Annotated in this window: 51 protein-coding genes and 1 tRNA gene (2 of these 52 only partly in view); 24 read left to right on the forward strand and 28 right to left on the reverse strand. The window is 71.1% G+C overall.

What is annotated here, in order from left to right; genetic code table 11:
• The 5 genes from DEJ27_RS13525 to DEJ27_RS13545 all read left to right on the forward strand — a co-directional run.
• Positions 1-558 carry the end of a Gfo/Idh/MocA family protein gene (locus DEJ27_RS13525; protein ID WP_111091168.1) on the forward strand. 660 nt of this gene lie to the left of the window's left edge, so 558 of the gene's 1,218 nt are visible here — the last part of the coding sequence; its start codon lies off the left edge, out of view; the stop codon is at positions 556-558.
• Positions 555-1,559, forward strand: a complete 1,005-nt coding sequence (locus DEJ27_RS13530) for a sugar phosphate isomerase/epimerase (RefSeq protein ID WP_111091170.1) — start codon at positions 555-557, stop codon at positions 1,557-1,559. Before DEJ27_RS13525 ends, DEJ27_RS13530 begins: the two co-directional genes overlap by 4 nt.
• A 202-nt stretch (positions 1,560-1,761) precedes the next feature.
• The gene (locus tag DEJ27_RS13535; RefSeq protein ID WP_111091172.1) at positions 1,762-2,766 is read left to right on the forward strand and encodes a MoxR family ATPase; all 1,005 of its coding nucleotides are present in this window, start codon (positions 1,762-1,764) and stop codon (positions 2,764-2,766) included.
• Positions 2,766-4,097 carry a DUF58 domain-containing protein gene (locus DEJ27_RS13540; RefSeq protein ID WP_110862449.1) on the forward strand — a complete coding sequence of 444 codons (1,332 nt, stop codon included), beginning with the start codon at positions 2,766-2,768 and terminating at the stop codon, positions 4,095-4,097. Before DEJ27_RS13535 ends, DEJ27_RS13540 begins: the two co-directional genes overlap by 1 nt.
• A 5-nt stretch (positions 4,098-4,102) precedes the next feature.
• Complete coding sequence (locus DEJ27_RS13545) at positions 4,103-6,454, forward strand: DUF3488 and transglutaminase-like domain-containing protein (protein ID WP_146238607.1); 2,352 nt, start codon at positions 4,103-4,105, stop codon at positions 6,452-6,454.
• A 53-nt stretch (positions 6,455-6,507) separates the two neighbouring features.
• On the opposite strand, the gene DEJ27_RS13550 is transcribed toward DEJ27_RS13545, so the two are convergent.
• Positions 6,508-7,110, reverse strand: a complete 603-nt coding sequence (locus DEJ27_RS13550; RefSeq protein WP_110862451.1) for a TetR/AcrR family transcriptional regulator — start codon at positions 7,108-7,110, stop codon at positions 6,508-6,510.
• A 247-nt stretch (positions 7,111-7,357) separates the two neighbouring features.
• Complete coding sequence (locus DEJ27_RS13555) at positions 7,358-8,119, reverse strand: trimeric intracellular cation channel family protein (RefSeq protein ID WP_110862452.1); 762 nt, start codon at positions 8,117-8,119, stop codon at positions 7,358-7,360.
• Between the two features lie 69 nt (positions 8,120-8,188).
• Here DEJ27_RS13555 and efeU point away from each other — a divergent pair, with 69 nt between their 5' ends.
• The 3 genes from efeU to efeB are packed head-to-tail and all read left to right on the forward strand — an operon-like array spanning position 8,189 to position 12,313.
• On the forward strand, positions 8,189-9,817 hold the full coding sequence (gene efeU, locus DEJ27_RS13560; RefSeq protein WP_111091174.1) for an iron uptake transporter permease EfeU: 1,629 nt from the start codon (positions 8,189-8,191) through the stop codon (positions 9,815-9,817).
• Positions 9,804-11,030, forward strand: coding sequence for an iron uptake system protein EfeO (gene efeO / locus DEJ27_RS13565; RefSeq protein ID WP_110862618.1), 1,227 nt, complete (start codon positions 9,804-9,806; stop codon positions 11,028-11,030). The genes efeU and efeO overlap by 14 nt, the downstream gene beginning before the upstream one ends.
• On the forward strand, positions 11,027-12,313 hold the full coding sequence (gene efeB, locus DEJ27_RS13570) for an iron uptake transporter deferrochelatase/peroxidase subunit (protein WP_110862617.1): 1,287 nt from the start codon (positions 11,027-11,029) through the stop codon (positions 12,311-12,313). Before efeO ends, efeB begins: the two co-directional genes overlap by 4 nt.
• Before the next feature lie 308 nt (positions 12,314-12,621).
• On the opposite strand, the gene DEJ27_RS13575 is transcribed toward efeB, so the two are convergent.
• The 4 genes from DEJ27_RS13575 to DEJ27_RS13590 form a co-directional block, all read right to left on the reverse strand.
• The gene (locus DEJ27_RS13575) at positions 12,622-15,000 is read right to left on the reverse strand and encodes a bifunctional UDP-sugar hydrolase/5'-nucleotidase (protein ID WP_111091176.1); all 2,379 of its coding nucleotides are present in this window, start codon (positions 14,998-15,000) and stop codon (positions 12,622-12,624) included.
• Between the two features lie 103 nt (positions 15,001-15,103).
• Positions 15,104-16,918, reverse strand: coding sequence for a thiamine pyrophosphate-requiring protein (locus tag DEJ27_RS13580; protein WP_110862615.1), 1,815 nt, complete (start codon positions 16,916-16,918; stop codon positions 15,104-15,106).
• A 116-nt stretch (positions 16,919-17,034) separates the two neighbouring features.
• Entirely contained in the window at positions 17,035-17,961 is a 927-nt protein-coding gene (locus DEJ27_RS13585; protein WP_111091177.1) for a sugar phosphate isomerase/epimerase, read from the reverse strand.
• Positions 17,958-19,115, reverse strand: a complete 1,158-nt coding sequence (locus tag DEJ27_RS13590; protein WP_181420173.1) for a Gfo/Idh/MocA family protein — start codon at positions 19,113-19,115, stop codon at positions 17,958-17,960. Before DEJ27_RS13590 ends, DEJ27_RS13585 begins: the two co-directional genes overlap by 4 nt.
• A gap of 76 nt (positions 19,116-19,191) precedes the next feature.
• Here DEJ27_RS13590 and DEJ27_RS13595 point away from each other — a divergent pair, with 76 nt between their 5' ends.
• The 3 genes from DEJ27_RS13595 to DEJ27_RS13605 all read left to right on the forward strand — a co-directional run bounded on the left by DEJ27_RS13595 (position 19,192) and on the right by DEJ27_RS13605 (position 21,611).
• Entirely contained in the window at positions 19,192-20,613 is a 1,422-nt protein-coding gene (locus tag DEJ27_RS13595) for a glucose-6-phosphate dehydrogenase (RefSeq protein ID WP_111091179.1), read from the forward strand.
• Between the two features lie 29 nt (positions 20,614-20,642).
• Positions 20,643-21,428: a dienelactone hydrolase family protein gene (locus DEJ27_RS13600; protein ID WP_111091180.1), complete on the forward strand. Its 786-nt coding sequence runs from the start codon at positions 20,643-20,645 to the stop codon at positions 21,426-21,428.
• A 110-nt stretch (positions 21,429-21,538) separates the two neighbouring features.
• A tRNA-Arg gene (locus DEJ27_RS13605) sits at positions 21,539-21,611 on the forward strand.
• A gap of 321 nt (positions 21,612-21,932) precedes the next feature.
• On the opposite strand, the gene DEJ27_RS13610 is transcribed toward DEJ27_RS13605, so the two are convergent.
• The 5 genes from DEJ27_RS13610 to DEJ27_RS13630 form a co-directional block, all read right to left on the reverse strand.
• On the reverse strand, positions 21,933-23,027 hold the full coding sequence (locus DEJ27_RS13610; RefSeq protein ID WP_110862610.1) for an alkene reductase: 1,095 nt from the start codon (positions 23,025-23,027) through the stop codon (positions 21,933-21,935).
• Between the two features lie 64 nt (positions 23,028-23,091).
• On the reverse strand, positions 23,092-23,304 hold the full coding sequence (locus tag DEJ27_RS13615) for a hypothetical protein (protein ID WP_017888356.1): 213 nt from the start codon (positions 23,302-23,304) through the stop codon (positions 23,092-23,094).
• A gap of 51 nt (positions 23,305-23,355) precedes the next feature.
• Positions 23,356-23,799 carry a MarR family winged helix-turn-helix transcriptional regulator gene (locus DEJ27_RS13620; RefSeq protein WP_111091182.1) on the reverse strand — a complete coding sequence of 148 codons (444 nt, stop codon included), beginning with the start codon at positions 23,797-23,799 and terminating at the stop codon, positions 23,356-23,358.
• Between the two features lie 235 nt (positions 23,800-24,034).
• On the reverse strand, positions 24,035-26,686 hold the full coding sequence (locus DEJ27_RS13625; protein WP_111091183.1) for an MMPL family transporter: 2,652 nt from the start codon (positions 26,684-26,686) through the stop codon (positions 24,035-24,037).
• Between the two features lie 86 nt (positions 26,687-26,772).
• Positions 26,773-27,411 carry a TetR/AcrR family transcriptional regulator gene (locus DEJ27_RS13630; protein WP_027466131.1) on the reverse strand — a complete coding sequence of 213 codons (639 nt, stop codon included), beginning with the start codon at positions 27,409-27,411 and terminating at the stop codon, positions 26,773-26,775.
• 185 nt (positions 27,412-27,596) lie between these two features.
• On the opposite strand from DEJ27_RS13630, the gene DEJ27_RS13635 reads away from it, so the two are divergent.
• A complete protein-coding gene (locus DEJ27_RS13635; RefSeq protein ID WP_111091184.1) occupies positions 27,597-29,078 on the forward strand; it encodes a mannitol dehydrogenase family protein in 1,482 nt (493 codons plus the stop codon).
• 158 nt (positions 29,079-29,236) lie between these two features.
• Here DEJ27_RS13635 and DEJ27_RS13640 read toward each other — a convergent pair whose 3' ends face one another.
• Positions 29,237-29,794, reverse strand: coding sequence for a GNAT family N-acetyltransferase (locus tag DEJ27_RS13640; RefSeq protein ID WP_111091185.1), 558 nt, complete (start codon positions 29,792-29,794; stop codon positions 29,237-29,239).
• Positions 29,795-29,896: 102 nt separating this feature from the next.
• Here DEJ27_RS13640 and bla point away from each other — a divergent pair, with 102 nt between their 5' ends.
• Positions 29,897-30,799 (forward strand): class A beta-lactamase, encoded by a 903-nt coding sequence (gene bla, locus DEJ27_RS13645; protein WP_375231899.1) that lies wholly within the window; start codon positions 29,897-29,899, stop codon positions 30,797-30,799.
• Between the two features lie 18 nt (positions 30,800-30,817).
• Here bla and DEJ27_RS13650 read toward each other — a convergent pair whose 3' ends face one another.
• Both DEJ27_RS13650 and DEJ27_RS13655 read right to left on the reverse strand, forming a co-directional pair.
• The gene (locus tag DEJ27_RS13650; RefSeq protein ID WP_110862622.1) at positions 30,818-31,807 is read right to left on the reverse strand and encodes an alpha/beta hydrolase; all 990 of its coding nucleotides are present in this window, start codon (positions 31,805-31,807) and stop codon (positions 30,818-30,820) included.
• A gap of 59 nt (positions 31,808-31,866) precedes the next feature.
• On the reverse strand, positions 31,867-32,799 hold the full coding sequence (locus DEJ27_RS13655; RefSeq protein WP_111091187.1) for an NADP-dependent oxidoreductase: 933 nt from the start codon (positions 32,797-32,799) through the stop codon (positions 31,867-31,869).
• A gap of 95 nt (positions 32,800-32,894) precedes the next feature.
• Here DEJ27_RS13655 and DEJ27_RS13660 point away from each other — a divergent pair, with 95 nt between their 5' ends.
• A complete protein-coding gene (locus tag DEJ27_RS13660; RefSeq protein WP_220032970.1) occupies positions 32,895-33,398 on the forward strand; it encodes a MarR family transcriptional regulator in 504 nt (167 codons plus the stop codon).
• A gap of 44 nt (positions 33,399-33,442) precedes the next feature.
• Here DEJ27_RS13660 and DEJ27_RS13665 read toward each other — a convergent pair whose 3' ends face one another.
• The 6 genes from DEJ27_RS13665 to DEJ27_RS13690 all read right to left on the reverse strand — a co-directional run bounded on the left by DEJ27_RS13665 (position 33,443) and on the right by DEJ27_RS13690 (position 38,634).
• The gene (locus tag DEJ27_RS13665; RefSeq protein WP_110862603.1) at positions 33,443-33,634 is read right to left on the reverse strand and encodes a hypothetical protein; all 192 of its coding nucleotides are present in this window, start codon (positions 33,632-33,634) and stop codon (positions 33,443-33,445) included.
• Positions 33,635-33,689: 55 nt separating this feature from the next.
• Positions 33,690-34,259: a GNAT family N-acetyltransferase gene (locus DEJ27_RS13670; protein WP_220032969.1), complete on the reverse strand. Its 570-nt coding sequence runs from the start codon at positions 34,257-34,259 to the stop codon at positions 33,690-33,692.
• Positions 34,260-34,371: 112 nt separating this feature from the next.
• Entirely contained in the window at positions 34,372-35,391 is a 1,020-nt protein-coding gene (locus DEJ27_RS13675; RefSeq protein ID WP_110862602.1) for an ABC transporter substrate-binding protein, read from the reverse strand.
• An 11-nt stretch (positions 35,392-35,402) separates the two neighbouring features.
• Positions 35,403-36,380: an ABC transporter ATP-binding protein gene (locus DEJ27_RS13680; protein WP_111091188.1), complete on the reverse strand. Its 978-nt coding sequence runs from the start codon at positions 36,378-36,380 to the stop codon at positions 35,403-35,405.
• Positions 36,377-37,519, reverse strand: a complete 1,143-nt coding sequence (locus DEJ27_RS13685) for an iron chelate uptake ABC transporter family permease subunit (RefSeq protein WP_110862600.1) — start codon at positions 37,517-37,519, stop codon at positions 36,377-36,379. Before DEJ27_RS13685 ends, DEJ27_RS13680 begins: the two co-directional genes overlap by 4 nt.
• A gap of 11 nt (positions 37,520-37,530) precedes the next feature.
• Positions 37,531-38,634: an iron ABC transporter permease gene (locus DEJ27_RS13690; protein WP_258369991.1), complete on the reverse strand. Its 1,104-nt coding sequence runs from the start codon at positions 38,632-38,634 to the stop codon at positions 37,531-37,533.
• Positions 38,635-38,662: 28 nt separating this feature from the next.
• Here DEJ27_RS13690 and DEJ27_RS13695 point away from each other — a divergent pair, with 28 nt between their 5' ends.
• Positions 38,663-39,493 (forward strand): siderophore-interacting protein, encoded by an 831-nt coding sequence (locus tag DEJ27_RS13695; RefSeq protein WP_110862598.1) that lies wholly within the window; start codon positions 38,663-38,665, stop codon positions 39,491-39,493.
• Between the two features lie 518 nt (positions 39,494-40,011).
• Here DEJ27_RS13695 and DEJ27_RS13700 read toward each other — a convergent pair.
• The 3 genes from DEJ27_RS13700 to DEJ27_RS13710 form a co-directional block, all read right to left on the reverse strand.
• Positions 40,012-40,926: a carbohydrate ABC transporter permease gene (locus DEJ27_RS13700; protein ID WP_110862597.1), complete on the reverse strand. Its 915-nt coding sequence runs from the start codon at positions 40,924-40,926 to the stop codon at positions 40,012-40,014.
• 1 nt (position 40,927) lies between these two features.
• On the reverse strand, positions 40,928-41,899 hold the full coding sequence (locus DEJ27_RS13705; protein ID WP_110862596.1) for a carbohydrate ABC transporter permease: 972 nt from the start codon (positions 41,897-41,899) through the stop codon (positions 40,928-40,930).
• 84 nt (positions 41,900-41,983) lie between these two features.
• A complete protein-coding gene (locus tag DEJ27_RS13710) occupies positions 41,984-43,339 on the reverse strand; it encodes an extracellular solute-binding protein (RefSeq protein WP_110862595.1) in 1,356 nt (451 codons plus the stop codon).
• A 308-nt stretch (positions 43,340-43,647) separates the two neighbouring features.
• Here DEJ27_RS13710 and DEJ27_RS13715 point away from each other — a divergent pair, with 308 nt between their 5' ends.
• Positions 43,648-45,153, forward strand: a complete 1,506-nt coding sequence (locus DEJ27_RS13715; RefSeq protein ID WP_111091189.1) for an alpha-N-arabinofuranosidase — start codon at positions 43,648-43,650, stop codon at positions 45,151-45,153.
• A gap of 324 nt (positions 45,154-45,477) precedes the next feature.
• Here DEJ27_RS13715 and DEJ27_RS13720 read toward each other — a convergent pair whose 3' ends face one another.
• Positions 45,478-46,503, reverse strand: a complete 1,026-nt coding sequence (locus DEJ27_RS13720; RefSeq protein WP_181420174.1) for a LacI family DNA-binding transcriptional regulator — start codon at positions 46,501-46,503, stop codon at positions 45,478-45,480.
• A gap of 197 nt (positions 46,504-46,700) precedes the next feature.
• On the opposite strand from DEJ27_RS13720, the gene DEJ27_RS13725 reads away from it, so the two are divergent.
• From DEJ27_RS13725 to DEJ27_RS13740, 4 genes are all read left to right on the forward strand, one after another.
• On the forward strand, positions 46,701-47,645 hold the full coding sequence (locus tag DEJ27_RS13725; RefSeq protein WP_027466150.1) for a carbohydrate ABC transporter permease: 945 nt from the start codon (positions 46,701-46,703) through the stop codon (positions 47,643-47,645).
• Entirely contained in the window at positions 47,642-48,613 is a 972-nt protein-coding gene (locus tag DEJ27_RS13730) for a carbohydrate ABC transporter permease (RefSeq protein ID WP_220035394.1), read from the forward strand. The genes DEJ27_RS13725 and DEJ27_RS13730 overlap by 4 nt, the downstream gene beginning before the upstream one ends.
• Positions 48,614-48,710: 97 nt before the next feature.
• A complete protein-coding gene (locus DEJ27_RS13735) occupies positions 48,711-50,045 on the forward strand; it encodes a sugar ABC transporter substrate-binding protein (protein ID WP_181420171.1) in 1,335 nt (444 codons plus the stop codon).
• An 86-nt stretch (positions 50,046-50,131) separates the two neighbouring features.
• Positions 50,132-51,961 carry a beta-galactosidase family protein gene (locus tag DEJ27_RS13740; RefSeq protein ID WP_111091190.1) on the forward strand — a complete coding sequence of 610 codons (1,830 nt, stop codon included), beginning with the start codon at positions 50,132-50,134 and terminating at the stop codon, positions 51,959-51,961.
• Between the two features lie 99 nt (positions 51,962-52,060).
• Here the strand turns inward: DEJ27_RS13740 and DEJ27_RS13745 are convergent, their stop codons facing one another.
• The gene (locus DEJ27_RS13745; RefSeq protein ID WP_111091191.1) at positions 52,061-52,525 is read right to left on the reverse strand and encodes a hypothetical protein; all 465 of its coding nucleotides are present in this window, start codon (positions 52,523-52,525) and stop codon (positions 52,061-52,063) included.
• Positions 52,522-52,821: a biopolymer transporter Tol gene (locus DEJ27_RS13750; RefSeq protein ID WP_111091192.1), complete on the reverse strand. Its 300-nt coding sequence runs from the start codon at positions 52,819-52,821 to the stop codon at positions 52,522-52,524. Before DEJ27_RS13750 ends, DEJ27_RS13745 begins: the two co-directional genes overlap by 4 nt.
• 44 nt (positions 52,822-52,865) lie before the next feature.
• Between DEJ27_RS13750 and DEJ27_RS13755 the strand changes: the two genes are divergently transcribed.
• A complete protein-coding gene (locus DEJ27_RS13755; protein WP_111091193.1) occupies positions 52,866-53,939 on the forward strand; it encodes a spore photoproduct lyase family protein in 1,074 nt (357 codons plus the stop codon).
• Positions 53,940-53,955: 16 nt separating this feature from the next.
• On the opposite strand, the gene DEJ27_RS13760 is transcribed toward DEJ27_RS13755, so the two are convergent.
• Positions 53,956-55,056: an SDR family oxidoreductase gene (locus DEJ27_RS13760; RefSeq protein ID WP_111091194.1), complete on the reverse strand. Its 1,101-nt coding sequence runs from the start codon at positions 55,054-55,056 to the stop codon at positions 53,956-53,958.
• 122 nt (positions 55,057-55,178) lie between these two features.
• On the opposite strand from DEJ27_RS13760, the gene DEJ27_RS13765 reads away from it, so the two are divergent.
• Positions 55,179-55,772 (forward strand): nucleotidyltransferase domain-containing protein, encoded by a 594-nt coding sequence (locus DEJ27_RS13765; protein ID WP_110862586.1) that lies wholly within the window; start codon positions 55,179-55,181, stop codon positions 55,770-55,772.
• 11 nt (positions 55,773-55,783) lie between these two features.
• Positions 55,784-56,170, forward strand: a complete 387-nt coding sequence (locus DEJ27_RS13770; RefSeq protein ID WP_146238617.1) for a hypothetical protein — start codon at positions 55,784-55,786, stop codon at positions 56,168-56,170.
• Positions 56,171-56,192: 22 nt separating this feature from the next.
• On the opposite strand, the gene DEJ27_RS13775 is transcribed toward DEJ27_RS13770, so the two are convergent.
• On the reverse strand, positions 56,193-56,591 hold the full coding sequence (locus tag DEJ27_RS13775; RefSeq protein ID WP_111091195.1) for a DUF3253 domain-containing protein: 399 nt from the start codon (positions 56,589-56,591) through the stop codon (positions 56,193-56,195).
• An 81-nt stretch (positions 56,592-56,672) separates the two neighbouring features.
• Between DEJ27_RS13775 and DEJ27_RS13780 the strand changes: the two genes are divergently transcribed.
• Positions 56,673-56,978: the 5' end (the start) of an alpha-amylase family glycosyl hydrolase gene (locus tag DEJ27_RS13780; RefSeq protein ID WP_258370363.1), read on the forward strand. It continues 1,035 nt past the right edge of the window; 306 of the gene's 1,341 nt are visible here — the first part of the coding sequence; it begins with the start codon at positions 56,673-56,675; the stop codon falls past the right edge of the window.

The following is a 56,978-nucleotide window of genomic DNA, read 5'->3' on the forward strand; positions in this document are numbered from 1 at the left end:
ACCGAGCGCCCCGTCGCCGCCGGACACGCCCTGCGGGGGCAGGCCGTCCCGCTCACCGGTGAGACCGCGGCCGTCGGCAACGACGACTACGCCACGTTCAGTGCACGCTTCGGTGACGGCACGGTCGTCGGGTCGCTCGAGGCCTCCCGCCTCGCGGCCGGGCACCCGAACGGGCTCGTCGTCGAGGTGTTCTGCGAGCGCGGCGCCGCCCGATGGGACCAGGAGCGCGCCTCCGAGATCGGCCTCGCCCTGCGGTCCGACGGCTCGCGCCTGGGCGGGTACCGCCAGGTCGTGCTCGGCCCGGACCACCCCTACGTCGCGGGCGGGATGGCGATGGACGCCCCGGGCGTCGGCTGGGGGCAGAACCAGATGTTCGAGTACCAGGCGCGGGCGTTCCTCGACGAGGTCGCCGGGCTGTCCGGCACCGTGTCCGACGCCCTGCCCGCGAACGCCACGTTCGACGACGGCGTGCACAACATGGAGGTCCTCGACGCGGTGGCACGGTCCGCCGCGGCCGGGGGCACCACCGAGACGATCAAGGAAGCAGTGACGGCATGAAACTCGGTCTCTACGACGCGATCCTGCACGACCGGCCCCTCGCCGACGCGATCCGGGTCATCGCGGCCAACGGCCTCACCGGCATCGAGCTGAACACCGGCGGGTTCCTGCCCCCGGTGCACGTGCCCGGCATCGACGCGATCCTGCAGGACGACGGGGCGCGTGACGCGTTCCTCGCGCAGTTCGCGGGGACCGGCGTCTCGATCGCCGGGCTCAACTGCAACGGCAACCCGCTGCACCCCGACCCGGCGATCGGTCCCGCGCACGCCGAGGACGTCCGGCGCAGCATCCGCCTCGCGGCCCGCCTCGGGCAGGACCGCGTGGTCACGATGTCCGGACTGCCGGCGGGGGAGCCGGGCGGGACGCGACCGAACTGGATCGTGAACGCCTGGAACTCGGCCGCGCTCGACGTCCTCGAGCACCAGTGGAGCGTCGCGGTGCCCTTCTGGCAGGAGATCGACGCCCTGGCCCGGGAGCACGGCGTCAAGGTCGCGCTCGAGCTGCACCCGCAGAACCTCGTGTTCAACCCGGCGTCGATCCGGGAGCTCGTCGAGCGCGGCGGACTGACCAACGTGGGGGTCGAGCTGGACGCCTCGCACCTGTTCTGGCAGCAGATGGACCCGGTGGCGGTCGCCCGCGACCTCGGGCCGCTCGTGTTCCACGCCGCCGCCAAGGACGTCCGGATCAACCCGCACGCTGTGATCAACGGGGTGCTCGACAACTCGTTCCGCCGGTTGTCGCCGGACGAGTCACGCACGAACCTCGGCGGCGACGAGTGGGCGAACGAGTGGCCGAAGCCGTCGGCGTGGGACTTCGTCGCGCTCGGCAAGGGGCACGACGAGGCGTACTGGACGACGTTCCTCGAGGCCCTGCGTGCGATCGACCCGGACATGTGGGTGAACATCGAGCACGAGGACACCGAGCTCGGGCGCGAAGAAGGGGTCGCGGTCGCTGCGCGCGTGCTCCGCGCCGCGGACGCGGCGCTGGCGCCCCGGTCCTGACCGTCCGTCAGCTGACCCGGACACTGCCTGGAGGCCCGTGGGTCGTTCCGCGCACGAGGTGACGGATCGGCGTGTGGTGGGCCGTGCCTCCCGGCCCCACCACCCGCGGATCGGCCGCCGGTGCGCGGAACGACCAGTCCGTGCACCCGTACCGGGTGCTGTCACCGGCCCGATGTAGCATGCACGACACCTGTCCCCGACGATGGAGCCCTGCGTGCCGGACCCGACCGACCCCGCCTTCCCGCTCGAACACGTGCGGGCGGTGGGCGACGACATCGTGGCCTCCGTGGCCACGGTGATCGACGGCAAGGCGGAAGCCATCCGCACGGCCCTGACGGTGATGCTCGCCGAGGGGCACCTGCTCGTCGAGGACGTCCCCGGCGTCGGCAAGACCGTGCTCGCCAAGGCGCTCGGTGCCTCGGTCGGCGGGTCGGTGAACCGCATCCAGTTCACCTCGGACATGCTGCCGTCCGACGTCACGGGCGTGAACATCTTCGACCAGTCGTCCGGCACCTTCCGGTTCTCGCCCGGCCCGGTGTTCGCGAACGTGGTCATCGGCGACGAGATCAACCGAACCAGCCCGAAGACCCAGTCGGCCCTGCTCGAGGCGATGGCGGAGTCGCAGGTGACCGTCGACGGTGTGACGCGCCCGCTCGACCGTCCCTTCATGATCGTCGCGACGCAGAACCCGATCGACATGGAGGGCACGTACCCGCTGCCCGAGGCGCAGCGGGACCGCTTCATGGCGCGCATCGCGATGGGCTACCCGAGCGTCGACGCCGAACGGCAGATGCTCGCCAACCGCGGCGGCAGCGACCCGCTGTCGCGCCTGCGGCCGATCGTCGACGTCAGCACACTGCGGGCGATCATCGAGACCGTCGCCGGGGTGCACATCGCCCCCGACGTCGAGGCGTACATCATCGCGATCGTCCGGTCGACGCGCACCCACCCCGACCTCGTGCTCGGTGCGAGCCCCCGCGCGACGCTGCACCTGGCGCAGGCCGCCCGTGCGCACGCCGCCCTGCTCGGCCGCCCGTTCGTCACCCCCGACGACGTCGCGACGCTCGCCCCGATCGTGCTCGCGCACCGGCTCGTGCCGGTCGCCCGTGGGCTCGGCGGCACCGGCGAGGACACCGTGCGCGAGATCGTCGTCCGCATCGTCTCCGACACCGCCATCCCGTTCACGGCCACCCCCGTCCGCTCCTGATGGCCAGTCCATCGGCACCGCCGTCGCTGCTGCGACGCGTCGGTGCCGCGCGGTCCACGGCGGCCCGGTTCGGCCGCCGCGGGCTGTCACTCGCACGCCGCACCCCGTTCCCGCGCCCGACGATCCGGGGCTGGACGGTCATCGCCGTCGGCATCGGCCTGGTCGGCGGCGGCCTGGTCGGCACCACGAGCGTCGCCGTCACGGCCGGCCTGCTGCTGCTCGTGCTGGTCGTGCTGGGCATCGTGATGGCGTTCGTCGTCGCCACCCCGCTCCGCGGCAGCCGCAGCACCGCTCGGGCGATCGTCCAGGTGGGCGAGGTCTACCGGGAACGCATCACCCTCGGCAGCACCAGCCTGCGGATCGGCCCGCGGGCGACGCTGCTCGTACGCGAACAGCTCGAGGACGCCTTCGCCAGCCTGGCCGAGGCGGAGACCTACGCCGAGGTCGGGCCGAACCTGCCGCCGGCGGTGCTCGACGTCGAGGCGCTCGCGATGCACCGCGGCCGCACCCTGGTCGGGCCCGTGACGATCCGGGTGGAGGACCCGTTCGGCCTGCTCCGGATCGACCGTCCCGTCGTCCCGGCCGAAGAGGTCGTCGTGGTCCCGGCCTCGGCACCCCTCGGGGCGATCGACGCCGGGGCGCTCGCGGGTGCGGTCTCGGCCGACGAGGGCCGGGTCGGACAGGGTGGTTCCGCCGACGACAGCGAACTCCGCCCGTACCGCCCGGGTGACCCGATCCGCCGGGTGCACTGGGCCCAGAGCGCACGGCGCGGTGAACTCCACGTCCGCCAGACCACCCAGGCCCAGCCGCCCGAGGCCGTGATCGCACTGGACGTGCGGCGCGAGTCCTACCAGCGGCTCGGTCGGGAAGACCTCGCCGAGCTCTCCGACCTGGGCGGCGACCAGGCCTTCGAGCACGCCGTCGTGGTGGCCGCCAGTGTCGCCCGCGCGCTCGCCGCCCGGACCTCGCGTGTCGTGCTCGTGTTCGACGGTCCCGAAGGCGCGACCCGGCACGCGGGCGACGTCGGCGGGCTCACCGACGTGCTCGTCGGGCTCGCCGACGTCCGGCTGCGTACCGATGCCCGACAGGTGACCGACGTCCTGCCCGAGGTCCGTGGCCGCGACGTGCACGGCATGACCGCCGTCGTGACCGGCACCTGCACCGCGGCGGAAGCCGCCGGGCTCGTCGGCGCGACCAGTGGGTCGAGCCGCGGCATCCTGGCGACGATCGTGCCGCCGGACCCGGCCGTCCGGGGCATCCTCGACCGTGGCGGCTGGCGGACCCTCGTGGTGCCGGTCGTCGGCGCGACGCCGTCCGGAGCCGCACGGTGACCGGGGTGAGCGCACCGGCGCGTGGCCGTGCCGACGTGCGCGAGATCCTCGAGCGCGACGACGACCTGCGTGACTTCCCGAGCGCCTGGGTCGTGGCCCTCGCGCCGGTGCCGGTGCTCCTCGCCGCACTCGCCATCCGGCCGCTCGTGCAGGGCATCGCCTGGTGGGCATCGGGCGTCGTCGTCGTCGCCGTGCTCGTCGCCGTGATGCTCGCGGTGCGCCGCCAGACACCCGGGATCCGCTTCGTCGTCCTGGTCGGCACGGTCATCGCCTGCTCGTGCGCCGCCGCACTGGTCAACGACATCCAACCGCTCGGGTGGCTCGACGCCGACGGGGCCCTCGGACAGACGCTCGCCGCGATCCGCCTGAACCCCGCACCGCTGCCGCAGACCGACGCGATCCGGCTCGTGGTGACCGCGTCGATCGGCTGGGTGGCGGCGGTCTCGCTGTTCCTCGCCGCCATCGCGCGGATCCCGTCGCTCGCCGCGGCCCCGGCCCTCGTCATCCTGATCGTGCCCGGTGTCATCACCGGGCAGCCCGCCGGCACCCCGCTCGTCATCACCACGGCGGTGGCGTTCCTCGCCCTGCTCTGGCTGTCCGTCCGCCCGGTGCAGCGCGCACTGCCGGCCGCCGTCGTCGGGGCGATCGGGCTCGTCGTGGCCATCGGGCTGCCGACGATCGTGCCGCTCAACGCCAGCTGGTTGTCCGGCGTGACCGGTGCGATCCAGTCGCCGATCCAGCCCGGACGGCCCGGCACCCTGCTCGAACTCGGCAACGACCTGCGCCGCCCGAGCGAGCTCGAGGTGTTCCGCTACCGCTCGTCGGACGGGCAGCCCGAGTACCTCAAGCTCGCCGACCTGGACGAGTTCGGCACGGGGGACTGGGTGCCGACCGTGACGAACGCGGCCGAGGCCGACACCGCCGACGAGCAGCAGTGGGCCGAGGGCGTCAACCCGCGCCTGGCGAGCCGTGGCGACGTGACGGTCCGGATCACCGGGCTGTCCAGCACCTACCTGCCGGTGCCGTCGGGTGCGGTGTCGATCGAGTCGCAGTCCACCAACCTCGACCTGTCGCAGTGGCGGTGGATGGGGAACTCGAGCACCGTCCGGTCGACGGGGGCCGCGACCGCCCGGGGCGCGATGTACGAGGTCTACGGGGCCTCGACCTTCGCGAACGACTACCTCGACGCGGTCGCCGCCTCGGGGGTGCTCGCCCGCTCTGACGGCCGTGGCTTCCGGGAACCCAGCCGCCAGCAGTTGCGCACCGACCTCGCCCTGCCCGACGACCTGCCCGCCAACATCTCGGCCGCCGCCACCCGCGTCGCCGCCGCCGCGACCGACGACTACGGGCGGGCGCGGGCGCTCGAGCAGTGGTTCCGCAGCGACCTGTTCACGTACTCCGAGACGGCACCGGTGGAGCAGGGGTACGACGGCGACAGCATGGACGTCGTCTCGACGTTCCTGCGGGTCCGCGACGGGTACTGCGTGCACTTCTCGTCCGCGATGGCCGTGATGGCCCGCACGCTCGGCATCCCCTCGCGCATCGCGGTCGGGTACCGGGCCGGTTCGCCACAGCCCGACGGCGAGTACGCGGTGTCGAACCGGCAGCTGCACTCCTGGCCCGAGCTGTACATCCGGGGCGCCGGGTGGGTCGCCTTCGAGCCGACGCCCGACTCCGACGAGGCCGCGCCGTCCGAGGAGCCCTCGGCCTCGCCGACCGCGGTGACGCCGGAGACCCCGCTGCCGGCGCCCGAGCAGACCACCCCGGCGCAGGATTCAGCGTCACCGACCCCGTCGGCGTCCCCGGCGCCGGGTGCCGCGGGTGCGTCCGGAACGGGTGGCACAGGCGGCCCGGTCGGGCTGCTCGTGGGCCTGTTGCTCGTGCTCGCGGTCCTCGTCGCTCCGGGCCTCGTGCGGGCAGTTCGTCGCCGGTCGAGGCTGTCGGCGATCGCCGCCGGGCGCTCACCCGCCGTGCAGGCGTGGCGGGAGTTGCTCGACGACGTCGCCGACCACGGGTACGCCCCGGGCATCGCGCCGCCGGGTGATGCCGCCGCCGTGGCCCGGACCGCCCGAGCGGTGCTCGGACGCCTGCGTCACGGGCTGCCGGCGTCGGTCGTGCCGCACCTGGAGGCCACGGTCGACGCGGTCGACCGCGAGCGCTTCGCCGCCGACGGGATCGCGTCGGTCGACAGCGCGGCGCTGGAGCGTCACGTCCGCGAAGCTCGTGGCGCTCTCGACGCGTCCGTGCCCGCTCTGCGAGTCGTGCGGTCGCGCCTGCTGCCGCCGAGCCTGCTGCCGTCGTCAGCCTGGTCCCACGACGGGCCGAAGCCCCGCCGTCGGGATCGTCGCACGGCCTGACGCGGGCGCGTGTGCGTCAGCACCGTGCGAGGGTCCGCCCACCGCACCCCGCGTCAGCGCCGGCGGACGACCGCTTCGACCAGGGCGGCGATGAGCTCGCCCGGGTCGACGCCGGGCAGCGCCGGCGCGTCGAACACCAGGCCGACGTTCGCCCCGATGAGCACGGTCGCGAACTCCTCCGGGGTCATGCCGACGTCGACCTCGGGGTGTGCACCGAGCCACAGCCGCACCAGCTCGAGCACCCCGTCCTGCAGGACCCGGCGCTGCCGAATGAACTCGGGCAGGAACTCCGGGTGGCGCACGGCGTACCCGCGGAACGCCGAGAGCAGCGCGAACTGCTCGCTCTGGTCGTGCTGTCCGAACGCAGCGCGTAGGACGTCGCCGACGTCGACGGCGGCGATGTCGGCGTGCACGAGCTGCTGCAGTGAGCCGAGCACCAGGTTCGTGGACCGCTGCATGACCTGCGCGAGCAGGTCCTCCTTGGACGAGAAGTTCGAGTAGACCGCACCCTTGCTGAACCCCGCGCGCGCGGCGACGTCGTCGAGCCGGGCGCCGTAGACACCCTGTTCGGCGAAGACCGCGGCTCCGGCGGCGAGCAGGCGTTCCCGGACCTCGGCACGCGGGATGCGCTGGGTGGGGGAAGCGTCGTCGCTCATCGGTTGCTGCTCCGACCTGTGGTGGTGGTCGTCGGGGGGAGCATCGTGGTGGAGACCTGCCGCGCCGCGCGTCTGATCCCGCGCGGCATCAGCGAAGCCCCCATCCCCACGTCTGCTCGGAACCGGCGCGTTCGGGTCGCGTCGGTGCTGTGCGGACAGCGTTCACCGGGATCATCCCCGGCAGAACTGCCAGGACGATACCCGGCGGTACTGATCGTACCGTCGCGGAGGCGCGGAAGACAGCCCCTCAGTCCTCGTGCTCTTCTCGGACACTGCCGGCACCGGTTCGACGGCCCGGCCGGCGGAGCAACCGGAGCGCGTCCGGCCGCAGGCTCCGACCCCGCCGGAGCAGCGAACCGAGGGTCGACTTCGGCTGCCAGTCACGGCCGTTGGGCAGGCCCCAGCCCCGGCGGACCGCTCCCCAGCGGAGCCCGAGCGACAGGGTGATCGCGAGCAGGATGCCGAGCGACGGCGACCCGAGCGCCGAGGCGATCACCATCACGGCCGACGCGGCGACGGCCACGGTGGCGTACAGCGCGTTCCCGCCGAACACCGCCGGCACCCGCCGCAGCAACAGGTCGCGCATGGCCCCGCCGCCGACCGCGGTGATGGTCCCCATGATGATCGCCGCGGGCCAGTCGAGCCCGGCGTCGTAGGTCCGCTGCACGCCGACCACGGCCCAGAACCCGATCACGGCGGCGTCGAGCACGGTGAACAGCCGGTCCCACGTCACCTCGGAGAACGACACGAGGAACGCGATCAGCGCCCCGGCGACGGCGACCGGCACGTACAGCGGGTCGACGAGCGCGACGGGTGGTCCGTTCTGCAGCAGGGTGTCGCGGAGGATCCCGCCGCCGAGTCCGGAAACGAACCCGACGACCAGGAACCCGAACAGGTCGAAGTCCATCGCGCGGGCGATGGAGCCGCCGAGCAGGGCGGACGCGAACACCCCGGCGAGGTCGAGCACGTTCGTGACCGACGCCAGGCCGTCGACGGACAGCAGGTTCATGAGAACCATCAAACATCACGTCGCACGGCTGGCGGGCCGTTCGGCGGTTAGGTTAGCCTCACCTTCGTCATGCTCGCCACTCTCGTCATCGGTCTCCGTGAAGGCCTCGAAGCCACGCTCATCGTCGGCATCATCGCCGCGTTCCTGCGTCGCAACCGCGTCCCGCTCGCCCCGATGTGGTCGGGCGTCGGGCTCGCGGTGCTGCTCAGCATCGCCGTCGGCTTCGGGTTGCAGGCCGTCGAGCAGGCGCTGCCGCAGGCCCAGCAGGAGGGCATGGAGGCGGTCATCGGCATCGTCGCCGTCGTCTTCGTCACGGGCATGATCGTCTGGATGCGCACGCACGCACGCACCCTGACTGCCGACCTCGAGGCCAGTGCGACCGCGGCACTCGGCCGGGGCACCGCCTGGGCACTCGCCGGCATGGCGTTCCTCGCCGTCCTGAAGGAGGGCTTCGAGACCTCGGTGTTCCTCCTCGCCACGTTCCAGGCGTCGTCGGACACCGGCCTCGCCGCCCTCGGGGCCGTGATCGGCATCGCGGCCGCGGTCGTCGTCGGCTTCGGCATCTACACCGGTGGCGTCCGCCTCGACCTGTCGCGGTTCTTCACCGGCACCGGGGTCTTCCTGGTCTTCGTCGCCGGCGGCCTGGTGCTGACCGTCCTCCGCCGCGCGCACGAGGCCGGCTGGATCGTCATCGGCCAGCAGCGCACCGTCGACCTGTCGTGGCTCGCCCCGAACGGTTCGGTGCAGGGCGCCCTGGTCACCGGCGTGCTCGGCATCCCGCCGGACCCGCGGGTCATCGAGGTGCTCGGCTGGTTCCTCTACGTCGTCCCGGTGCTGGCCCTGACCCTCTGGCCGCGCGCCTGGCGTCCGTCGCCGGAGCGCGTGCCCCGGGTACGCGCCGTCGTCGCCGGTGCACTCGCCGTGGCCGCAGCGGCGCTCGCGATCGCCGTGCCGACGGGCGGGGTGGACCTGCCCCGCACGACCGCGGTCAGCGGCGACGCCAGCTCCGTCTCCGCCAACGTCGACGGTGCGTCCGGCGTCCTGCGGGTGGCCGGCACCGGAACCGGCCAGGAGGCCCCGATCGCCCTGCCGACATCGGCCCACCGCCGCGTCACCCGCGCGGGCGTGACCGCCGACCGGTGGCGCGTCGTGCAGGCCGGCACCGGTGTGCAGGACGGGGCCGGCGATCAGGGGAGCGGTGCCGACCGTCCGTCGACGCTGACCCTGGACGACCTCGTCACCCTGTTCGGCCGCCTGCCCGTCGGGGTCTCCCCGTCGACGAACCCCGGTCCGTTCGCGGCCCGCTGGGCCGTGCGCGACACGGTGACCCTGTGGACGGTCCGCGGTGGGGTCCTGGACGCGACCCGCGACCAACGCGAGGTGCTGACGCTGAGCGGTGGGGGCCTCCCGTCCGCGCGCACCACGACCCTGGACCGCACCGTCTGGTCCGTCCCCGACGCCCGCGTCGAGCGGTCGGCCGCCTCGGTGGCCGCAGCGGACTCGCGATCAGCCGACCTGCTGCTCTGGAAGGCCTGGCTGCCGATCGCCCTCGGCACCGCGGCCGCCGTCCAGGCGCTGCTGGCCCTCCGTGACCGGCGTCGCCGGCGCCTCCCCACCATCCCCACCCCCGAACCCGTCCCCGCTCGTGGCCCTCCGGCCGCGGACCCTGCAAGGAGCACCGACCATGTCCTTCGGTAAGCCCGTCCGACCCCTGATCACCCTGGGCGCCCTCGGCGCCGTCACCGCCCTCGCACTCACCGGGTGCGCCGGTGGGTCCGCCGACGCAGGCGGCTCCGGCTCCGGCGACGACGCGAAGGTCTCCCGCGTCACCATCACGCTCACCAACGACGGGGAGGACGCCTGTGCGGTGTCCTCGACGAAGGTCCCGGCGGGCCCCGTCACCTTCACGGTGAAGAACGAGTCGTCGACCGCGATCACCGAGGTCGAGCTGCTGCAGGACCAGCGGATCCTCGGCGAGAAGGAGAACCTGGCGCCCGGCCTCGACGCCGTCCGCTTCACCGCGACGCTGACCGGCGGGGAGTACCAGGTGTACTGCCCCGGAGCCGAGACCGAGCTGACGGACTTCACCGTCACCGGCAAGGCCGCGTCGACCGCGAACAGCAGCGCCTCGACCCTGCTCCGCGACGGGGCGAAGGGCTACGCGACCTACGTCGACGGCCAGGTCACCGACATGGTCGCCGCGGTCCAGCAGCTGCAGAATGACATCGACGCCGGCGACCTCGACGCGGCGAAGACCGACTACGCGAACGCCCGCCCGTTCTACGAGCACGTCGAGAGCGACGTCGACGGCTTCGTCAAGAAGGGGTTCAAGGCCACCGACAACGCCGGCAACCTCGACTACCTGATCGACATGCGCGCCTCGAACCTCGACCCGGCCGTCGGCTGGAGCGGGTTCCACGCCGTCGAGAAGGACCTGTTCCAGGCCGGGAAGATCACCGCTTCGACCAAGCAGACCGCCGCGGACCTGACCGAGGACGTGCAGCTGCTCGCGAAGCTCGTGCCGACCCTGGACTACAAGCCGGAGGACCTGGCGAACGGTGCCGCCGGCCTGCTCGAAGAGGTGCAGTCGAACAAGATCACCGGCGAGGAAGAGGCGTACAGCCACATCGACCTCGTCGACCTCGCCGCCAACGTCGAGGGTGCCCGTCAGGCCTTCGCGTACCTCAAGCCGGGGCTGACCAAGCTCGACCCGACCCTGACGAAGCAGATCGCGAAGCAGTTCGACGCCACGAACACGCTGATGGACGGCTACCGCGACGCCGACGACCTGGGCGGCTTCGCGAGCTGGGACGCCGCCACCAAGCAGTCCGACGCGAACACGATCTCGCAGCAGATCCAGGCGCTCCAGGACCCGCTGTCCCGCCTGGCCGAGAAGGTCGCGACCGCGTGACCGAGCCGGACGAGGCACCCCGGGCGAACGTCTCCCGCCGCGGACTGTTCGGCGCCGGCCTGGCGGTGGCCGGTGCCGGGGTCGGCGCGGCAGCGGGCGTCGGCGGCGCCACCGCGGCGACCGGCGTGAACCCGTTCACGGCGGCGACGAACGGCGACGAGTCGATCGACCTGTCGCAGAGCCAGCCGTTCTACGCCACCGCGGCAGGGCAGCCACAGGGCGGGATCCGCACCACCCCGCAGCGCTACTGCGTCTACATGACGTTCGACCTGTCGACGACCGTCACGACCGAGTTGCAGGTGCTCCTCGCCCGGTGGTCGGCCGCGATCGCTCAGCTGCAGGCCGGCAAGACCGTCGGCAGCGTCGAACCGGCGCACGGCAACGGGGTCGGTGCCGACACGGGCGAGGCGCTCGACCTCGGGCCGGCGTCCCTGACCGTGACGGTGGGCCTGGGCCCCGGCGTCTTCGACGAGCGCTTCGGGCTGGCCGACCGGCGCCCGGCGTCGCTCGCCGACATCCCGACGCTGCCGAGCGACAACCTGCAGGAGGGGCTGAGCGGCGGCGACCTGTCCCTGCAGGCCTGCGCCGACGACCCCCAGGTGGCGTACCACGCGGTGCGCGACCTGGCACGGATGGCCCGCGGCACCGCGACCGTCCGCTGGACCGTGCTCGGCTTCGGCCGCGCGTCGGCGGGGCCGCACCAGAGCACGCCCCGCAACCTGATGGGGTTCAAGGACGGCACCCGGAACATCACGACCGACGCCGACCACGACCGGTTCGTCTGGCTCGACCGCGACGCCGGGTGGATGGCCGGGGGCAGCTACCAGGTGGTGCGGAAGATCCGGATGAACATCGAGACCTGGGACGCCGACGTCGTCAGCGACCAGCAGCGGGTGTTCGGGCGGACGAAGATCCAGGGCGCACCGCTCTCCGGCGGACAGGAGCACACCACCCCGGACTTCCACGCGAAGGACGACGACGGTGCGACGAAGATCGACGCGACGTCGCACATCGCCCTCGCCGCCCACGAGGCGAACGGCGGCGTGAAGATCCTGCGGCGGCCGTACAACTACACCGACGGGCTCAACGAGTACGGCCAGCTCGACGCCGGGCTGCTCTTCATCGCCTACGTGAACGACCCGGACCACTTCACGCGGCTGCAGCGGAAGCTCGGCGCCTCGGACCGGCTGAACGAGTACGTCTCGCACATCGGGTCCGCGGTGTTCGCCGTCCCGCCGGCACCCCGCAAGGGCTCGTACATCGGCGAGCAGCTGTTCCACTGAGACGGGGAGTGGGCGCCCTCCGCCGTTTCCCTGGAGGCGGAGGACGCCCGCGTCGCGGAGTCTCGCCGAACGGAACCACCGTCGACTTGCTGAAAGCGACCCGGCACGACGCGTCGCGGTGCGACACTCCCGAGAGTACCCCGCGGATCCGCGGATCCGCAGCGATCGACCGGGATGGGACAGCAACCGTGACCGCCGGGGTGCGCGACGTTCGCGCCGGGCGTGTCCCGGGCCTCCTGACCGACGCGAACGGGCCGCCTCACCAGGGTGAGACGGCCCGTTCGCATCGTGTGCCCGCAGGCTCGCGGTCAGTCCGTCAGGACCGTCGCGCCACGTCGTGCGCGGTTGCGGCGGAGGACCACGAGTGCCGTGATCCCGGCGAGCAGGAGCAGGCCCGCCGCGATCGCCGGAGCGGTCAGGTCCGCACCCGTGTAGGCGAGGTCGCCACCGGCGCGCGGGTCGTCGACGGTCCCGCCGACGCCACCGATGCCGGCGTCGTCACCGGCACCCGCGCCGGGGCCGGGGGTGACCCCGCCGCCCGTGCCCGGGGTCGGGTCGACCGGGTCCGTCGGGTCCGTCGGGTCGGTGGGGTCGGTCGGGTCGGTCGGGTCGACCGCTGCGGCCACCGGGATGGTCACGGCGAGGGTGATGGTCTGGCCCGGCAGGGTGACCACGAGCGGTGCGTCCGTCGTGGCGACGGGCTCGGCCACCGCGGCGAGCGAGACGGAGCCGGCGGTGCGGGCGGCGGCGCGTGCAGCCGGGGCCTCGATCTCGGGGACCGTGACGGTCAGGGTCGCGCGACCCTGCTCGTCGTTCTTGTCGGTGATCGTCGGGTCGATCGCGGCCGATGCCAGCTCCTTGCCGTCCGCGCTGACCGACACCGTGCCCGCCTTCGCGGGGTCCTCGCTGCTGAACACGAGCGACGACAGGTCGAGCTGGATCGCGTCACCGGGCTGGAACCCACCAGCCGGGGTCGGCGTGACCGTGACGCCGACGGCGCGCTGGTCCTTCAGGGGTTCGACCTTCGGGTGGGCGAGGAAGTAGTCCACCTGGGCCTGCAGGTCGACCTGGCCAGAGTCGGCGACGTTCGTGCCGGTCGCGAAGGCGGCGAAGTTGTCGCCACCGGTCGACAGGAACGAGTTGACGGTCACCTTGAGGGTGTCGGTCAGCGCGATCGCCTCGCCGTCGAGGGTCATGCCGGTGATGCGCTCGCCGCGGCCCTTCGACGGGTCGTAGGTGTACGCGAAGCCGTCCGAGACGCCGAGCTTCAGGAACGGACGCTCGAGTCCGTCCGGCTGCCACTGCTGCTCGAGGGCGTTCTTGATCTGCTGGCCGGTCATGTCCTTCGTCACCAGGGTGTTGGCGAACGGCTGGACGAGCGCGGCTTCCTTGTAGGTGACGGTGCCGTCCGGGTCGCCGGCGCCGCTGGACGCGTAGACCATGTCGGTGCGGAGGCCGCCCGGGTTCATGAAGGCGATCTTCGAGCCGTTGCGGGCGGTGGCGCTGCGCTGGACCTCGGCGATGTAGTTGCCGAGCACGGACTCGCCACCGCGGTTCTCGGCCTTGCGGTCGGACTGCACGGCGCGACGCAGGTCACCCGTGATCTCGCCGAGCTTCTCGCTGCCCTTGACGTCGGCGACGGCCTTCGCGGCGGTCACGATGCCGCTCACGGCGTTGACCGAGGTGGCGTCGGCGGGCACCCGGGTCTCGGCGTTGACCGACTTGACCTCGGACGTGATCCCGGTGAGCTGCTTGTCAGCGTCCACCGTGAGCCGCAGGTGCCCGAAGGCGACGCCGTAAGAGCCGGCCTGGATCACCGGACGCTTCGTGCCGCCGGGGCCGGCGATGGAGTGGTCGTACGTCGCGTGGGTGTGCGCCGAGACGATTGCCGAGACCTTCGACGAGACGCCGGAGGTGATCTTGCCGAACGAACCGGTGCCGGTGGCGTCGGCGAGCGCGCTCGTGGTGGCGCCCTCGTGCACGAGCAGGACGAGCACGTCGGCCTCGCCGTTGTCGTCCTCGCCGTCGGTGAGCTGCTCGGCGTACCGGTTGACCTGGCTGAGGATCGGCGCCATCGCGAGGCCCTCGACCCCGCCGGGGCTGACGAGTCCGGGGATGAGGTCCTCGGTGGTCGCGCCGATGAAGCCGACCTTGACGCCGCCCTTCTCCACGATGGAGTACGGCGTGAACGCGGGGTCGGTGGTGCCGGCCTTGACGATGTTCGCCGAGACGTACGGCCAGTCGGCACGGTCCTCGATTCGGCCGGTCAGGTCGCTCTGACCCTTGTCGAGCTCGTGGTTGCCGATCGCGCTCACGTCGAGGTCCATGGCGTTCAGGGCGTCGATCGTGGGGGAGTCCTGCTGGATGAGCGAGGTGAAGGTCGAGGCGCCCACGTTGTCGCCGACGCTGGCGAAGATCGTGTTGGGGTTGGCCTCGCGGTACGACTGCACGACGCCGGCGAGCTTCGCGGCGCCGGCGGCCTTGTCGGCGGCGGTGCCCTCGGACTCGATGCGACCGTGGAAGTCGTTGACGTCGATGATGTCGATCGTCGTGTCACCCTCGGCGGCGACGGCTGCGGACGGGACGGACAGTGCGACCAGGACCCCGGCGGTGGCGAGGGCCGCGCCGGCGCCGAGGCGTCGTCGGGTCGTCGCACCGGCGGTTCCGGTGGTGTGGGAAGTGTTCATCGCCGTCGAACCTACGAAGGCGCACAGGCGACTCGCCAGACCCCATCGCAAGTCGTCACACGACGTTCACACGGCCGTCCCCCCTCGCACCGCCCGACCCGGTTCAGTCGCGGCCGAGGGCGCCCTTCACCCGCTCGGTGACCTCGGTCGCCATCGCCTTGGCGGAGTCCTTCACGACGTCGAACTCGACCGGGTCGCCCTTCAGCAGGCTCTTCGCCGTGTTGATCGCGTACTCCTTCGTGATGTGCGGGGGCAGCGGCGGGACGCTCCGGCTGACGTAGGCGTCGATGAGGGTCACCCCCTGGTGGGCGAACGCCCGCTCGACCGCCGCCTCGACCTCGGAGTCCTCGTGCACCGCGATGCCCTGGAACCCGAGCAGCGTCGCGTACCCGGCGTAGTCGATCGACTCGACGTCCTGCGAGCCGCGCCACATCGGGTTCCCGTCCTCGGTGCGCATCTCCCACGACACCTGGCCGAGGTCGTCGTTGTGCATGACCACGATGACGAGCTGCTGGTTCGGCCAGGCCGCCAGGTACTTCTTCACGGTGATCAGCTCGTTCATGCCGAGCATCTGGAAGGCACCGTCGCCGATCGTGCACACCGCCGGACGGTCCGGGAACGCGAACTTCGCCGTCACCGCGTACGGCATCGCCGCGAGCATCGTCGCGAGCCGGCCGGACATGTCGCCGCGCATCCCCTCGCGCAGCCGGATGTGGTGGCCGTACCAGTCGGCGGTGGTGCCGGCGTCCGCGGTGACCGTGACGCCGTCGGGCAGCCGGTCGTTCACGGCCTGGATCACCCGGCGCGGGTTCACCCCGTCGTCGTAGGCGACCTCGGACTGCGCACGCATCTCCGACTCCCACTCGCGCATCTCGTGGGCGACCGTCTGCTGGAAGGACCTGTCGGTCTTCTGCTCGAGCAGGGGGAGCACGGCGTCGAGCGTCGAGCCGACGTCGCCCCACAGGTTCAGCTCGGTCGGGTACCGCAGACCGAGCTGCTCCGGCTTGATGTCGACCTGGATGCCCCGGGCCTGCCCGGACTTCGGCATGTACTCGCCGTACGGGTAGTTGGTGCCGAGGAGCACGAGGGTGTCGCAGTCGCGGATCTGGTGCAGCGACGGCAGCGACCCGAGCAACCCGAGCTGCTGCGAGTGGTACGGCACGTCGGACGGGATCACGTCCTTGCCGCGGAGCGCCGTGATGATCCCCGCGCCCGCCTTCTCGGCCGCGGCGAGCACCTGGGCCGTCGCACCGCGCGCACCGGCGCCGACCAGGAACGTCACCTTCGACCCGGCGTTGATGATCTCCGCCATCTTCCGCACCTCGTCGGCGGGCGGCGTGATCCGGGTGGACGCGGGGACGTCGCTCGATCGCGAGGCCCAGTGCTCCAGCGGCGGTGCGTCGTACGTCATCGCCTGCACGTCGTGGGGCAGCACGACGACGGCCGGCTGCTTGCGGAGCGACGCCGTGCGGAAAGCGGTGTCGAGCACCACGCCGACGGCTTCGGGAGTGGCCACCGTCTGCACGTAGCAGGCGACGTCGGCGAAGACGCGCTCCAGGTTCGACTCCTGCTGCGTGAACGAGCCCATCGCGGCGAGCCCCTGCTGACCGACGATCGCCACCACCGGCTGGTTGTCCATCTGCGCGTCGTACAGGCCGTTCAGCAGGTGGAAGGCGCCGGGACTCGACGTCGCGACGCACACCCCGACCTCGCCGGTGAACTTCGCGTGCGCGGTCGCCATCAGCGCCGCGATCTCCTCGTGCGTGGGCCGGACGTACTCCAGGCCGTCACCCTTCGACGCCGCCTTGCCGAGCGCGCCGTCGAAGGCGCCGATCCCGTCGCCGGGGTAGCCGAACACGCGGGAGACCCCCCACGCCTTGATGCGGTCGATGACGAAGTCGCTCACGGTCGTGCTCATGGCACCAGCGTGCGCGGGCGCGCACGGGTCCGTTCACAGGCTCTGGTCGGGAGGCCCGGATCGCGTGACCGACGTCGGTCACGTGGTCCGGGCCTCCCGGCCAGTGCCCGTGGTCGCTACGGCTCCTGCGCGATCAGCGGACGGAGGGTGCGGTGCGCGATGCGCAGTCCCTCGAGCACCCTGTCGTCGGTGCCGCCCCAGAGCGGGTCCTCGTGCTCGACGCTCAGCGTGCCGTCGAAGCCCGCTTCGTAGAGGCGGTCGACGACGTGCGGCCAGTCCACCACACCGCGGCCGGGCACCCGGAACCGCCACCACCCCATGTCCCACGGGTCGTCGCCCTTGTCGACCTTGCCGAAGAACCCGTAGGCGTTGCGCCGCTCGGGGAACAGCTCGAGGTCCTTCGCCTGGGCGTGCACGATGTGCTCGGCGAACGGCAGGATCGTCTCGACCGGGTCGATCCCGATCCACGTCAGGTGCGACGGGTCCCAGTTCAGGCCGAAGCCCAGACCGGTCACCCAACCCCAGAGCTCGGGGGAGTACGCGATGTTGCCGGGGTAGCCGTCGGGGTGCCAGCCCTCCATCACGCAGTTCTCGATGATCAGCCGCACGCCGCGCTCGCCGGCGTAGTCGACGATCTCGGGCAGGACCCGGTCGCCCTCGCGCATGTTCTCGCGGACGGACTTGGTGGTGTCACGGCCGATGAACGTGCCGACGTAGGGGATGCCGAGCGCCTGCGCGGTGTCGATCGCGTGCTTGAGGTGGGTCCGCACCGCGGCACGGCGCTCCGGGTCCTGGTGCAGGTTGTTCTCGTAGTACGCGAGCGCGGAGATCTCGAGGCCGGTGCGGTCGAGCAGGTCGCGGGTGGCCAGGGCGTCCTCGTCGGTGAACGTGGCGACCGGCAGGTGCGCCGCCTCGAAGTCACGGCCGCCGGTGCCCGGCCAGACGGCGACCTCGAGCCGCTCGTAGCCCTGCTGCTGGGCGAACCCGGCGATCCGGTCGAGCGACCAGCCGGGCAGGCAGGCGGTCAGCATGCCGAGCTTCACCGGATCTCCCGCCACGTCGTCTCGGCCGCGCTGCCGATCACGGCCTCGATGATGTCGGCAGAGCGGGCGCCGTCCGCGAAGGTCGGCAGCCCGTCGGGAGCCACCCCGGTGCGGACCGCGGTGTAGGTGTCGGCGACGAAGGCCGCGAAGGCGTCGAGGTACCCCTGCGGGTGCCCGGCCGGCACGACCGCCAACCGGCGCTGGTCGGGGTACCCCTGCGACGGGTCGCGGACGACGATCTGTGCGCCGCGCTCGTTGCCGAACCAGGCGGACTCGGGCTGCTCCTGGTCGAAGGCCGCGCTGCCGCGGGTGCCGTCGACCTCGAACCACAGGCGGTTCTTGCGGCCGGAGGCGACCTGCGAGATCACGACGTTGCCGATGCGGCCCGTGGCCGTGCGGAAGGTGGCGACGGCGGTGTCCTCGGTGGTGACCTCGGCGCGCTCGGCCGCGTCGGCCACCGGGTCCGGGTCCGGGGATCCGGAGAACGACGGACCGGACGCCGCCGGCCGGGTCGGGTAGACGATGTCGGTCGCCGCGGACACCGAGGCGAAGCGTTCGCCCGTCACGAACTCGACCAGGTCGCACCAGTGCGACCCGATGTCGGCGAACGCGCGGGACAGCCCGCTCGAGGTCGGGTCGACCCGCCAGCTCGAGGCGTCCTCGTCGAGCATCCAGTCCTGCAGGTAGTGGCCGTGCACCGCGAGCAGCCGGCCGAGCTCCCCGTCGGCGATGCGCGCCCGGATCTCGCGGACCATCGGATGGTACCGGTACACGAACGGCACCGTGGCCACGACACCGGCCTCGGCAGCGGCGGCGACGAGCTCGGCGGCCCGGGCGGGGTCGATCGCCAGGGGCTTCTCGCACACCACGTTGATGCCGGCCGCGATCACCGCGAGCGCCTGCGGGTGGTGCTGGTCGTTCGGGGTGCAGACGTGCACGACGTCGGGGGCATCGGCGATGACCTCGTCGAGCGAGGCGTAGCCGCGGGGCAGGTCGAGCTGCGCGGCCACCTGCTCCGACCGGGCGGCGTTCCGGCCGAGGACACCGAGCACCTCGGCACCGGAGGCCCGGGCCGCCCGGGCGTGGACCCCGGCGATCATGCCTGTCCCGACCACGGCGACACGGAGGCGTCGCCCTTCGTACCCACTGCTCATGGTGCTCCCTCGCGCCGGACTGACACCACCGTAGCGGCCCGGCCGTCCCCGGGGGACGGTGAGTACGGTCTGGTGCATGTCGAGCCTCCAGACCAGCCTGCTCATCCTCGGCGCCAGCGGCGACCTGTCCAAGCGCCTGCTGCTGCCCGGCCTCGCCACCCTGCTCCAGGTGAAGGACGACTGGGACGTCCAGCTCGTCGGGGCCGGTGTCGAGGACCTGTCCGACGCCGACTGGAAGGCGCAGGTGCGCGAGTCCTTCGAGAACGCGCAGGCGTCGAAGAACGAGGAGGACGAGGGCGCCTCGGGCGAGACGTCGCTGCCGGCCCGACTGCAGGCCGTGGTCGACGCCTCGACCTACCGGAAGGCCGACGTCACGGACCCGGACGACCTGCGGGCACTGCTCGCCGCGTGCGACCACGACCCGGCGATCTACTTCGCACTGCCGCCGGCGGTCACCGAGAAGAGCTGCGAGCAGCTCGCCCACCTCGACCTGCCCGCCGGCACCCGCCTGGCGCTCGAGAAGCCGTTCGGCACCGACGCCGACAGCGCCTCGCACCTCAACGACCTGCTGCACTCGTTCATCCCCGAGGAGCGCATCCACCGCGTCGACCACTTCCTCGGCCGCTCCACCGTGCTCAACCTGCTCGGGCTGCGCTTCGCCAACCGCATCATCGAACCGCTGCTGTCGTCGCAGCACGTCGAGCGCGTCGACATCGTCTACGACGAGACCCTCGGGCTCGAGGGCCGGGCGCGCTACTACGACAAGGCCGGGGCGCTCACCGACATGATCCAGAGCCACCTGCTGCAGGTGATGGCCGTCGTCGCGATGGAGGCCCCCGCCTCGATCAAGGCCGACGACCTCCGCACCCAGAAGGAGCTCGTGCTGCGGGCCGTCCGGCCGTGGGGCGGCGACGTCGTCACCGCGGGCAAGCGCGCCCGGTACACCGCCGGCACCGTCGGGGACCGCCAGCTGCCGTCGTACGTCGACGAGGACGGCGTGGACCCGTCGCTCGGAACCGAGACCCTCGCCCAGCTCACCCTGGAGATCGCGAACTGGCGCTGGGCCGGCGTCCCGTTCACCCTGCGGTCCGGCAAGGCGCTCGCCGCGCAGCGCCGCGAGATCGTCATCACGTTCAAGGACTCCCCGCACGTGCCCGAGGGGCTCACCGGCACCGAGCTGCCCGACCGGCTGCGCATCTGGATCGCCCCGGACGAGATGCAGCTCGAGCTCAACGTCAACGGTGCCGGCGACCCGTACACGATCGACCACACGAGCCTCGAGGTGACCTTCAACCCCGGGCGCCTGAGTGCCTACGGCGAGGTGCTGGCCGGCGTGCTCGAGGGCGACGCCACGCTGTCGGTCCGCGGCGACAGCGCCGTGCAGGGCTGGAAGGTCGTCGGGCCGTTCCTCGACGCGTGGAAGGCCGGCAAGGCACCCCTCGACGAGTACGCCGCCGGGTCCGTCGGCCCCGACGGCTGGGACAACATCGAGGCCTGAGCCCGAGCGGCGGCGTAGCGTCGGGCGACGTGAACACCACCGACGACGTCCTGCAGACCGTTCCCGAACCCGCCGGCGCCGACATCCGTGTCGACGACGTCTCCTACGACCACGAGGGCACCGAACTGCTCGGTGTGCTCGCGAAGGACGCCGCGATCGCGGGCCGTCGTCCGGCCGTCCTCGTCGTGCACGACTGGCACGGCGTGAACGAGCACGTCGAGGCCCGGGTGACGATGCTCGCCCGACTCGGCTACGTCGCCTTCGGCGCGGACATCTACGGTGCGGGCATCCGCCCAGGTGACGACACCGCGGCCCAGGTCGCCGGCGGTTTCTACCGGGACCTGCCGCTGCTGCGGGCCCGCGCCACCGCCGGGCTCGAGCGACTGCTCGCCGACCCGGACGTCGACCCCGCCCGCGTCGTCGTGATGGGGTACTGCTTCGGCGGCTCGACCGCACTCGAACTCGCACGGACCGGGGCCGACCTGGTCGGTGCCGTGGCGTTCCACGGCGGCCTCATCGCACACGACCCCTCGGACGCCGCGGACATCCGGGCGAAGCTGCTCGTCCTCACCGGGGGCGCCGACCCCGTCGTGCCGGACGATGCCGTGCACGCGTGGCAGGACGAGATGCGGGCTGCGCCGGACGTCGACTGGCAGGTCGTGACGTACTCCGGCGCGATGCACGCGTTCGCGGTGCCCGGCACCGACGCCCCGGACCACGGCGCGCAGTACCAGGAGCGTGCCGACCGCCGATCGTGGCAGGCGCTCCGGGTGTTCCTGGCCGAGGTGTTCGACGAGGAGCCCGCGGCGCTGTGACGGTGCGGCCGTCGGAGACCGCTCGCGACACGCCGAGCACGGGGGCCGGAGCGCCTCGATTGGCGCCCGGGCCGCACCTGTTGTAGAGTCTTCCACGGCCGCAAGGCCACGCGCTCGTAGCTCAATGGATAGAGCATCTGACTACGGATCAGAAGGTTGGGGGTTCGAGTCCCTTCGAGCGCACAGGCAAGCAGAACGACGAAGGGCCCCGGTGGATTCCACCGGGGCCCTTCGTCGTTGCACGGCTGCGGGTCCGGGCCCGTGCGTCGCGTCACGTCCGTGCGACTCCGTTCCTGCTCACGAAGTGGCGGGGGAGTACGGTTCCGTGGCCGCGACGACCTCCGAGGCGCCGGCGATGCCGAAGGACGTGAAGAGCGGTGCCACAGCGCCCTGCGCTGCGCCACGAGCTGGGCGCGTCCGGTGAAGCGCTCGGTCCCGCACGACCGACGGGAGGCCCGTGGCGGTGTCGCCACGGGCCTCCCGTCCGATCTGTCGGTGCGTCGACTACGCGACGGTCGCGCGCGCCTCGGCCAGCGACGGGTAGTCGGTGTAGCCCTCGGCGGTCGCGCCGTAGAAGAGCTCCGGACGGGGCTCGTTGAGCTCGGCGTCGTGCTCCCAGCGGTGCGCGAGGTCCGGGTTGGCGATCGCGGCGCGGCCCACGGCGACGGCGTCGGCGTGGTCCCCCTCGACGATCGCGATGGCCTCGTCGCGGGTGGTGAGCGACGAGAAGCCCGAGTTCACGATGAACGGCGCGGCCGCGGTGCGGCGGACGTGCTGCACCAGGTCGCCGGTCGGCTCGGCGTGCAGGACGTCCACGAAGGCGAGCCCCAGCGGCGCGAGGCCCTCGGCGACGGCGGTGTAGGTGGCGCGGACGTCGTCGGCGTCGTCCTCGATGACGCCCTGGATCCCGTGCTCGGGCGACAGGCGGATGCCGGTGCGGTCGGCGCCGATGGCCTCGGCGATGGCGGTGGTGACCTCGATCGCGAAGCGCGCGCGGTTCTCGGGGGAGCCGCCGTACTGGTCGGTGCGGGTGTTCGACACCGGCGACATGAACTCGTGCACCAGGTAGCCGTTGGCGCCGTGGACCTCGACACCGTCGAGCCCGGCGGCGATCGCGTTGCGGGCGGCCTGCACGAAGCCCTGCACCGCCTCCTGCACCTCGGCGGTGGTCAGTTCGTGCGGGACGGGCATGTCGGCCTTCGAGCCGTCGGCCAGGTGCGTCTGCCCGGGGGCGGCGATGGCGGACGGGGCGACGATGCGCGGGGTCTGCGAGATGTCGGTGTGCGAGACGCGGCCGCCGTGCATGAGCTGCATGACGATCGTGCCGCCGGCGGCGTGCACGGCGTCGGTCACGCGGCGCCAGCCGGCGATCTGGTCGTCGGTCTCGATGCCGGGCTGCCCCGGGTAGGAGCGGCCCTCCTGCACGGGCCAGGTGCCCTCGGTGATGATCATGCCGAGGCCGGCGCGCTGTCGGTAGTGCTCGACGAGCAGGTCGTTCGGGACGCCGTGCTCGCCGGCGCGGGTGCGCGTGAGCGGGGCCATGACGACGCGGTTCGACAGGGACAGGGCGCCGATGGAGGCGGGTTCGAAGAGCTTCACCTCAGGGCGAACGACGAGTTGTCCGATGCAATTCCACCTCGGAGCACTTCTTCAGGCAGTGCGGTCAGTCGCGCGGGCACACCAGCGTCGACGAGCGGACCTGGCCCTCGGGCCGGATCACCTGGTGCTGGGAGAGGGGCTTGCCGCACAGGGGGCACCCCCGGTCGATCGTCCGGTCGTCGATGCCCTCGGGGCGACCGGCGCCGATCTGCGAGGGGCCCATCTTGTCGATGAGCGTCGTGTTCCACCGTTCGTACCACTGGCCGAAGCGTCCCACGGTGCATCCTTTCGTTCGTGCACAAACCATTATGGCACCGATGGCCACGGATCACACCTGGTCGACGCGCTCCAGTAGCTCGGTCAGCTCGTCCTTCAGGGACTCGAGCCGGGCGAGTGGCCACCCGAGCCGGTCGGCGACGGCGAGCGGGACCGCCTGGGCCCGGTCGCGCAGGGCGTGCCCGGCAGTCGTCAGGGAGACCTCGAGCTGGCGTTCGTCGGCGGTGCTGCGGGTGCGGCGGACGTAGCCGGAGGCCTCGAGCCGCTTGAGCAGCGGACTCAGCGTCGCGGAATCGAGTCGCAGTTCGCCGGCGATCTCGCGTACCGACCGCGGGTCCCGCTCCCACAGGGCGAGCATGACGAGGTACTGCGGGTGCGTCAGGCCCATCGGGTCGAGCAGGTCGCGGTACAGCCCGATGACGCTGCGACTCGTCGCCGCGAGTGCGAAGCAGAGCTGCCGGTCGAGCGCGAGCGGGTCCGGTGCGGTCTGGGTCATGCGCCCCAGGGTACTTCGTTCGTGCACGAAGTGGTGTGCGCCGAGTGGGTACGACGTCTCGATGCGTGTGCTTCTTCCGACATTCCACCCGTCGATCGACGCGTGGAACGTCGGAACACGCGCGCGTATGCGGGAGGGGCACCGCCCCGGGGCGGTGGGCGCAATGGCCTGGAGGCCCGGTGCCGGTCTCGTGGACCGGCACCGGGCCTCCAGGGTGGTGGCGCTGGTGCGTCGACTACGCGCGGTGCGCGGGCGGGTGCCCCGAGTCGTGCGTGGTCGCGTCCGGCTCCACGGGGAGCGCGTGGGTGCCGGTGTGCGTGTCCTCGTGGCCGGCGACCGGGTGGGTGCGCTCGAGCTTCGCGCCCTCCACGTCGACGTCGGGCACGATGCGGTCGAGCCACTTCGGGAACCACCAGGCGCTCTTGCCGAGCAGGTGCATCGCCGACGGGATGAGCAGCATGCGGACGACGAAGGCGTCGATCAGCACACCGAACGCCAGCCCGAAGCCGATCGGCTTGATGGTGGACGAGTCCGAGAAGATGAAGCCCGCGAACACGGAGATCATGATGATCGCCGCCGCCGTGACCACCGCGCGACCCGCGTGCAGACCGCGCTGGACGGCCACCTTCGCGCTCGCACCGTGGGCGTAGGCCTCACGCATGCCGGACACCAGGAACAGCTGGTAGTCCATCGCCAGACCGAACAGGATCCCGATCTCGATGATGGGCAGGAAGCTCAGGATCGGTGCCGGGTCGTGCACCCCGAAGACCGAGCCGAGCCAGCCGAACTGGTAGATCGCGGTCAGACCACCGAACGAGGCCAGGACGGACAGGATGAACCCGGCGGTGGCGGTGATCGGCACGAGGAACGACCGGAACACGATGATCAGGATGATCAGCGACAGCCCGACGACCACCACGAGGTAGAGCGGCAGCACGTTCGAGAGCTTCTCGGACACGTCGATGTTCGCCGACGCGTTGCCGGCGACGCCGAGGGTGACCTTGCCGTCGTCGGTGGAGACGGTCTGCTCGCGCAGGTCCTTCACGACGTTCTCGGTGGAGATGCTGTCCGGGCCGCCGGCGGGCTTCACCTGGAACGCGATGATGTCGCGGTCCTTCGAGGCGCCGATGGGCAGTACGGCCTTGACGTCGTCGTTCTTCGCGATCGCCTGGCCGATGGTGACCTCGGTCGCGGTGACGTCGCTCTTGCTGATCGACTCCGGCAGGGTCGCCACGACGAGCAGCGGGCCGTTCTGACCGGCGCCGAACTCCTTCTCGAGCGTCTTGTAGGCCTTGTACTGGCTCGACTCGACGGCCTCGGACGAACCGCTCGGCAGGCCGAGGCGCATCTGCGTCGCGGGCAGGGCGATGGTGCCGAGCACCGCGACACCGAGGACGAGCGTGATGACCGCGCGCCAGCTCGACATCGGCTTGTTCGGGATCCGCGTGGAGTCGGTGTTGCCGATCTTCGCGCGCTCCTTCTTCCGCAGGATCCGCATGCCGATGAGCGACAGCAGGGCCGGGGTGAACGAGGTCGCGATGAGGATCGCGAAGAGCACCGCGACAGCACCGACCGTGCCCATCAGGCCGAGGAACGGGATGCCGGTGATGTTCAGCGCGAGCAGCGCGACGATGACCGTCGCACCGGCGAACACCACGGCGTTGCCCGAGGTGCCGTTCGCGAGCCCGATCGACTCGTGCACCTGCATGCCCTGCTTCAGCTGGGTGCGGTGCCGGTTCAGGATGAACAGCGAGTAGTCGATGCCGACCGCCAGGCCCAGCATCACCCCCAGCACCGGCGTGACCGAGATGAACTCGACGACGCTCGAGAACGACAGGGCGGTGAGCGAGGCGACGCCGACGCCGAGGACGGCGCTGACGAGCGGGACCGCGGCGCCGATGACCGTGCGGAGCATCAGGAGCAGCACGATCGCGGCGATGATGACACCGCCGATCTCACCCGGGCCGAGGATCGACGGCACACCCTGTGCGATGTCGTTCGAGACGTACACGTTGACGCCCTCGATGTCGGCCGACTCGGCGTCGTCCGCGATGGCGGTCTTCGTGTCCGCGGGGACCTCGTAGGTCGACTTCGTGAACTGCACGGTGCCGATCGCTGCGCTGCCGTTGTCCGACACGAAGCGGATGTCCTTCGACAGGTCGAGCAGGTCCGAGCCCTGTTCGAGCTCCTGCTCGTTGTCGTCGAGCTTCTGCTTGTTCGTGTCGATCGTCTTCTGGGCGTCGGCGAGCTGCTGCTCACCGGCGTCGATCTGGGCCTGCTGGGCGTCGATCTGCGCCTGCGCCTGCTGGAGCTGGGCGGCCGCAGCCTGGGCCTGGGCAGCGGGGACCGCTGCGCCGCCGGCTGCCTGCGCCTGGGCCTTCTGCGCGTCGAGCTTCGCCTGGGCATCCGCGATCTGCTGCTTGCCGGACTCGAGCTGCGTCTTCTGCGCGTCGAGCTGCTGCTGGCCGGTCTCGATCTCCGCGCGACCGGACTCGATCTGGTCACGCCCGTCGACGATCTTCTGCCGCTGGTCGTCGAGCTGCTGCTGGGTGTCGAAGCCGCTCGTCGTGCCCTTGACGCCGTCGAGCTCCTCGAGGCCGGTCAGGAAGTCGTCGATCTCGGACTGCTGCGACGACGAGAACGCCTTGCCGTCCTTCGTCTCGAAGACGATCGTGCCGTTGCCGCCGTTCGCCGACGGGAACTTGTCGGCGAGCTGGTCCTGCACCTGACTGGTCTTGGTGTTCGGGATCGTGATCGACGACGAGATCGTGCCGGCGAAGAGCGTGTACGTGACGCCCGCGACGGCCATGATCGCGACCCAGGTGATGATCACGAGCCAGTGGCGTCGTGCGGAGAACCGTCCGAGACGGTAGAGGAGACCGGCCATGCGGTTGCCTGCGGTCCTTTCGTGTCAGGTGCTGGTGGTGCGGGGTGCGCCGGTGGACCCCTGGGGGATGAGGAGGCGGGGCGGCGTCAGTCGTCGGCCATGTAGCCGCTGCGGACACTGTGCACGAGTCGTGCGAGCAAGTCGTCCCACGCGTCGAGCGCCGGTTGGTCGAGCTCGGGGCCGGACGTCGCCAGCCAGTGCTCCGCGATGACGACGATGCCGCTCATGAGCGACTCGACGAGCAGCGCGGCGTCGAGGGGGTCGGCGGCCGGGTAGCGCCGGGCGACCTCGTGCCGGAGTCGTTCGGTCACACGCGAGAACGCCGTCTGGGTCAGGACCGCGGCCTTCGGGTCGTCCTTGCCGGGGTCGCCGAGGATCCGGTACATGCTGGCGATCGCCGGAGCCAGGTCGGCGCCGCGGGCTGCGGACTCGAGCTCGTCGAACATCGACGCCCGGCTGCCGTCGCCCACCGGGGTCCGGGCCATGTCGGCGAGGAACCGGTCGATGATGACGGACAGCTCCTGTTCGCACACGGCCAGCAGGACCTCGTCGAGCGAGGCGAAGTGGTTGAAGACGGTGCGCCGGGCGATGTCGGCCCGAGCGGCGAGGTCGTCCACGCTGAAGTCGCGGCCGCCGCGCTCGTCGATCAGGTCGCGAGCGGCCTGCAGGATCGCGGCGCGGTGCTTCGCCTTGAGGGCAGCACGGCGGTCGGTCGCGATGGTCACGAGATCGAACACTAGGTGCATCGATGCACTCGGTGCAACGAGGTTGAGTGCATCCCCAGGTTCGTCCCCCGGTGCGGAACGCCCGTGCTGCACCGTTGTTCTGTCGGAGGTGTCGGGTGCCAGACTGGACGAACGAACCGCTGCGTCACCGCCCGCGGACCCGCCGCCGTACGAAGGAGTACCCGATGCCCGTCCGCCTGTTCCCGGAGACCCTCGACGAGATCGCCGCGAGCGGTGTCGCCGTGCCCACCTACGACCGCGACGGCATCACCGCCGGCATCGTTCACTTCGGCGTCGGCGGGTTCCACCGCGCGCACCAGGCGATGGTGATCGACCGGCTCCTGCAGCGTGGCGAAGCCCGCGAGTACGGCATCTGCGGCGTCGGCGTGCTCGAGCAGGACCGTCGGATGGCGACCGCGATGGCCGAGCAGGGCGGCCTGTACACGCTCGTCCTCAAGCACCCGGACGGCACCCGCGAGTCCCGTGTCATCGGCAGCATCGTCGAGTACCTGCTCGCCGTCGACGACCCGGACGCCGTCGTCGAGAAGATGGCGCACCCGGACACCAGGATCGTCAGCCTGACCATCACCGAGGGTGGCTACAACTTCGACCACGTCACCGGCGAGTTCGTCGCCGACGAGCCCGGCGTCGCGGCCGACCTGCGCGGCGACGGCCCGCCCCGCACGGTGTTCGGCCTGGTGGTCGAGGCGCTGCGTCGCCGACGGGACCGCGGCCTCGACCCGTTCACCGTGATGTCCTGCGACAACATCCAGGGCAACGGGCACGTCGCGCGGTCGATGTTCACCGCCTACGCGCGGCTGCAGGACCCGGCCTTCGCGGACTGGATGGACGAGCACGTGGCGTTCCCGAACTCGATGGTCGACCGCATCACCCCGGTCACCGCCGACGAGGACCGCGCCTGGGTCCGCGACGAGCTCGGCATCGACGACGCCTGGCCCGTCGTCGCCGAACCGTTCTTCCAGTGGGTGCTCGAGGACGACCACCCCGCCGGCCGCCCGCCCTACGAGGACGCCGACGTCCAGCTCGTCGACGACGTCGAGCCGTACGAACTCATGAAGCTCCGGCTGCTCAACGCCAGCCACCAGGGGCTCTGCTACTTCGGGTACCTGTCCGGGTACCGCTACGCGCACGAGGCCACGCAGGACCCGGCGATCGCGACCTTCCTGCGCCGCTACATGGACGAAGAGAGCACGCCGACGCTGCACCCGGTCCCCGGCATCGACCTCGAGGACTACAAGTCGACCCTGATCGAGCGCTTCCAGAACCCCGAGGTGCGCGACACCCTCGCCCGGCTCTGCGCCGAGTCGAGCGACCGGATCCCGAAGTGGCTGCTCCCCGTCGTGCGCGAGAACCTAGCCGCCGGTCGGCCCGTCACGCTGTCCGCCGGCATCGTCGCGTCGTGGGCCCGGTACGACGAGGGCACCGACGAGTCCGGTGAGCCCATCGAGATCGTCGACCGGCTCGCCGAGCCCCTGCACCGCATCGCCTTGACCCAGCGCGAGGACCGTCTCGCCTTCATCGCGAACCGCCAGGTCTTCGGCGACCTGGTCGACGACGAACGGTTCGTCGCCGCGTACCGGGACGCCCTGGACGGGCTCATCGCGGACGGCGCGCACGCCACCGTTACGCGCCTGTCGCGGTCCTGAGACGCGACCGAAAGGCGGACGGGAGGCCCGTGGCGGCGCCGCCACGGGCCTCCCGTCCGCCTGCTGCCCACGTGACGGGCGGGACGGCGGTTCGCGTCCGCGCGCTGACGGTTCCGGTTCGCGAACCCCGAGGATCGTGAACCAGAACCGTCAGCCGCTCACTGCGCGACGTCGTCCCACGGCACCGGGGTGGTCTCGCCCGTCTCCCAGTCGCGGCGCAGCACGCCGTAGCCGACCGACCCGACGGCCGGGCCGCCGTCGACGGGCCACGCCTCGCGGTAGTGGGCCTCCTGCACCCACCCGGCGCGGACGAAGACCCGTCGCATGGCGGTGTTGTCCTCGCGGGTCTGCCCCTCGAAGCGGGTGATCGCAGGCATCGTCCGGAACACGTGGTCGGTCACCGCACGCAGGGCGGGGACCCCGAGGCCCCGACCCCGGAACCGACCGGCCAGGCGCAGGTCGAACAGGGGGACGGGGTCGGCCAGGTCCTCGAGGCGGACCAGACCGATGCGGCCGTGGTCGTCGTGGTCGAGCCAGGAGGTGTCGTGCTCGTCGTCGCGGTAGGCACCGGAGTCGACGGCGCTCGCCGCGTCGGCCGCGCTGATGCGGCGTCGGACGTGGAACGGGAACTCCTCGGAGGTCAGGAACGCGAGCAACTCCTGGCGGTCGGCGCCGGCGGGGTCCAGGCGGGTGAGTCGGACGGCGGGAGCTGGCATGCCGCTCAGGGTAGTTGCACGGTCATCGGGCAGGCTCGGGGCGTGCGAGGTGGGACGAAGACGACGACCGCGGCCCTGACGGCCCTGGTGCTGGGCGGGCTGGTGGGGTGCTCCGGCGGCCCGGGTGGGGCGACGACCGGGCCGACGTCGTCGGCGTCGGCTTCTGCAACGGCTTCTGGTTCTGGGTCGGCTTCCGAGTCCGTGGCGCCGTCGACCGACCCGGCCACCGCCCGGGTCTTCGCGGCGCTGGAGCAGCGGTACGACGCACGGCTCGGGGTCGTCGCCGTCGACACCGGGAACGGTCGGACGATCGCGCACCGCGCGGGGGAGCGGTTCGCGTTCGCGTCGACGATCAAGGTGTTCATCGCGGCGGCGGTCCTCGACGCCTCGTCCGACGCCGACCTGGCGGCCGTCGTGCACTACGACCGCGGCGACCTGCTCGAGTACGCGCCCGTGACGAGCGAGCACGTCGACACCGGGATGACGGTGCGCGAGCTCATCGACGCTGCGCTCCGCTCCAGCGACAACACCGCGGCGAACCTGCTGGTGGAGCGGCTCGGCGGGCCGGACGCCGTCGAGCGGTGGCTCCGCGGCGTCGGGGACCGGACGACGCATGTCGACCGGGCCGAACCCGACCTGAACGAGGCGACCCCGGGCGACCGGCGGGACACGACGACGCCGGAACGGTTCGCGGCGGACCTCCGGACCGTGCTGCTCGGGGACGCCCTCGACGCCGCCGACCGGCGGGTGCTCCGCGAGGCGATGCTCGGCAACATGACCGGCGACGCGACGATCCGTGCCGGGGTGGACCCGTCGTGGCGGGTCGCCGACAAGACCGGCACGGCGTCCTACGGGGTGCGGAACGACATCGCGATCGTGACGCCGCCGGGGCGGGCACCCATCGTGCTCGTGGTGATGACGAGCCGGGCCGATCCCGACGCGGAGCCGTCGGACGCGCTCGTCGCCGCGGCGACCCGTGCCGCGGTCGCCGGTTTGACCGACTGAGTCGCCAGCGTCGCGGGACTAGCGGAGCGTGGTCGCCCAGCGCCCGATGGCGTCGTACGCCCGTTCCCGCACCTCCGGCGCGGACAGCACGACGTCGTGCAGGGCGCCTTCGAGCCGGCGGACCGTCACCTCTTCGCCGAGGGAGAGCGAGCGGTGCGCCACCGTGTCGACGTTCAGGGCGACGTCGGCCCGCGCCATCCCGGGGTCCCACCGCGGCTGGAGCATGCTCTTGTCGCTCAGCATCACCAGGGTCGGGACCCCGATGCCGAGGCCCTTCTCGACCTGTGCCTGGCCGTCGAAGACCGCGGCGAGCCAACCGGGGTGCAGGGGGAACCCGCGCTCCGGCCGCCACTTCTGCTCGTAGGTCCACGACCCCTCGCCCTCGGCCGAGACGGTGCGGGTGTAGAAGCCGGGGTCGACGGCGGGCATGGGAGCGAGGGGGTTCCGACGGGCACCGAGCTTGATGACCGGTGCGACGATGGCCCGGCCGACCGCGGTGGCCTGGAACTCGAGCCAGGGGCTGTTCAGCACGAGGCCGTGCACGAGCTCCGGGTGCCGAGCGGTCCAGAGAGACAGGGTCAGGCCGCCTGTGGAGTGGCCCATCGGGACGAGCCGGCGGCGGTCCGAGCCGGGGTGCTCGGCCGAGATCGCGTCGAGCGCTGCGGCGATGTCCTCGTCGTACACCGCCAGGTCGTCGACCATGCCCGGGGTCTGGTGGGGGCGCAGGCTCCGACCGTACTTCCGCAGGTCCAGCGCGTGGAACCGGGCACCGAGCCGCTCGAGGCGTTCGGCGAGCTCGACCTGGAAGAAGTAGTCCGACCAGCCGTGCACGTAGAGCACGTCGACCCCGTGCAGGGGCCCGCGACCGTGCAGCAGCAGGTCCGTCGGGGTGTGCCGGCGGCGGACCAGGGTGGCGACGACGGGGCCCTCGGAGTCGGTGCCGAGCGGCAGTTCGAGCCGTTCGTACGGTGCTCCGAGCACGTCCTCGTGCCACCCCTGGTCCGTCATGCGCCGAGCGTATCCGGCGGTGCTGCGGGTGGTGCTGGTGCGGCGGGGTCGTGCGGCGGTCACCCGGCCAGGACCACGACCTTGCCGCTGATCCGTCCCGCGGCCGCCTCGGCGTGCAGCGACGGCAGTTCCGTCAGCGGGATGCGCCGGGTGACCTCGACCGTGAGCGCCCCGGCGTCGACCAGGGACACCAGCTCCGCCAGGCGTTCTCGGTTGCGCAGGACGAACACCGTCGCCGCCCGGACCCCGCGGGACTCGTCGCCCGGTGTGGCCATGAACGCCGTGGTGCTGACGACCGCGCCGCCGTCGCGCACGACGTCGACCAGTGCCGCGAAGTCCTGCGGGTCGATCGGGGCGAGGTTGAGCAGCACGTCGACCGGCTCCGTCACGGCGGCGCGGACGTCGGTGGTGGTGTGGTCGATCACCTCGTGGGCGCCGGCCGCCCGGACGGCCTCGATGCTGCGCGGGCTCGCCGTCGCGATGACGTGGACCCCGGCGCGGACGGCGAGCTGGATCGCGTACTTCCCGACGACACCGCCGGCGCCCATCACGAGGACCCGCTGGCCCGCCTCGAGCCGACCGTCGTCGAACAGGGCCTGCCACGCGGTGAGTGCCACCGAGGGCAGTGCCGCCGCGTCGGCCAGCGGGATGCTCGTCGGTGCGGCGACCACCGCGTCCGCCGGGGCGATGACGTACTCGGCCGCCCCGCCGTCGAGTTCCATCGGCAGGAACGCGATGACGGCGTCCCCGATCGCGATCCCCTCGACACCGTCGCCGAGCGCATCGACGGTGCCGGACACGTCGTAGCCGGGGACGTGCGGCAGCTGGACCGGGATCGGCAGGAACCCGCCCCGCATCCCGTTGTCCGCCGCGTTGAACGCCGAGGCGGCGACGCGGAGTCGCACCTGCCCGGCACCCGGGGTGGGCTGCTCGACGTCCTCGGTGCGGAGCACCTCGGGACCGCCGACCTCGTGGAACCGTACTGCCTGCATGATCGTGCCCTTCGTCGGTGTTGCTCGTTGTGCTTCGAGTTCGAAGCAACTGACGATGACGCTAGCACTGCTTCGAACTCGAAGCAACAGGTAGGATGGGTTCCGTGACGGATGCGCCGAACTCCCTGACCCCGACGCAGCTCGGGGCGTACTTCGCCTTCACCGAGGTGAGCAGCTTGCTGCGCCACGCGGTCGAGCGGCAGCTGCGCGACGTGGGCGGCCTGAGCTACGTGCAGTTCCAGCTGCTCGCCCGGCTCGGTGACGCACCGGGCGGGCAGCAGCGCATGACCGACCTCGCCGACGGGGTCGTCTACAGCCGCAGCGGTTTGACGTACCAGGCGCAACTGCTCGAGCAGCGTGGGCTGGTCACCCGCGGGCCCTCGCCCGACGACGAACGCAGCACGGTCGTGACGATCACCCGGGGCGGTCGTGACGTCCTCGCAGCCGTCTTCCCCGGTCACATCGAGGCGCTGCACACCCTGCTGTTCGCGTCGATGTCGGACGCGGACGTCGACGACCTCGCGCGGATCCTCGGGGGAGCGGCGGAGCACCTGCGCGCGAACCCACCACGGTCCGCGGGCGCGCGGCGGCGCAGCTGACGGAACGCTTGCGCTGCGCCGTCGCGCCAGCCGGGGCTCGCGGTCTAGCTGCGGGGTGCCCGCACCAGGAACAGCGTGACGGCGCCGAGGACGACCGCGGCGACGATGAGCGCCCAGGCGAGCACGATGACCGGCCCGTCCCAGGGGGTGAAGAGCAGTCCGACCCCGATCACCAGGGCCACGGCGGCGCCGATGAGGGCGAGGCGATGCGGTCGTACCGGAGCGGTGCGTGTCACAGCGCCCACGGTACGCGCGCCGGGCTGGCAGTGCGGCGTCGAGCGGGCACGCCGGTCACACGGTCGTGCGCATCACCCACCGCCACTTCGCGATGCGGCGGTCGCGCACGAACCCGAACTGCGTGAACAGTTCTTCCGGTCCGGTGTGCAGGTAGGCCCCGCGCTGCGGCTTCCGCTCGACCGTCTGCTCCGGGTAGGCCTCGACCGTCCCGCCGCCCGCCCGTCGGATCTGGTCGAGCGCGGTCGTGACCGCGGCGCGTGCGACCCCCTGGCCGCGGTGTCGGGACTCGACGAACACGCAGCCGATCCGCCAGTCCGGCGAGGTGCCGGCCTCGCGGGCGTAGGCACCGGGGTTCAGGATCGTCGGCAGCTCGACCGGCCGCCCGAACTGGCACCAGCCGACCGCCGTGCCGTCGGCGTAGACGAGCACCTGGTGGTTCGTGCCGTTCCGCACGTGTCGGTGCTTCGCCTCCTGGTGGGACACCGTCGGGTCGGGCGTCCCGCGTGGGCCGTCCGGGTGGAAACCGATGCACCAGCACCCGCCCCACACGCCGTTGCTGCGGGTCACGAGCGCGGCGAAGTCGGGCCACGTCTCCTCGGTGAGCATCGCCGTCGAGTACTCCATGGGCCGATGATCCTCCGGTCCGGGTGATCCCGCCACCGGAACGGAACCACGAACGGCCTGGAGGCGCGGTGCCAGCTGGCACCGCGCCTCCAGGCCGCCGTGGGTGTGGGTCCTAGGACAGCTTCTTGCTGTCCTCGAGCCACCCCGCGAGCTTGGTCATGTAGTCGGCCTGCGACGCGTAGTCGAGGGCCGGGAACGTCCAGCTGTGGACCTGGCCCGCCTCGAGTGCGGCGTTGTCGGCGAAGGTCGGCTGCTTCTCCAGATCGGCGACCTGGTAGCCCTGCTGCGACAGCAGCAGCACGTCACCGGTGATCTGGCCGGCGTTCTCCCACGAGTAGATGCCCCAGTAGAAGCCCTCGGGCTTCGGGTTGACGAAGTCGACCCCGTACGACGCGTACATCTGCAGCGACGGCTCGTCGGTCGGGCGGGTGACGTAGGCGCCGTCACCGTCGGCGTACATCGAGACGACCGACAGGTCCTTCTCCTTCGAGACCTTCTCGAGCTCGTCGGCCGCGGTGTCGAAGCGCTCCTCGGCGGCGTCGACCGTCGACTCCTTCGCGCCGAGGGACTCGGACAGTTCCGCGATCGTCTCGATGACGTCCTCGCCCTTGCCGCCCCACTTCACCTGGACGACGGGCGCGATGGCCTCGATCTGCTTCTCCTGCGCCGTGTCCTTGAAGCCGTAGCCGGGCTGCTTCGTGTCGAGCGTGCCCTTGGCGTCGGTCGGGTAGACCGAGGTGACGACGAGGTCGGGCTTGAGCGCGGCGAGCTGCTCGAGGTCGATGTCGCCGTAGGCGGTGCCGAGCTGCGTGATGCCGTCGGTGTCCAGGCCCTCGAAGCGGGCGTCCTTCGCCATCGTCAGCTGCCCGAAGGTGCCGACGGGCTTCAGGCCGTACTCGATGAACGACAGGGCGATGTCGTTCAGCACGACGACACGCTTCGGCGTGTGGTCGACCTTCACGGTGGCGCCCGTGGCGTCCTCGTAGGACCACGCCTTCGACGCGGCGGTGCCGCCGTCGGAGTCGGAGTCGTTCGAGTTGCCGGTGCTCGAGCAGCCGGTCAGGAGGAGTGCCGAGACGGTCACGGAGGTCAGGAGGGCGGCGCGCAGGTGGCCACGTCGGGAGGTCTTCACGTTAGGAGAGGCTAACCTAAGTTCGCGGCACTCGCCAGCACGTCTTCGGTTTTCGTCGAGACCGTGTGCTCGGTCGGGGCACTCGGGACCGTGTGCTCGGTCGGGGCACTCGGGACGGGGTCGTGCTCGTCCGCCTCGGGCACGATCATCGGTGCACCGGTCACCGGGTCGGGGAACACCCGGGCGTGCAGGCCGAACGCGTGCTCGAGCAGTGCCGGGGTGAGGACGTCGTGGGGTGTGCCGTCGGCGACGACCCCGCCGTCGTGCAGCACCACGAGCCGGTCCGAGTACCGCGCCGCGAGCGACAGGTCGTGCAGCACCATCACGATCGTCGAACCCTGCTCGCGGTTCAGCCGCCGGACGAGCCGCAGCACCTCGAGCTGGTGCGCGAGGTCCAGGTAGGTCGTCGGCTCGTCGAGCAGGAGTGTCTGGGCCTGCTGCGCGACGACCATGGCGATCCAGGCGCGCTGACGCTGCCCGCCGGACAGGCTCGTGACGTCACGGTGTGCGACCTCGGTCAGACCGGTGGCGGCGATGGCCGCTTCGGCGACGGCCGCGTCCTCGGCGGTCCACGGCTTCGCCCACGACTGGTGCGGGTTCCGGCCGCGCATCACCAGGTCGAGCACGCTGGTGCCCGCGGGGGCGACGGGGGACTGCGGCAGGATCGCGAGCTTGCGGGCCACCTGGCGGTTCGGCTCCCTGCGGATCGGGGTGCCGTCGAGCAGGACCTCGCCGGCCTGCGGCTTGAGCACGCGGCCGAACGCCTTGAGCAGCGTCGACTTGCCGCAGCCGTTCGCACCGAGGAACGTCGTGACGGTGCCGCGTTCGATGCGCAGGTCCAGGTCCCGCAGCACGGGGTGGCGGTCGTAGCCGACGGACAGGCCCGTGGCTTCGAGGACGGGGGTGTCGTGCTGGTGCTGGTGCTGGTGCTGGTGCTGGTGCTCGTGCTGGTGCTGGTGCTCGTGCTGGTTCTGGTGCGGTGCTGTCATCGGGACATCTCCTTGCGGTGACGGACGAGGAGCCAGATCAGGTACGGCGCCCCGATCACGGTGGTGATGATGCCGACCGGCACCTGCCACGGGAACGCGGAACGGGACAGCAGGTCGGCGGCGAGCACGAGCACGGCGCCGAGGGCACCGGCGAGCAGCAGCGGCGGCCGGTTCGTGCCGGCGAGCCGGAGCCCGACCTGCGGCACGACGAACGCGACGAAGCCGACCGGCCCCGCGGCGGCCACGGCGGCGGCGGTCAGCACGACCGCGAGCGCGATGACGAGCAGCCGGTGCCGCTGGACGCCGAGTCCGACGCCCGTCGCGACCTCGTCGCCGAGCTGCCCGATGCCGAGCGCCGCACTCGTCGCCAGTGCGATCGGCACCGCGACGGCGGCCACCACGAGCAGCGGCCAGACGCTCTCCCACGAGGTGCTCGACAGGCTGCCGACGAGCCACTGCGACGCCGCGGTGGCGACGGTGATCTTCGCGCGGACGAGCAGGTAGCTGGTCACGGCGTCGAGCGTCGCGCTCACGCCGATGCCGACCAGCACGAGCCGGTAGCTCTGCACGCCGCCGCGCCAGCCCAGGCCGTACACCAGGACCGCAGCGACCAGGGCGCCGATCGTCGCGGCCACCGGGATCCCGCCCCCGAGCACCAGGGACGACACCGAGTACGTCCCGCCGCCGAGGACGATGGCCGCGACCGCACCGACGCTCGCGCCCGCGGTGACACCGATGATGTCCGGGGTGCCGAGTGGGTTGCGGGTGAAGGTCTGGGTGAGCGCGCCGGCGACCCCGAGCGTCAGGCCGACGAGTGCGCCGGTGAGCACGCGGGGCAGGCGCAGGGTGGTGATGATGAAGGCGTCCGGCCCGGACTCCAGGCCGAGCAGGGACCGGATGACGACCCCGGGAGCGATCCACGTCGAGCCGACCGCCGTCCCGATCACGATGAGCACCAGGACGGTGGCGAGCGATCCGACGGTGTACCAGAACACCCGCGGGCGCCAGGCGAGGCCGACGGGGCCGATGCGGATGCCGGCGCGGCCGGGGGTGTGGGCGGCGGGGGCGGGCGTGCCCGGCGTGATGGTCTCGGGCGTGCTGCCGGGCGTGCTGCCGGGCGTGCTCCCGGTGCTGCGCACCGCTGCCCCGCTCACAGCGACACCAGCGATCGGCGACGGGCCACGGCGACGAACACGGGGCCACCGATGACGGCGAGCACGATGCCGACCTCGACCTCGGAGAACCCGCCGATCAGGCGACCGATGACGTCGGCGAGCAGCACGAGGGCGGCGCCGACCAGGCCGGAGACCGGCAGGGTCCAGCGGTGTCCGGTGCCGACGAGCGCGCGGGCGACGTGCGGCACGGTCAGGCCGACGAAGCCGATCGGGCCGGCAGCAGCGGTCGCCCCGGCGGCGAGCAGCGTGATCCCGCCCAGGCCGACGAGCCGGGCGACGAGCACGTTCTCGCCGAGCCCCTTCGCCAGCTCGGACCCGAGCCCGAGGGCGTCGAGGGCGCGGACGTTCAGCACCGCGAGCACGAGCCCGGCGGCCAGGAACGGCCATACCGCCCCGAGGATGTCGAGCTGGCGTGCGGCGAGCGACCCGACGACCCAGAGCCGGTACGCGTCGAGCGAGGCCTGGTCGGTCAGCACGACGAAGGAGGTCAGGGCGGCGAGCAGCGCCGAGACCGCGGCCCCGGCGAGGGCGAGCGGAACCGGACTGGCCGTGCCGCTGCCGGCGATGGTCACCGAGAAGACGACGACGCTGGCGACCAGGGCCCCGACCAGGGCGAACCAGACGGTCGCGCTCGTGCTCGTCACCCCGAACACGTAGACGCCGAGCACCACCGCGAGCCCCGCTCCCGACGAGACGCCGAACAGGCCTGGGTCGGCGAGCGGGTTGCGGGTGTGTCCCTGCATGAGCAGCCCGGCGATGCCGAGAGCCGCACCGACCGCAGCACCGATCAGCGTGCGCGGGATGCGGGAGCCCCAGACGATCGCCTCGTCGGTGCTCGACCCGGAGCGTGTGAGCCCCGCCCACACCTCGGCGACACCGATGCGGTTGCTGCCGAGCAGCATGCTGGCCACGGCGACGAGCACCAGGGCGACGACGAGTCCGACGATCACCGCGGTGCGCCGCCGCATCGCGGTCCGGTGGACGCCGACGGCGCGCGACGCATCGCCGTCTCGGGCGCTGGACGCGACGGGTTCGGGGGCCTCCGGACCGGAAGCCAGAACGGGATTGGGGGCTGGCACGGAAGTCATCTTAGGTTAGCCTTGCCTCATGGCGAAGACCCCGCGGCTCCTGCCGACGAACCCCCGGCTCTTCCGCGCCCGTGTCCTCCGGACCCAGCGGGTGACCCCCTCGATGCAGCGCGTCACCGTCACCGGGGACGACCTGCACGAGTTCGGTTACCTCGGCTTCGACCACTGGTTCCGCCTGTTCGTCCGACGCCCCGACCAGGACGCCTTCCGGATGCCCGACCTGGACGGCAAGAAGTGGTGGCCGACGTTCCTCGGCATCCCCGAGGACATCCGCCCCCACTGCGCGAACTACACCGTCGCCGCGTACCGCCTGCTCGCCGACGGCACCGCCGAGCTCGACATCGACTTCGTCGTGCACCTGGACCACCGCGGCGAGCTCGAGGGCCGCGCCGCGATCTGGGCATGCGCCGCACGTCCCGGCGAGGAGCTCGCGATGCTCGACCAGGGCTGCATCTTCGATGTCCCCGCCGGCACCAGCGAGGTCGTCGTCGCCGCCGAGGAGACCGGCCTACCCGGCGTCGTCGGCATCGCCGCCTCGTTGCCGCGTGACACCGTCGGCCGCATCATCCAAGAGGTCCCGACCGCCGCCGACATCCGCGACCTCGACGCCCCCGCCGGCGTGCAGGTGACCTGGATCGTCCGGCAGCCGGGCACCGTCCCGGGCAGTGGCGCCCTCGCCGAGCTGCAGCGGCACGTGCCGTCCGACGACCAGGGTTACGCGTTCGTCGTGGGGGAGTCGCGACTCGCAACGGAGGGCCGCCGCCACCTGCACCGTGCGGGCCTGCCCAAGTCGCGCATCACGTTCTCCGGGTTCTGGAAGCACGATACGAAGGTCTCCGTCCCCGCCTGACCCGCGCGGTGCCTGGTGCTTTCGCGCGTACCGCCCCCGGAACTTCCGCCCCGGTACGCCCGTTTTGCCCAGGTATGCCCGCTTCGGCCAGGTACGCCCGGTCCTTCCCCTAGCGCGCGTGGTGCCTGGTGCTTCCGGGCGTACCGCTACAGAACTTCTGCCCAGGTACGCCCGTTCTGCCCAGGTATGCCCGGTTCCGCCAGGTCCGCCCGGTTCCGCTAGGTACGCCCGGTCCTTCCCCTGGCGGGCGCGATGCCTGGTGCTTTCGGGCGTACCGCCACAAAACTTCCGCCCAGGTATGCCCGATTCCGCCAGGTACGCCCGACTCCGCCAGGTACGCCCGATCCTTCCCCCCCCTGACCCGCGCGATGCCTGGTGCTTCCGGGCGTACCGCTCCAGAACTTCCGCCCAGGTACGCCCGAAAGCACCAGGTGCGCCGCGCACGCGACGCGACCAACGGACGGACGGGAGGCCCGGTGCCAGCTGGCACCGGGCCTCCCGTCCGTGGTGGGGTGGCGTCAGCCCTTGAGGCCCGAGCCCGTCACGCCCTCCACGATCTGCCGCTGGAAGATCAGGTAGAGGATGATCAGCGGCAGCGCCGCGAGGATCGCACCGGCCTGGATGTCGGCGTAGCGCTGACCGAAGCTGCCCTGGACCGTGGCGAGCCCGACCGGGATCGTCATGAGGTCAGGGTTGGACAGCACGAACAGCGGCAGCAGCAGGTTGTTCCACACCCCGACGAAGGTCAGGATCGTCACGGCCGCGATCACCGGACGCGACAGCGGCAGGATGACCGACCAGTAGACCTTCCAGATGCCGGCGCCGTCGATGCGCGCCGCCTCTTCCAGCTCCTTCGGGATGCCGTCGAAGAACTGCTTGAAGATGAACACCGCGATCACGGCTGGCACCTGCGGGAAGATCACCGACCAGTAGGTGTTGAGCAGGCCGACCGCGTTGAGCTCCTGGAAGATCGGGATGATCAGCACCTGCGTCGGGATCATGATCCCGAGGATGATGAGCAGGAACGCGATGTTGCGGCCGCGGAACACCAGTCGCGACAGCGCGAACGCCGCCATCGACGCGAACAGCACGGTGAGTGCCGCCGTGACGACGCTCGTGATGGCGCTGGCGAGGTACCAGTTCCAGATGTCGCCCGCCTGGAACAGCGACGAGTAGGAGTGCAGCGTCGGGTTCCAGTTCGACAGGATCGCGTTCGCGCCGAGGGCGGCGACGCCGTTTTCCGACAGCGACGTCTTCAGGGCGAACACGCTCGGGATGAGCCAGATGATCGCGAAGATCGTCAGGACGATCCCCGACGCGATCGTGAAGCCACGACCGCTGACGCCGATCTTCGCGGCGCTCGTGGGAGCGGCCGAGGAGACGCCGGTGCGGAGTTTGCGGCCGGTGGTGGTGATGCTCTCGGTGGCGGTCATGTCAGGCCCCGATCTCTCGCTTGGCGGCAGCGCGCTCGACGAGCTGCCGGATGACCGCGATCGCCACGATCACGATGAACAGGAGGACCGACGCGGCCGATGCGGCACCGAGTCGGTTGTCGGTGAAGCCGACGCCGGTGATGAGCTGCAGCGAGACCTGGGTCGAGATGCCCGGCCCGCCGTTCGTCATCAGGTAGACCTGGTCGAAGATCTTCAGGCTCGCGATGATCTGAAGCAGGACGACCAGCGTCGTGGTGCGGCCGAGCAGGGGGAGCGTGATCGACTTGATCTGCTGCCAGTTCGACGCACCGTCGACGGCGGCGGCCTCGTACAGTTCGCGCGGGATCTCCTGCAGGCCGGCCAGGTAGAGCACGAAGTTGAAGCCGAGGGTCCACCACACGGTGGCGATCGCGACACCGATCATGGCCGTGTTCGGGCTCGACAGCATGCCGGAGCCGGGCGTCATGCCGATCGCCGACTGCAGGCTCGCCCACAGACCGGTGCTCGGCGTGAAGATGAACACCCAGATCAGCGAGATCGTCGCCGACGGCAGGATGAACGGCAGGAAGAACGCCAGGCGGAAGAACCACTGCCCGCGGTTCATCCGGTTCGTCAGCACGGCGAACACGAACGCCAGGATGACGAGCGGCGGGGTCGTGTACAGCGTGAACTGCAGCGTGTGCCAGAGCGACGACCAGAAGTCGCTGCGCCCGAGCATCTCGGCGTAGTTCGCGAACCCGGCGAAGCTGCCGAGCCCGGTGCGGACGGTCGAGGTGTTGAAGAAGCTCGTGACGATCATCCAGATCGTCGGGCCGAGCAGGAAGGCCACGTAGAACAGGCCGAACGGGGCGAGGAACAGCCAGCCGCTGCGGCCCTGGCCGCGGTTCACGCTGGAGCCGTAGGAGCGGTTCCGGCGGAGACGCGGCGCGGTGGCCGCGTCGGTCGGCCGGTCGAGGACAGGTGCTGTGGTCACGTCATCGTGCCTTTCGCGCGGTGTTCACGGCGATCGCGGTGGTCGTCTGCCCGGAGTGGTCCTGCCGGGCGGTCGCGTGCCGGGTCACAGGGGGCTCGGGGTGTTGAGGTAGGTCGCGAGCTGCGACTTGATGGCGCGCAGTGCCTGCGCGGGGGACGAGCTGCCCTGCTGCACGAGGGCGAGCTGAGCGCCCACCGTGCCCTCGAACGTCGAGCCGGATCCGCCGTACCAGGCGGCGTCGTCGAACACGGCGGTCTCGGCTGCGGCCGCGTAGTTCGACTGCGGCGTGAGCTTCTTGTACGCGGAGCTGTCGAACGTCGGGATGTAGGCCGGCACGTGCCCACCCTCGGCCCAGGTCAGGCTCTGCTCGAGCATCTGCTTGATGAAGAGCATGTGCTGCTTGCGCTGCTCCGGCGTGCGGGCCTTCTTGGGCAGGACGAACGTGTGCGAGTCCGCCTGGGTCGCCGGCTTGTCGTAGAGCTGCGGGATCGGCGCCATGCCGAAGTTCAGGCCCTTGATCGACTGCGCGGTGCTGATCTCCCACTCGCCCTGCATGAAGAAGCCGGCCTTGCCGTCGAACATGAGCGACTGCGCGGTGGCGTAGTCGAGGGCCTTGTTCAGCCAGCCCTCCTTCACCCACTTCTGGGTGCGGCTCGTGACCTCGTTGTAGGCGTCCTCGTTGACGGTGAGCTTCGAGCCGCCGTCGCTGATGAACGGGGTGGCGTCCTTCAGCTGGTTGTACATCGTCCAGAAGAAGCGCCACGGGGTGGCCGTCTCCGGCACCACGTTTGCGACGTTGAGCGCCGTGCCGCCGGTGACCTTGGCCACCGCGGCGAGGGCCTTCTCGAAGTTGTCCATGCCGTTGAGGTCGACGAGGTTGCCGTCACCGTCGATCAGGCCGGCCTTCTTGCAGACGTCGACGTTGTAGAACAGGACGAAGGGGTGGGTGTCGAGCGGGACCGCGATGTTGTTGCCGTCCGTCTTCTGCGCCGCCCAGGCCTTCTGGTTGAAGTCGGCGGCGCTCAGGCCGACGCTCGCCAGGTCGTCGGACGTGATCGGGTCGAGCAGGTCACCGTCCCAGAGCGGCTTCGCGCGGGTCAGGTGCGCGACCGCGACGTCCGGCGGCTTGTTCCCGACGGTCGCCAGTGTCAGCTTCGAGTAGTACGGGTTGCCCCACGCGAACGTGGTGCCCTGCAGCGCGCTCGAACCGCCGTGCTGCTTCGCGTAGCCGTCCTCCATGGACTGCATGCGGACGCCGTCGCCGCCGCCGAACAGGTTCCAGAAGACGAGCGTCTCGGGGTTGAGGGCGCTGCCGGCGAGACCGGCGGCGAGGGGGCTGGAACAGGCGGCGAGCGGCAGGACCGTCGCGGCCGCTGCACCGGCGGCGAGGAAGCCCCGGCGCGACAGGCGCGACGCGGGTGTTGCGGGTGGGATCGGCATGGCATCACTCCATCGGGATGGGCCGGGCTCGGGAACAGGGTCGGTGCTCCCGCCGGAGCATCGCTGCTCCGGACCCGGAGCACTGCTGCTCCGGACACGGAACGACCTTCCGGTGCTCCGTGAGCGCTCACATTAGCGCTCGCTCCCGGCATCCGCCACCCCTTTCGCGACGGCGCGGAACCCGGTAGCGTTTCCGGCAGGTGAGCGCTCACTTTCGTGACGGCCCGCTTCGGTTCCCGAAGTGTCCTCCGCCCAGCACGCCACCCTGCTCACCGCACGAACCGCACTGCCACGATCGAAGGAGATCCATGCCCCGCACACACCTCGTCCTCGACGCCGCGTTCACCGTGGGGCCGGTGCGACGTCGCCTGTTCGGCGGGTTCGTCGAGCACCTCGGCCGCCACGTCTACGACGGCATCCACGAGCCCACCCACGAGACCGCCGACGAGCACGGCTTCCGCGGGGACGTCGTCGAACTCGTCAAGGAACTCGGCGTCTCCGCGATCCGCTACCCCGGTGGCAACTTCGTCTCCGGCTACAAGTGGGAGGACGGCGTCGGCCCCGTCGAGCAGCGCCCCCGCCGCCTCGACCTCGCCTGGCACTCGACCGAGACGAACGAGGTCGGCCTGCACGAGTTCCAGCACTGGCTCGACCAGGTCGGTTCGGAGCTCATGCTCGCCGTGAACCTCGGGACCCGCGGCACGCAAGAGGCCATCGAGCTCCTGGAGTACGCCAACATCGACGCCGGCACCGCACTGTCCGAGTACCGTCGTTCGAACGGTCGCCAGGAACCCTTCGCCATCAAGATGTGGTGCCTCGGCAACGAGATGGACGGCCCGTGGCAGCTCGGCCACAAGAACGCCGACGACTACGGCAAGCTCGCCGCCATGACCGCCAAGGCCATGCGCCAGATCCAGCCCGACCTCGAGCTCGTCGCCTGCGGTTCCTCCGGCGCATCGATGCCGACGTTCGGCGAGTGGGAGCGCACCGTCCTCGAGCACACCTACGACGACGTGGACTACATCTCCGCGCACGCCTACTACGAGGAGGACGACGACCTGCCGTCGTTCCTCGCCTCGGGCGTCAACATGGACCACTTCATCAAGACGGTCACCACGGCCGCCGACCACGTCCAGGCGCAGAAGAAGTCCGACAAGCGCATCGACATCTCGTTCGACGAGTGGAACGTCTGGTCGATCAAGAAGTGGGAAGCGAAGGCCAAGACCTTCACGCTCGACGAGTGGCCGGTCGCCCCGCGTCTGCTCGAGGACGTCTACACCGTCGCCGACGCCGTCGTCGTGGGTGGCCTGCTCATCTCGCTGCTCCGCCACGCCGACCGTGTCGCTTCGGCCTCGCTCGCCCAGCTCGTCAACGTGATCGGCCCGATCATGACCGAGCCCGGTGGCCCGGCCTGGCGCCAGACGACGTTCTTCCCGTTCTCGGTCACCTCGCGCCTGGCGCAGGGCACCTCGCTGCAGGTCAAGGCCTCCGGTGACACGGTCGACGGCGGCAAGCACGGTGAGGTCCCGGTCGTGGACTCCGCCGCCACCGTCTCCGAGGACGGCAAGGCCGCGGTCTTCCTGGTCAACCGCCACCCGTCCGAGCCGACCACGGTGACGATCGACCTCGCCGGCATCGGTGCGACGGGCGACGTCCACGCCGAGGGCGTCTGGGACGACGACCTGCACGCCGTGAACGACCTGGAGAACACCTCGCGCGTGGGACTCCGCACGAACGAGTCGGTCCGCCGCGAGGGCGACACGGTCACGATCGAGCTCCCGCCGGTCTCCTGGACCGCCGTCTCGATCGGCTGACAAGACGCCTCGGCGCACGCCACGGCGGGCGTCGAGTGAGCACAGAGGACGTCGGGCGCTCGCGCCCGACGTCCTCTGCTCGTTGCGCGGGTGCGGCGGGCGCGAGTTCACGGGGTGGGCGACACCTCACGGGGTGACGGGCGCGTGGACTGTCGCTGGGCCCGAAACGTGGCCCGCGCGGCGGCCGGGAGGCCCGTGGTGGCCTGGCACCGGGCCTCCCGGCCGGCGTGCGGTCGCGGCCACGGGCCGAATCTCGTCTGGGCGGACGGGATGCGGCACGCGCACGGCACAGTCCGTCCGCGTGGCCGAGTCTCGGCGCGGCCGTCAGCGCGCCGGCGGCGCCGCCGTGCTCGCGCGCTCGACGAGCCGCACCGGCACCAGGTCGGCCGCCACGCTGACCCGTTCGCCGTCGATCTGGGCGAGCAGGTTCGCCACCGCTCGGCGGCCGACCTCGTCGAAGGACTGGTGCACGGTGGTCAGCGGCGGCCAGAACGAGTCGGACTCGGGGGAGTCGTCGAACCCCACCACGCTGAGCGACGACGGCACCGGGCGACCGGACTCGTGTGCGGCGCGCAGGACCCCGAGGGCGGTCTGGTCGTTCGCGGCGAACACCGCGGTGATCTCCGGCCGTGCGGCGATCTCGAGCCCGGCCTCGTACCCGTGCTCGGTCGTCCAGCCGCCGCGGAACACCGGGGGCACCTGGCGTCCGGCGCGTTCGAGGGTGTCCTGCCATGCGGCGAGGCGACGGGCTGCCGAGTACGACGACTCCGGGCCGGCGACGTGCCAGACGGTCTCGTGCCCCAGGTCGAGCAGGTGCTGCGTGGCCTGCCGGGCGCCGTCGGCCTGGTCGGTGTCGATCGCGGGGTGGTCGGTGCTGCCCGTGGAATCGATGATGACCATGGGCACGCCGTCGGGCAGCACGACCTCGGCGGTGTCGATGATGTGCGACTCGATGATGATCACGACGCCGTCGACGGCCTGTTCGTGCAGGCGCGAGAAGGCCGACCGGACACCGGCCTCGGTACGCGAGGCCATGGGCAGCAGGGTGATCGTGAAGTCGGCGACGCCGGCGGCGTCGGCGATCGCCTCGAGCGTGCGCATGTTGCCGAAGGAAGCGAGCGTGAACATGATCACGCCGATGGTGCGGAAGCGGCCGGAGCGCAGGGCGCGGGCGGCACGGTTGGGCCGGTAGCCGAGGGACTCCATCGCGCGCTGGACGCGGTCGCGGGTCTCCGGGCTGACGTTGTCGAAGCCCCGGGCGACGCGCGAGACCGTCTGCATCGACACCCCGGCGGCGTCGGCCACGGCGGCCATCGAGGGTGCGCGGCGGGTGCCGGCGGGGGACTCCATCGTCACGCTGGCGCTCCTTCCGGATCGAGGTGGCCGAGCGGTCGGCCTCCCCGGACGCTAGCGCATGTTGACGTTGCCATGCTATCGTCGCGTCGTTCGATGTTGACGTCAACATCGGTGACCGCCCGGACACCCTGATCCGGCCCGGGCCGAGCCGCCGACATCGACCACCCGAACGCAGCAGACGAAGGAGTCACATGAGCACGCTCGCAGCGCGCCCCGGTGAGGCAGCACCGCGCCCCACCGCCGAGCGCCCCGCCGGCCGCCGCCCAAAGCCGCGGGGACGGTTCACCGGATGGCTGTTCGTCGGCCCGTTCGTCGTCGTCCTGGTCCTGATGCTCATCGTGCCGATCGGCTACGCGCTCTGGCTCAGCCTGTTCCGCGACCAGCTCATCGGCGGCAACCAGTTCGTCTGGTTCGCCAACTACGTGCAGCTCTTCCAGGACGCCAAGTTCTGGTCCGGGTTCGGTCGGGTCGCGATCTTCCTGGTCGTCCAGGTGCCGATCATGCTCGGCCTCGCGCTCGTCGCCGCCCTGGCCCTGGACAGCGCCCGACTGTGGGGGACGAGCTTCTTCCGCATCGCGGTGTTCCTGCCCTACGCCGTCCCCGGGGTCGTCGCGGCTCTGATCTGGGGCTTCATCTACGGCAACCAGTTCGGTCTGACGGGCGCCGCGAACGACGCGCTCGGCATCGACCTGCTGCAGCCGTTCAGCCCGAGCTGGGTCCTGACGTCGATCGGCAACGTGGTCACGTGGGAGTTCCTCGGCTACAACATGCTGATCTTCTACGCCGCACTCCGCACCGTCCCCGGTGAGCTGTACGAGGCGGCCGAGCTCGACGGTGCCGGCCCGATGCGCACGGTCTTCTCGATCAAGCTCCCGGCGCTCCGCGGCCCGATGGTCATCGCCACGATCTTCTCGATCATCGGCAGCTTCCAGCTCTTCAACGAGCCGAACCTGCTCAAGACGCTCGCCCCGAACGTCATCGGCAGCGCCTTCACCCCGAACATGTACGCCTACTCGCTGTCCTTCAGCGGACAGCAGTTCAACTACTCCGCCACGGTCGCGATCGTGATGGGCGTGATCACCGCGGTGATCGCCTACGTCGTCCAGGTCCGCGGCACCCGCGAGGAGAACCGATGAGCACCATCCAGCACCCCGCCGGGCCCGCAGCGGCCACGGTGACCGAGGCGACCACGACGCAACGTGCGCCGCGCACCCGCTCGATCCGGGCCTCCAGGAAGGCGGAGCAGCACGTCGACGGACGCAAGCCGAAGCGTTCCGGCCTGCTCACCGCGGTCATGGTCGTCTTCGTCGTGTACTCGTTCGCGCCGCTGTTCTACCTGCTCGTGAACAGCACGAAGACGCAGGCGTCGCTGCTCTCCACGTTCGGTCTGTGGTTCGGCGGGGACTTCAACCTCTGGCAGAACATCGTCGACACGCTGACGTACAACGACGGCATCTTCCTGCAGTGGTTCGGCAACACGCTGCTCTACGTCGTCGTCGGTGCCGGCGGGGCCACCCTGCTCGCCACCGTCGCGGGCTACGGCATGGCGAAGTTCCAGTTCCCCGGTCGCCGCGCGGTCTTCGCCGTCGTCCTCGGCGCCATCGCGGTCCCCGGCACGGCCCTGGCGGTCCCGACCTTCCTGCTCTTCTCGCAGGTCGGCCTGACCAACACCCCGTGGGCGATCATCCTGCCCTCGCTGATCAGCCCGTTCGGCATGTACCTGATCTGGACGTACGCGGTCAACGCGATCCCGGCAGAACTGCTCGAGGCCGCCCGCATGGACGGCGCCGGTGAGTTCCGGATCTTCTTCACCATCGCGCTCCGCCTGCTCGCGCCCGGTGTCGTCACCGTCCTGCTGTTCGCGGTCGTCGCCACCTGGAACAACTACTTCCTGCCGCTCATCATGCTGAGCGACCCGAAGTGGTACCCGCTGACGGTCGGCCTGAACCAGTGGAACGCGCAGGCCACCGGGTCCGGCGCGCAGCCGATCTACAACCTCGTCGTCACGGGATCGCTCCTCACGATCATCCCGATCGTGGTCGCGTTCCTCTTCCTCCAGCGCTTCTGGCAGTCCGGCCTCGCGGCCGGGTCGGTCAAGGCCTGACCCCTCGGACACCAGGCTCGTGGCGACCCCGCCACGCGCCGGCCGGTCCGGCACACAGCAGCACCACCCCCTCCACGAAGAAGTGAAAGGCACTCCCATGAACAAGCGTCTCCGGCGCGGGCTCAGCGCCCTCGCCATCGGCGTCACCGCCGCGATCGCCCTCGCCGCGTGCGCCTCCGGCGGCTCCGGCTCCGGCGGTTCGGCCGACGACATCGACAAGGCCCTGAAGGACGGCGGCACGCTGACCTACTGGTCGTGGACCCCGTCGGCCAAGGCCCAGGTCGCGGCGTTCGAGAAGCAGTACCCCAAGGTGAAGGTCAAGCTCGTCAACGCGGGCACCGGCGCCGACCAGTACACGAAGCTGCAGAACACGATCAAGGCCGGCTCGGGCGCCCCCGACGTCGCCCAGGTCGAGTACTACGCCCTGCCGCAGTTCGCGCTGTCCGAGTCGCTGCTCGACCTGTCGAGCTACGGCTTCGACTCGCTCGAGAAGGACTTCGCGAAGAGCACCTGGAGTTCGGTGTCGATCGACGGCAAGGTCTACGGCCTGCCGCAGGACTCCGGCCCCATGGCGCTGTTCTACAACGAGAAGGTCTTCGACAAGCACGACATCGCCGTGCCGAAGACGTGGGACGAGTACGTCGCCGCTGCCAAGAAGCTGCACGAGGCCGACCCGAAGGCCTACATCGCGGCGGACTCCGGCGACGCCGGCTTCACCACCAGCATGATCGCCCAGGCCGGCGGCACCCCCTTCGCCACCGACGGTGACAAGGTGACCATCAACCTGCAGGACGAGGGCACCAAGAAGTGGACGAGCACCTGGAACGAGCTCGTCGAGCAGGGCCTGCTGTCGAAGACGGTGGGCTGGACCGATGACTGGTACAAGCAGCTCGGCAACGGTGAGATCGCCACGCTGATCACCGGCGCCTGGATGCCCGGCAACCTGGAGTCCGGCGTCGCCCAGGCCTCGGGTGACTGGCGCGTCGCCCCGATGCCGACCTACGACGGCGGCACCGCCCAGACCGCGAACAACGGCGGCAGCGCCCAGGTCGTCATGAAGCAGTCGAAGAACCCGGCCCTCGCCGCGGGCTTCCTCAAATGGCTGAACTCGTCGAAGGAGTCCACGAAGGTCTTCATGGAGTCCGGCGGCTTCCCGTCGACCACCGCGGACCTCGAGTCGTCGGCGTTCCTCGACGAGAAGCCGGAGTACTTCGGCGGCCAGCAGATCAACAAGGTGCTCGTCGACGCGTCGAAGTCCTCGGACAACGACTTCACCTACCTGCCGTACCAGGTGTACGCGAACAGCGTCTACGCCGACACCGTCGGTCAGGCGTACGAGAACGGCACCTCGCTCGACGCCGGCCTCGAGGCCTGGCAGAAGGCCCTCGCCAAGTACGGCAAGGACCAGGGCTTCACGGTCTCGTCGAAGTAGTTCGAGGTATCCCCGCGGGGCCGTGCGGACACGTCCGCACGGCCCCGCTCCACGCCCGGCACGCCCGGCAACGAAAGAGTCACACCATGCGCTTCGCCATCGGCGACACCGACTTCCTGCTCGACGGCGAGCCGCACCGGGTCCTGTCCGGCGCGATCCACTACTTCCGCGTGCACCCCGACCTGTGGGCCGACCGGATCCGCAAGGCGAAGCTGATGGGCCTCAACACCATCGAGACCTACGTCGCCTGGAACGCACACGCGCCGTCGCCCGGGGTGTTCGACCTGTCGGGTGGCCTGGACCTCGGTCGCTTCCTCGACCTCGTGGCCGCCGAGGGCATGCACGCCATCGTCCGCCCCGGCCCCTACATCTGCGCCGAGTGGACGAACGGCGGACTGCCGTACTGGTTGTTCGCGGACGGCACCGTGGGCGTCCGGCGCAACGAGCCCGGGTTCCTCGCAGCGGTCGAGACGTACCTGCAGCACCTGGCCCCCGTGCTGGTCCCGCGGCAGATCGACCAGGGCGGGCCCATCGTCCTGGTGCAGGTCGAGAACGAGTACGGCGCCTACGGCTCCGACCCCGAGTACCTGCGCGCACTCGAGCAGATGCACCGCGACATCGGGCTGACCGTCGCCTTCACGAGCGTCGACCAGCCGATGGGCACCATGCTCGAGGACGGCTCCCTGCCCTCGCTGCACAAGACCGGTTCGTTCGGCTCACGCTCCGCCGCCCGGCTCGAGCGCCTGCGGCAGGCCCAGCCCACCGGGCCCCTGATGTGCTCGGAGTTCTGGGATGGCTGGTTCGACAGCTGGGGCGAGCACCACCACACCACGCCGGCGTCCGCCAGTGCCGAGGACCTCGACGTCCTGCTCGCCGCCGGCGGCTCGGTGAACATCTACATGTTCCACGGCGGCACGAACTTCGGCTTCACGAACGGCGCGAACGACAAGGGCGTCTACCGCCCGATCGCGACGTCGTACGACTACGACGCCCCGCTCGACGAGGCCGGCCGGCCGACCGAGAAGTTCCACGCGTTCCGCTCGGTGATCGCGCGGTACGCGCCCGTCCCGCCGCTGCCCGCGACGATGGAGCCGGGTGGATCGGGTCGACTCGCGTCCGATGCGGCGGACGGAGTCGGTCTGGAGGCCCGGGTCACCCCCGCCACGGACCTCGCCGTCCGCCTGGACCGCGTGGCGTCGCTCCGCTCCCTGCTGCCCGCCCTCACGGCGTGGTCCGCGCACGACGAGCCGCCGACCTTCGACTCCCTCGGGGCCGCGAGCGGCTTCGTCGCGTACCGCGCCGAGGTCGACCTGCCCGCCGGAGGGGTGCTGACCGTCGGCACCGAGGTGCGCGACCGAGCGATCGTGTCGGCCGACGGTGTCGTCGTCGGGGTCCTGGAGCGTGAGCACCACGACCGCGCAATCGCCCTGCCGCCGGTGACCGGCACGCTCGAACTCCTCGTCGAGGACCAGGGCCGCGTCGACTACGGCGTCCGCATCGGCGAGCCGAAGGGCCTGATCGGCGGCGTCTCGATCGACGGCGCACGGGTGGCCCGGTGGACGGCATCGCCGCTCGCCCTCGACCCCATCGCACCTGCCGCCGTGACCGCGCTGTCCGAGGTCGCCCCGACCGGTGGCGACGTGCTCGCCGGACCGACGTTCGCGGCTGGCTCGTTCGAACTCGACACCGTGGACGACCGGTACCTGTCGCTCGACGGGTTCCGGAAGGGTGTCGCTTGGGTCAACGGGTTCTGCCTCGGTCGGTACTGGTCGCGAGGCCCGCAGCAGACCCTGGCGATCCCGGGGCCGGTGCTCCGCCACGGTCACAACGAGCTCGTCGTGCTCGAACTGCACGCCGCCGCTTCCCGCACAGCGTGCCTGCTCGTCGAGCCCGACCTGGGCCACACCGAGGCTTAGTCGCGCGCCCTGGTCGAACCGGGCGTACCTGGTCGAATCGGGCGTACCCGGTCGGAAGTTTCGACCAGGTACGCCCGATTCTGCTTTCCATCGCGGGCGTTATGGGAGGTTTCGGACCTCGCGAGTCGCTACCCACGCTCGAACCTCGAGCAGTGCCTCGTGTCGCCACCGCCAGAGCGGAGCGAACTTCGTGCCGTCGTCCTCCCGTGCCCTGGTCAGCAGCCAGATCTGCCGTCGGTGTTCGGCCCCGTGATCGTCGCGCCACTCGACGAACGCGTCGTCGAGCACCATCGTGATCTCTGCGCGTGGAGCAGTCCACGACACGAAGAAGCCCGAGTACCGGAGCGTGTCGTCGGACAGGTGCACGGCGACGTGTCGGGTCCTGGCCGTGGCCCAGATCCCACCGGCGATGAAGGCGGCACCGAGGATGAAGACGAACACCCTCGCCGATGCTCCGGGTACGAAGGCCACGCTCGCGAGTGTGACTCCGGTCCCGATGATCACCGGGCCGGAGACGACGACGGTCAGGACGTGGTCCAGGCGAGGCGGACGGATCGTGGTCACGGCAGGGCGTCCAGGTCGGCGAGGGCGCGCTCGGCGTCGGCGATCCGGTCGGCCTCGGGGCGGGACCACCACTCGGGGCCGCGTTCGCCCAGCCCGTGCTTCGCCAAGCCGTTCCGGTGCCGTGCCGCCGCCAGGGCCTCGTCGTTGCCCGCGCGCTTCGCGGTCTTCACCGCGTTCCGCCCGCGCCCCAGGTGGGAGCGGAGTGCGGCGGCGAGTTCCTCGGGCAGGGCGGGGTCGGTGCGGCGCCAGCGTCGGCCGTCCACGACGAAGAAGTGGTCGTCGGGTTCGGCGGTCATGGTCCGAGTCTGCACCGTCGGTGGTGCCGGGTAGACAGGAGCCGATGAGCCACGAACGCGTCCGCCCGATGCTCGACGTCCGACGCATCTACGCCGAGCCGGCCGCCCTCGAACTGCAGCGCGGGCAGGAGATCGTCGGGCGTTGGCCGGACGCCGAGATCGTCCCGGTCGAGTCGCACTGGAACATCCCCGAGGTGCACGGCGACGAACGGAACGTCCAGCGCTGGGTGCGGATCAAGACCGAGGCGCTCGTGCTCGGCGTGAAGAAGTCGCTGGTGACGCGGCCGAACGGTCGCTCGGCCGACTTCATCGCACCGTCCACCGCGAACGGCTGCGCGATGGCGTGCGCGTACTGCTACGTGCCGCGGCGCAAGGGCTACAGCAACCCGGTGACCGTGTTCGCGAACATCGACCAGATCACGAAGCACGTGGCGCGGAACATCGCCAAGCAGGGACCGAAGACCGAACCGAACCAGTGCGACCCGGAAGCCTGGGTCTACGACATCGGCGAGAACAGCGACTGCTCGGTCGACGCGATGATCAGCGACAACGTCCGTGACCTCTGCGACCTGTTCCGGATGACCCCAACGGCCAAGGCGTCGTTCGCGACCAAGTACGTCAACCGTGACCTGCTCGACTGGGACCCGATGGGCCGGACCCGGATCCGCTTCTCACTGATGCCGCACGAGACCGCGAAGGTCACCGACATCCGCACGAGCCCGATCGCCGAGCGGATCGCCGCGGTGAACGACTTCGTCGACGCCGGGTACGAGGTCCACCTGAACTTCTCGCCGGTCATCCTCACGCCGACGTGGGAGTCGGACTGGGCCGAGCTGCTCCGGCAGGTCGACGACGTGCTGTCCCCGGCCGCCAAGGCGCAGCTCGCGGCCGAGGTGATCTTCCTGACCCACAACCAGCCCCTGCACGAGGTCAACCTCGGGTGGCACCCCAGGGCCGAGGACCTGCTGTGGCGTCCGGACCTGCAGGAGCAGAAGGTGTCCCAGAACGGTGCCGTGAACGTGCGCTACCGGTCCGGCATGAAGGGGCAGCTCGTCGAGCGCTTCCGCGAACTCGTGGCCGAGCACCTGCCGTCGTGCCGGATCCGGTACGCCTTCTGATCGGCGACCTCCCCGATCAGGGGATGAGCCGGTCCGTCCGGTACCGGTCGAACAGGTCCGCGAAGGCCTGCTCGGTCCGGCGGAACGCCGTGAACCCGGCGTCGCGGCTCTTCCCCATGTCGGTGACGACCTCCATCGCTCGACCGAGGTCGGCGTCGGTGTGCCACCACGAGGCGAGCCGGGTGATGTCGGCCTCGGCGAGACCGTGGCGCTCGGCGATACCGGCCCACTCGGACTCGTACGGCGCCATCTGCTCCTGGAGCGGTCGCGGAGCGTCCTCGTAGCCCACCACGCGCGTGGGATCGACACCGAGGTGCGCGGCCAGGCGCGGCCACATCCAGCGCCACCGGAAGACGTCGCCGTTGACGATGTTGAACGGCTCGTCCGCACCCTCGGGCGACGTCGAGGCCCACACCATGTGCTCGGCGAGGATCCCGGCGTCGGTCATGTCGGTCAGGCCGTTCCACTGCGCCTCACTGCCCGGGAACACGAAGTCCAGGTCGAGTTCCTTCGCCAGCGTGGCCTGCACGGCGAGCGTGAGGCCCATGTTCATGGCGTTGCCGACCGCGTGCCCGATCACGGTGTGCGAGCGGTGCACGGACCAGGTGAACCCCTGGCGCTCGGCGGCGGCGAAGAGTTCGTCCTCTTGCGCGTAGTAGAAGTTCGGGGTGTCGAGGCGCGGCTCCTCCTCGTGGAAGGGGGTGTCGGGCATCTCGCCGGCGGCGTACGCCTCGAACGGGCCGAGGTAGTGCTTCAGGCCGGTGACGAGGGCGACGTGCTCGAGCGGAGCGTGCGACAGCGCCGCGAGCAGGTCGCGGACCATGCCGCCGTTCACGCGGATGTTCTCCGCCTCGGTGTCCTGCCGCTGCCAGGCGGTGAAGAAGACGTGGGTCGGGTGCTCGTCGGCGAGTGCGGCCGCCAGGCTGTCGGGAGCACGCAGGTCGGCCGCGACGGTGCGGACGCCCTGTTCGGCGAGCGGCCGGCGGGAGAGTGCCGTCACGTCCCAGCCGAGGTCGAGCAGGTGGCGTACCAGGGCGGAACCGGTGATGCCACTGGCTCCGACGACCAGGGCTTCGCGGCGGGCAGGAGTCTGTTCGGTCGATCCGGTTGCAGTCATCCCTCGATGCAACCCACAGTGGACGACACGTGTTCCCTCACTGCGTCCCGGTCCCAGTCCAGTGTGCACAATAACGCACCACTTGTACCGTTGAGCGGTACACTCCTTGCGGAGGACTCGACATGCAACTCGTGCAACCACTCGCCACGCTGCTGGGAGCCACACAGGCCGACGCGCTCCGCGTCCTCGCCCGGACCGATTCCGGCATGACCGGACGACAGGTTGCACGGGTCGCGGGCGCTCCGCAGCACACCGGCATCAAACGAGCGCTCGACAAGCTCGAGGCAGCAGGGCTCGTGCAGGTCGAGCGCGGTCTGCAGCACTCGGCCTACCGGGTCAACCGGGAACACCTGCTCTGGCCGGCGGTGGAACTCGGACTCGAAGCCGGCGACGAACTCGAACGTCGCATCGGCGCGTACGTCGAGTCGGCGCGGGCCGGGGTCCTCTCGGTCTCGATCTTCGGTTCAGTGGCCCGGGGCACCGCGACGCCGACGTCCGACCTGGACCTCCTCGTCGTCTTCGAGCAGACCGTCGACATCGACGTCGTCGTCCGCCTCGGTGACCTCGTCCGGCGGTGGACCGGCAACGAGTGCCAGGTCTTCGACGTGACCCGCGCTGATCTCCGTCGGTTCGTGGCCGAGGGAGACCCGCTCGTCGGGTCGTGGCGAGAAGAAGCCCGAACAGTCTTCGGCGAGGAGATCAGGACGTACATCTGATGGGTGCCCGCGTGCGCGCCGTCGACAGGGCCGCAGTCGCGATGCGCCGAGACGAAGCGGAGTCCTACCTCGAGGTCGCGCTCCTCTACGTCGAGTCGACGAGTCACGCGGATTGGAAGGCCGCCGGCGCGAACGCTGTGCTCGGCGGGATCGCGGCGTCGGACGCGATCTGCGGTGCGATCCTCGGCTACCACCACCTCGGCGACGACCACGCCGCCGCTCGACGCCTGCTCGACGCGGCCTGCGCACCGGACACGCGACCCGGCCTGCACTTCAAGCGCCTGACCGATGAGAAGACGAACTTCCAGTACTCGACGTCGCGTGTGACGCAGGAGAAGACACGGGCGCTGGTGACCGCACTCGAACGGCTCATCCGTACGGTCCACGAGCGCACCTGAAACGGGCACGCCGCGCCCCTGATCACCGCGGACGGCGGATGCGGATCGGACCCTTGGCGGTCGACGGGTCGACGACGGACCCGCCCTGGGTGATCTCGACCTCGCCGCGCGCGACCATGCGCCGGGCGGCTCGACGTGCCGGCTCCATCAGCGGTCGCCAGTCGTCCGGGTTCAGCGAACGTGCGACTTCGGACGGGCAGATGCTCGAGGTCCGTGCCCGCGCCGCGAGCAGTTCGTCGATGCGCTGCTCCAGAGCCCGGTCGGTGTCGTCGAGACCGTGTCGGCGGCAGGCGCTCGAACACCACTTCGCCTCCGGCGCCGCCGACGACGGCATCCGTCGCCCGCACGAGGCACAGGTGCGGTCGGCGTGTGCCGACTCCGACGCCGACGCATCGGCTTCCGTCCTGATCGCCCGTCCCATGTCCCCATCATCGTCCCGCCGAGCACGTCGGTACACAGCGACCACGCACACGGTCCAGGTGCGCCTGGCAGCATCGGAGCGGTGAACCCCGACACCGTCCCTGCCCGTCCGTCCGAACCGGCCTGGGTCCAGCACGTGATGTGGTGGCACGTCTACCCGCTCGGCTTCGTCGGCGCCGAGGTCCGTCCGACGTCACCGGTGGGGGAGCGTCCGCTCGGACACCGTCTCGACCGCCTGACCGAGTGGCTCGACCACGTCGTCGACCTCGGTCTGAACGGTCTGTTGCTCGGACCGGTGTTCGCGAGCTCGACCCACGGGTACGACACGGTCGACCACTTCCGCATCGACCCGCGCCTGGGCGACGACGCCGACTTCGACGCCCTGGTG

This window comes from Curtobacterium sp. MCPF17_018 (assembly GCF_003234135.1).
Lineage (GTDB): Bacteria > Actinomycetota > Actinomycetes > Actinomycetales > Microbacteriaceae > Curtobacterium > Curtobacterium flaccumfaciens.

Excerpts from the sequence above, each read along its gene's own strand:
- DEJ27_RS13530 (WP_111091170.1), top strand. The coding sequence starts at position 555 with ATGAAACTCGGTCTCTACGACGCGATCCTGCACGACCGGCCCCTCGCC.
- DEJ27_RS13535 (WP_111091172.1), top strand. The coding sequence starts at position 1,762 with ATGGAGCCCTGCGTGCCGGACCCGACCGACCCCGCCTTCCCGCTCGAA.
- DEJ27_RS13540 (WP_110862449.1), top strand. The coding sequence starts at position 2,766 with ATGGCCAGTCCATCGGCACCGCCGTCGCTGCTGCGACGCGTCGGTGCC.
- DEJ27_RS13550 (WP_110862451.1), bottom strand. The coding sequence starts at position 7,110 with ATGAGCGACGACGCTTCCCCCACCCAGCGCATCCCGCGTGCCGAGGTC.
- DEJ27_RS13555 (WP_110862452.1), bottom strand. The coding sequence starts at position 8,119 with ATGAACCTGCTGTCCGTCGACGGCCTGGCGTCGGTCACGAACGTGCTC.
- efeU (WP_111091174.1), top strand. The coding sequence starts at position 8,189 with ATGCTCGCCACTCTCGTCATCGGTCTCCGTGAAGGCCTCGAAGCCACG.
- efeO (WP_110862618.1), top strand. The coding sequence starts at position 9,804 with ATGTCCTTCGGTAAGCCCGTCCGACCCCTGATCACCCTGGGCGCCCTC.
- DEJ27_RS13575 (WP_111091176.1), bottom strand. The coding sequence starts at position 15,000 with ATGAACACTTCCCACACCACCGGAACCGCCGGTGCGACGACCCGACGA.
- DEJ27_RS13580 (WP_110862615.1), bottom strand. The coding sequence starts at position 16,918 with ATGAGCACGACCGTGAGCGACTTCGTCATCGACCGCATCAAGGCGTGG.
- DEJ27_RS13590 (WP_181420173.1), bottom strand. The coding sequence starts at position 19,115 with ATGAGCAGTGGGTACGAAGGGCGACGCCTCCGTGTCGCCGTGGTCGGG.
- DEJ27_RS13595 (WP_111091179.1), top strand. The coding sequence starts at position 19,192 with ATGTCGAGCCTCCAGACCAGCCTGCTCATCCTCGGCGCCAGCGGCGAC.
- DEJ27_RS13620 (WP_111091182.1), bottom strand. The coding sequence starts at position 23,799 with ATGACCCAGACCGCACCGGACCCGCTCGCGCTCGACCGGCAGCTCTGC.
- DEJ27_RS13625 (WP_111091183.1), bottom strand. The coding sequence starts at position 26,686 with ATGGCCGGTCTCCTCTACCGTCTCGGACGGTTCTCCGCACGACGCCAC.
- DEJ27_RS13635 (WP_111091184.1), top strand. The coding sequence starts at position 27,597 with ATGCCCGTCCGCCTGTTCCCGGAGACCCTCGACGAGATCGCCGCGAGC.
- DEJ27_RS13640 (WP_111091185.1), bottom strand. The coding sequence starts at position 29,794 with ATGCCAGCTCCCGCCGTCCGACTCACCCGCCTGGACCCCGCCGGCGCC.
- DEJ27_RS13650 (WP_110862622.1), bottom strand. The coding sequence starts at position 31,807 with ATGACGGACCAGGGGTGGCACGAGGACGTGCTCGGAGCACCGTACGAA.
- DEJ27_RS13655 (WP_111091187.1), bottom strand. The coding sequence starts at position 32,799 with ATGCAGGCAGTACGGTTCCACGAGGTCGGCGGTCCCGAGGTGCTCCGC.
- DEJ27_RS13660 (WP_220032970.1), top strand. The coding sequence starts at position 32,895 with ATGGGTTCCGTGACGGATGCGCCGAACTCCCTGACCCCGACGCAGCTC.
- DEJ27_RS13670 (WP_220032969.1), bottom strand. The coding sequence starts at position 34,259 with ATGGAGTACTCGACGGCGATGCTCACCGAGGAGACGTGGCCCGACTTC.
- DEJ27_RS13680 (WP_111091188.1), bottom strand. The coding sequence starts at position 36,380 with ATGACAGCACCGCACCAGAACCAGCACGAGCACCAGCACCAGCACGAG.
- DEJ27_RS13695 (WP_110862598.1), top strand. The coding sequence starts at position 38,663 with ATGGCGAAGACCCCGCGGCTCCTGCCGACGAACCCCCGGCTCTTCCGC.
- DEJ27_RS13700 (WP_110862597.1), bottom strand. The coding sequence starts at position 40,926 with ATGACCGCCACCGAGAGCATCACCACCACCGGCCGCAAACTCCGCACC.
- DEJ27_RS13710 (WP_110862595.1), bottom strand. The coding sequence starts at position 43,339 with ATGCCGATCCCACCCGCAACACCCGCGTCGCGCCTGTCGCGCCGGGGC.
- DEJ27_RS13715 (WP_111091189.1), top strand. The coding sequence starts at position 43,648 with ATGCCCCGCACACACCTCGTCCTCGACGCCGCGTTCACCGTGGGGCCG.
- DEJ27_RS13720 (WP_181420174.1), bottom strand. The coding sequence starts at position 46,503 with ATGGAGTCCCCCGCCGGCACCCGCCGCGCACCCTCGATGGCCGCCGTG.
- DEJ27_RS13725 (WP_027466150.1), top strand. The coding sequence starts at position 46,701 with ATGAGCACGCTCGCAGCGCGCCCCGGTGAGGCAGCACCGCGCCCCACC.
- DEJ27_RS13730 (WP_220035394.1), top strand. The coding sequence starts at position 47,642 with ATGAGCACCATCCAGCACCCCGCCGGGCCCGCAGCGGCCACGGTGACC.
- DEJ27_RS13735 (WP_181420171.1), top strand. The coding sequence starts at position 48,711 with ATGAACAAGCGTCTCCGGCGCGGGCTCAGCGCCCTCGCCATCGGCGTC.
- DEJ27_RS13740 (WP_111091190.1), top strand. The coding sequence starts at position 50,132 with ATGCGCTTCGCCATCGGCGACACCGACTTCCTGCTCGACGGCGAGCCG.
- DEJ27_RS13750 (WP_111091192.1), bottom strand. The coding sequence starts at position 52,821 with ATGACCGCCGAACCCGACGACCACTTCTTCGTCGTGGACGGCCGACGC.
- DEJ27_RS13755 (WP_111091193.1), top strand. The coding sequence starts at position 52,866 with ATGAGCCACGAACGCGTCCGCCCGATGCTCGACGTCCGACGCATCTAC.
- DEJ27_RS13760 (WP_111091194.1), bottom strand. The coding sequence starts at position 55,056 with ATGACTGCAACCGGATCGACCGAACAGACTCCTGCCCGCCGCGAAGCC.
- DEJ27_RS13765 (WP_110862586.1), top strand. The coding sequence starts at position 55,179 with ATGCAACTCGTGCAACCACTCGCCACGCTGCTGGGAGCCACACAGGCC.
- DEJ27_RS13775 (WP_111091195.1), bottom strand. The coding sequence starts at position 56,591 with ATGGGACGGGCGATCAGGACGGAAGCCGATGCGTCGGCGTCGGAGTCG.